Source organism: Lysinibacillus sp. NPDC056220 (assembly GCF_049315265.1).
Classification (GTDB): Bacteria; Bacillota; Bacilli; order Bacillales_A; family Planococcaceae; genus Lysinibacillus; species Lysinibacillus pinottii.
Map to the genome: position 1 here is coordinate 1 of NZ_JBMOXD010000013.1, position 54,798 is coordinate 54,798.

Genomic DNA, 54,798 nt, shown 5'->3' on the forward strand with positions numbered 1-54,798 from the left:
CACACCCGTTCCCATACCGAACACGGAAGTTAAGCTCTTTAGCGCCGATGGTAGTTGGGGGCTTCCCCCTGTGAGAGTAGGACGTCGCTAGGCAATTGTAACCGCTGAGATATATCTCGGCGGTTTTTATTTTTGTCTGTCTTTGTAAGCATAGAAAATGGTAAGATTAAATGGAAAGATTGGACAAGGGGGATGAAATAAAGTGGCAACAGGACTATATACTAGTGAAGCAATTAATATACAGAGGGAAAAGTTAGAGAGCTTTATTCAAAATAGAGAAAAGTGGGCTGTTTTAATACCAGGTTATTTGCATCATGAATTGCTAAATGAAAATAATATGATTTGGGTCTTTCAAGGTGACTTCGGCATCATTCAAAAAGCTGTGAAAGTGGAACTTCAAATGAAATCTTTAGAGCCGCATCAAGTCTTATTTGATTTAGTTGGCTTATCAGATCCGATAAATGGTGATGGCTTATTTGAAATTAAACAGCATCAAGATGAATCACTCCAACTTACAGGTAGCTTAACAATGAAGGCCAGTGGTTTTTTATCGGGAATGATGAATCCGGTATTAGAAAAATTTGTTCCACAATTGGTGGAGCAACTCGTTCGACAAATGGCAGTGACGGTAGCAAAAGAATAAAAGTTTCATTTATAAAGGGTGGAGAGCCGATTATTGCAGAAGGGGCGATGGTCGGTTTTTTTAATAGTAAGGCATTATATTGAAAAATTATAATTTTACCTGTAAATATAGAGCATCTTGCTGAGAGATGACTTTTTTATCGCGTTATAATCTCGTATAATTAGGTGAGAATATAACGAAAATGGGTGTTTGTTTTGCAAAAGAAAAAGCCGATTATAGAGGGATTAGAACGTTTTCGACAACAACAAAATATTTCTTTTCATGTCCCAGGCCATAAGCATGGCGAACTGTCTCACCTTCCACAAGCATTTAAGGATGTTATGCGTTATGATGTAACAGAATTATCGGGGCTGGATGATTTGCATTATCCTGAGGAAATGATCTTAGAAGCAGAACATTTATTAGCTGATACATACGGAGCGATGAAAAGTTTCTTTTTGGTTGGTGGTTCTACTGTTGGAAATTTAGCAATGATTTATGCTACTTGTCAAAAAGGTGATACTATTATTGTTCAAAGGAATGCACATAAATCTATTTTTCATGCCATCGAACTTGTTGGAGCCAAGCCTATTTTCGTGTCACCAATATGGGATGAACGAACATTAACGGCAACACATGTTACTTTTCTAGATTTAAAGGAAGCTGTAGAAAATTATTCAGAGGCGAAAGCAGTTGTATTAACATATCCTACTTATTATGGGGTAACCTCTAATGAGATACAGCAACAAATTACTTATTGCCATGAAAAGGGGATCCCTGTATTGGTGGATGAAGCACACGGCGCTCACTTTCAGGCATGTTCCTTATTTCAACCGTCTGCTTTGTCCCTTGGGGCTGATGTTGTCGTACAATCAGCGCACAAAACACTACCTGCAATGACGATGGCTTCCTTTATGCACGTGAGGTCGGAGTTAATAGGCGCTGACAAAATCCATCACTATTTACGTATGCTACAATCTAGTAGCCCATCTTATGTGCTATTAGCGTCTCTAGATGATGCTCGCTATTATGTACAGACATATATGGAGAGTGATGGTGCATATATAATAGAAAAAAGGAATCAATGGATTGAAGCTCTACGATCGATAGGCTCTTTGGATGTAATTGAGGTAGATGATCCTCTCAAATTACTTTTACGTGTCAAAGGTTATAGTGGCTTTCAATTACAAGAGGCACTAGAGGCAAAGCAAGTCTATGGGGAGCTTGCTGATAGGAATCAAGTTTTATTCATATTACCATTACTCAAGCAAGGACATACCTATCCATTTGCTGAAATAAGAGTGCGAATAAAGGAAGCCGTAACATTGCTATTAGAAGCAGCAAAGACAGATAACATCAAGGCTTCTCAAACAGCTTATAAGTTTGTACAACTGACAGAGCCTGTTTATACTTTCGATGAGATGGCATCTTTAAATAAAGAATGGTTACCATATATGCGAACTATAGGACGAATATCAGCAAGTATGATTATTCCTTATCCACCTGGCATTCCATTGCTAGTACCAGGTGAAAGAATAACAGTAGCAAAATTAAGTCAATTAGAAGAACTGCTAGCAGCAGGTGCAACATTTCAAGGTAATCACCGTTTAACAGAAAAAATGATTCAGGTCATTAAATAGTTGGAGGCAATTAACAGCATGAATAGCAATTTATTTATAACATTTGAAGGTCCAGAGGGAGCAGGGAAAACAACAGTCATTCAAAAGATAGCAGAGCGGTTAGCCGAAAAAAATATTGATGTTCTAGCTACAAGAGAGCCTGGTGGAATTGAAATTGCAGAAAAAATAAGAACCATTATTTTAAATCCTGCGCATACAGCAATGGATGAAAGAACAGAAGCGTTGTTATATGCTGCAGCAAGAAGCCAGCATTATTTTGAAAAGGTTCGACCTGCTTTAGATGCTGGGAAATTGGTGATATGTGATCGTTTTATCGATTCCTCTTTAGCTTATCAAGGTTATGCAAGAGGGATAGGTATTGATGAGGTGCTTTCTATTAATGAATTTGCTATCGGTAAGAAATTACCTGATATGACGATATTATTCGATATTGCACCAGAAGTAGGTTTAGCTCGTATTTATGCAACGGGTAATCGCGAAGTAAATCGTTTAGATGTTGAAAGTTTACCATTTCATCAAAAGGTGCATGAAGGATATTTACTACTCGTTGAGCGTTACCCAGAACGTATACGTATGGTGAATGCTGACCAAGATATTGATAGTGTTGTGGAAGAAGTATGGTCATTATTATTGAAAGCAATACAGTAAATGCATGAAGTTGTCTATAACAATGTGATATAATGATACTATCCATTATTTTATTTTCAGTTGGATTATTAATAGTGGAAGTATTAAAAGTTTATACATGCTAAAGTTTAGGAATAATATTGAAACCTATTTAGGTTAATTTTATAAAAGGGGTGAGTGCGAATGAAGTTAGTCGTAGCTGTAGTGCAAGATCAGGATAGCAGCCGCTTATCGAATGCTTTAACGAAAAATCAGTTTCGCGCAACTAAATTAGCGAGCACAGGAGGATTTTTACGTTCAGGAAATACGACGTTTCTTATAGGAACTGAAGACTCTCTCATACCCAAACTTTTAGATATTATTCGGGATAATTGTCGTGCTCGGGAGCAGATGGTTGCGCCAGTTTCTCCATTAGGAGGAAATGCTGATTCCTATATTCCTTACCCTGTGGAGGTTGAGGTAGGAGGAGCCACTGTCTTTGTTTTACCAATCGAGCAATTCCATCATTTTTAAAAAAAGGGCCTCCTTATAAATATTAGGGTTCACTGTTTAAAAGACAGAATCATGATTAGGATTTAACCAATTGTTATCCTAAGACAATCATGCAGAGGAGAATAGATAAAGATCGTGGGGGCGAAACAAGTTTGAAAATTAATCAAGATATACGCGTCGGGTTAAATACAAATCGCAAAGAGCCACTACAAAATAATAATCAAAATAACCGATTTGGAGATATGGTCGTCAAGCAAGGTACTAAGCTGCAAACTGAACAATTAACAAGATTGTTAGGAGATATATCTACTGCAGGTGACCGAGTTGCGAGATCCCGTAATTTACGAGAACTAGCTAGGTTTAAAATGCTAGTAAAACGATTTCTACAAGAGACAGTAGAACATGGTATGGAGTTAAAGCAATCGCATACTTGGAATCGTTTCGGTGAAGGAAGACGTTTAAAAATCATTGATACTATTGATACGCGTCTTGTCGAACTTGCACAGGATATTTTAGACGAAGAAAAAGAAGCGATTGACCTCCTTGATAAAATCGGTGAGATTAAAGGCTTACTAATTAACTTATATATGTAAAACCCGTGTCTCATTCTCCTATAGGCGCGGGCTTTTTTCGAATTTTACCTTCATTGAGTAGTAAACCCATGATCAATTAAATACCAAACAGGAGTTTAAATACCAATCATTCATTTTTGAGTCAAGAATATCTGCTAATTAAGAATGCGGTGTTTATCTGCCCAAATATGAGGAGACTTTGGCAATTTTACGCAAAAAGCAATCGCCAATAATGAACTACTGCAATGTTTCTATAGAAAGTTAGAAGTGGGAACAGTCCCACCCTTATAATAGAAACAGGAAGGAATTTTAAATATATGGCCAAGAATGTTGAAGAGCTATTCGTGCTACAACCAGTCGTAATGAAGCAACTTCAAACGATTTTTGACAAAAATAGATTAGCACATGCGTACATTTTCGATGGAGAAAAAGGGACAGGCAAAGCAGATATTATGCACTTTTTTGTCAAACTAATGCTGTGTGAGCACCCAAATGAAAATGTTCCATGTGAAACATGTCGAAATTGCAGACGTGTTGATTCGGGAAATCATCCTAATATTCATCAAATTTATCCAGAGGGTCAATTTATTAAGATTGACCAGATGCGAGAATTAATTGGTGAAATGAAAATGATGGGTGTAGAAGAGGGGCGCAAAATTTACGTTCTTCATCATGCAGATCGTCTCAATACTGCCTCTGCCAATATGATACTTAAATTTTTAGAGGAGCCGGATGGAGAGGTTACTGCTATTTTAATTACAGAGCAAATGCAATCCATACTACCAACAATTCGCTCTCGTTGCCAACACATAAAATTCCAAAAAATGCCCCGTCATGCTTTATTACAGCATTTACAGGGAAATAATATTTCGCACTCAATGGCTTCAACTGTAAGTATGATGACGAACGAGCTCGAAATGGCAATCTCTTTAGCAAGTGATGAGCAGTTTGCACTCGCTCGAAAAACAGTGTTAAAATTAGTAGAAGCTATTCGGCAAAATGTACATGAGGCTATGCTTATTGTACACGAGGAGTGGTTACCACACTTTAAAGAAAAAAGCGAAATGGAGCAAGCATTGGATTTACTACTATTTGCTTACCGTGATATAGTGTCAATAAAAGCTAATCCCGAGGCAGCTTGTACTTATCCAGACATGTTACCACTATTCAAAGAAATCGCGTTATATTCCACTTATGAGCAATTGTCTAAGCAAATGGAATCTATTTTACAGGCGCGTGCCTCTTTACAGCGTAACATGAATAGGACGTTATTGATGGAGCAGTTAATGCTAAATCTGCAGGAGGGATATACATTTGTATAATGTAGTAGGAGTCCGCTTTAAAAAAGCGGGTAAAATATATTATTTTGATCCAGCATCATTTCTATTAGAAGATAGTCAATATGTTATTGTTGAGACAGCACGAGGCGTTGAATATGGTAAAGTGGTTGTCCCTCAAAAAGTAGTAGGTGATAATGATGTTGTATTACCACTTAAACAAGTACTTCGACCAGCTGATGATCGTGATCGTATCCAAGTAGAAGAAAATGCGGCTGAGTCAAAACGAGCATTTGAACTTGCAAGTACTAAAATTATAGAACATAATCTAGAAATGAAGCTTGTAGATGTTGAGTATACATTTGATCGTAATAAAATCATTTTTTATTTTACAGCTGAAGGACGAGTTGACTTCAGGGATCTTGTAAAAGATTTAGCTTCGGTATTTAGAACACGTATAGAACTTCGCCAGATCGGTGTTCGTGATGAAGCAAAGTTATTAGGGGGCATTGGGCCTTGTGGTCGTATGCTATGTTGCTCCACATTTTTAGGAGATTTTGAGCCAGTTTCTATAAAAATGGCTAAAGATCAAAACTTATCTTTAAATCCTTCAAAAATATCAGGACTTTGCGGACGTTTAATGTGTTGTTTAAAGTATGAGAATGATGAGTATGAAGAGGCAAAAGAGGGTATGCCAGATTTAGGTGAAGTAGCTATGACACCAGATGGCCGCGGTAAAGTTGTAGGTTTAAATGTGCTGGAAAGACTTGTTCAAGTATATTTACAAGAGCAGGAGCGCACAGTTGAGTATACACTAGAAGAACTGCTAGCATGCGAAAAAAATCTTATATAAGATAGAGAATTTAACGAGGTGGCTTGGGTGAAGGACCGTAATTTCTTAGATACCGTTATGGAGTTCGAACAACAGCTCGAAGCAATGCAGGAGCAATTTGGTGCATTGAAACAATTTGTAGCGTTAATGATGGAAGAGCATAAGGCACTTGAAACAGAAAATCATCATCTTCGCACACGTCTAGAAGAACTACTTTCTAATACACACTCCGTACAAGCTGCTGAAGTAAAGAAAGAGAGTCCGCTAGATATAGGTGAAGGTTATGATAACCTAGCTCGTCTATACCAGGAAGGTTTCCATGTTTGTCATGTTCATTTTGGAAGCTCCCGTAAAGGTGAAGATTGTCTGTTTTGTCTATCATTTTTAAATAAACAACATGTATAATAGAAGGCTGATTCCCACCGAGGTGGTATCAGTCTTTTCTTTTGTAGCATAGGAGGAATTAGCATGGAAAAATGGCTAAAAGATGATGAACGTCTAGACTATTTGTTGGCTGAGAATTTACGTATTATTCAAAGTCCATCTGTCTTTTCATTCTCATTGGATGCAGTATTACTTTCAAAGTTTGTCAATATTCCTTATCATAAAGGAAATATTGTGGATTTATGTTCGGGAAATGGCGTAATCCCTCTCTTTTTAAGTGTACGAACGAAAGGTCAAATAACAGGAGTTGAGCTTCAGCCACGTCTGTTGGATATGGCAGAGAGAAGTATTCGCTATAATCAATTAGAGAATCAAATTCAAATGATTCTTGGAGATGTGAAAGAAATTCCGAAACAACTGGGCATTGAAAAATACGATGTCGTTACGTGCAATCCCCCTTATTTTTTAGCACATGAAGCAAGTGATAAAAATCTTAGTGAACATCATGCCATTGCGCGACATGAACTCTATTTAACATTAGAAGAGGCGATTCAATCAGCAAGTAAATTATTAAAGCAAGGTGGTAAGGCAGCATTTGTGCATCGACCAGGTCGATTATTAGATATAGTCACTGCCATGCGTGCAAATCGTTTAGAGCCAAAAAGAATGCAGCTTATTTATCCGAAAGAAGGAAAAGAGGCGAATACATTATTAATAGAAGGAATAAAGGATGGAAAGCCTGATTTGAAAATATTACCACCATTGTATGTCTATAAAAACAATAATGAATACACAGCAGAAGTGAGAGAGATTCTTTATGGAAAAGAGCAATAATCACTATTTTTATGTGCTAGAATGTGCGGATCAATCGTTGTACGCAGGCTATACAAATAATTTAGAAAAGCGTGTAGCTGTACATAATGCTGGTAAAGGGGCAAAATATACAAGAGCTAGAGGGCCAGTAAAGTGTATTTATAAGGAAGAGTATGAAACGAAAGAAGAGGCAATGCGCGCCGAATATGCTTTTAAGCAACTTACAAGAACACAAAAAATAATGTATATAAGGAGGGGTGAATCGTGAAATCACAAAAAAGTACAATACACGATCAGACAGGATGTTTATATCTTGTAGGGACACCTATTGGAAATTTAGAGGATATTAGTGTGCGAGCGCTCCGTATTCTAAAAGAAGTGGATATTATTGCAGCCGAAGATACTAGAAATACCAGAAAATTATGCAACTACTTTGAAATCGAAACACCTTTAATGAGCTATCATGAACATAATCTAGCAGTAGGTGGGGAAAAATTATTAACTTTCCTACAGGAAGGGAAGACCATTGCATTAGTGAGTGATGCAGGTTTGCCTTGTATTTCTGATCCTGGTGCAGATATAGTTGAAAAAGCAATTGCTCAAAACTTTCCGGTTGTGCCTATACCAGGTCCAAATGCAGCAATAACAGCATTAATTGCTTCTGGATTAACGCCACAGCCATTTTTCTTTTATGGATTTTTGAATCGTGGAAAAAAAGAACGTCGCCAGCAATTAGAACTGTTAAAAAAACGACAAGAAACGATTTTGTTATATGAAGCACCTCATCGAATAAAGGAAACATTAAAAGATATGGAAGCTATTCTCGGAAATCGTCGTATTGTTTTAGCGCGAGAGCTGACTAAGAAATTCGAGGAATTTTTGCGTGGTACTCTAGCAGAAGCTGTAGAATGGTCGCAAACAGAAGAAATACGTGGGGAATTTTGTATTGTCATTGAGGGGAATCAGCAAGTAGAAGAGGAAGATTCTGAAGAGGCTTATTGGCATACACTGTCTATTATCGAACACGTGGATTATATCATTGAACAAACGGATGTAAGTTCTAAAGAAGCCATTAAAGAAGTAGCCAAACAACGGCAACTTGCGAAGCGAGATGTCTATAACGAATATCATAAACAATGACGATCAAGAGTTACCTTTGGGTAGCTCTTGATTTTTTAATTTGATAACAAATGTAAATAATAGTAATCTTAAAGATAAAGGTCAGATCTGGACATTATAAGGGGGTCAGAATTTGGGTATAGTAAATAATATATACGTTTACATTAAAAACACCTAAATCACTGTATTGATTTAGGTGTGTAAACATTATTTTTTTAAGTTTGATTGAATTTCTTTTACTAACATTTCTGCGCCTTCTGGACTTAAAATTAATTTGCCTCCAACTAGACGGAAGTTATCATCAGAAACTTCACCAGTAACAGCACATGTCATATTAGGCATATATTTTTTTAAGATGATTTTATCATCATCCACATAGATTTCTAAAGCATCCTTTTCAGCAATACCTAGTGTACGACGTAATTCGATAGGTATAACTACACGTCCTAACTCATCGACTTTACGTACAATTCCTGTTGATTTCATAATAGTTTTCCTCCTAATTTATATAAGTTATATTGGCATTTCGTCAAATTTCGACATTATTTCTTTGTCTGATAGTTATCATACCAAGTAATGCCATAAACGTCAATTAATTAATGCACTAATATTATGGTTTTAAAAAAAATTTTTTGAGAAGAATGCTGTTATTTCTGTTTTTTTAAAAGGTTTTTAATAAATATTTTTGATTATAGTAAAAAAGGTTCTTATTTAAGTCAGTAAATGGATTAAATATATTATTCGACAATTTTCGCGAATGATAAACTTTCATTGAAACGAATTTCGTACTTCGTTAGAATAGAAAGTATATTGTAAAACAATGGAGGCAGTTCTTGTGAGTGAACAAAAGAAAACATTCTATATAACAACACCCATTTACTATCCAAGTGGGAAGTTTCATATTGGTACGGCATATACAACGGTTGCATCAGATGCGATAGCACGCTATAAACGTTTACGTGGCTATGATGTTCGTTTTTTGACAGGGATGGACGAGCATGGACAAAAAATTCAAGAAAAGGCAGCAGAAGCTGGCAAGCATCCTCAAGATTATGTCAATGAAATTGCAGAGTCTGCGAAAAAGCTTTGGGCGTTAATGGATATTACTTACGATGATTTTATACAAACAACGCAAGAACGACATACAAAAGCTGTCGAAAAGATATTCCAAAAGTTTTTAGATAATGGTGATATTTATAAAGGTGAATATGAAGGCTGGTATTGTACACCATGTGAGTCATTCTTTACAGAGACTCAATTAGTAGATGGGAATTGTCCAGACTGTGGTCGACCTGTTCACAAAGTAAAAGAGGAATCGTACTTCTTTAATATGAAGAAATACGCTGATCGTTTATTAGCTTATTATGAAGAAAACCTTGAATTTATTGAACCAGAGTCTCGAAAAAATGAAATGATCAATAACTTTATTAAACCAGGATTAGAAGATTTATCAGTATCGAGAACATCCTTTGACTGGGGCATCAAAGTACCTGGGGATGCTAAACATGTTATCTATGTATGGGTAGACGCATTAACGAATTATATTACATCTCTAGGGTATCTTTCAGATGATGAAACATTGTTCAATAAATATTGGCCAGCAGATGTGCATGTAGTAGGAAAAGATATCGTTCGCTTCCATACGATTTATTGGCCAATTTTCTTAATGGCTTTAGATTTACCATTACCGAAAAAGGTTTTTGCACATGGTTTTATTATGATGAAAGACGGGAAAATGTCTAAATCTAAAGGTAATGTCATTTATCCAGAAATGTTAATTGAGCGTTATGGTCTTGATGCGACACGATATTTCCTTTTACGTGAATTACCTTTCGGTTCTGATGGTGTATTCTCACCAGAATCATTTATTGAACGAACAAATTTTGATCTTGCAAATGATTTAGGAAATTTATTAAACCGTACTATTTCAATGATTAACAAATATTTTGATGGGATTATTCCTTCAGAGAATCTTCAATCGACAGAATTTGATGCTGCATTAAAAGAGCAGGCTGAGTCAGTACGTATTAAATATGAAGAAAGTATGGAAAAAATGCAATTTAGTGTGGTATTAGCAGACCTATGGACATTAGTATCACGTACGAATAAATATATAGATGAAACACAACCATGGGTATTAGCAAAAGAAGAGGCGGATAAACCAAAATTAGGTACAGTAATGCGAAATTTGGCAGAGAGTTTACACCAAATTGCTGTCATGTTACAACCATTTATGACAACAACGCCTAAACGTATGATGGAACAGCTTGGTTTAGATGACAAATTCTTAGCATGGGATACAATTGAAACATTCGGCAATACTATTCCAGCAAACATTAAAGTGGTAGAAAAAGGGATACCTATTTTCCCTCGCTTGGAAAGCGAAGTTGAAATTGCTTATATTCGTGAAGAAATGCGTGGTTCAGTAAAAACCTCACAAGAAGAAGAAGTTAATAGTGGGACAAAGAGTGATGAGAATCCAGAAATTCCTGAAATTACTATTGACGATTTCATGAAAATTGATTTGCGTGTTGCGACTGTAACTGCATGTGAAACGGTCCCAAAAGCTGATAAATTATTAAAGCTTCAGGTGGATCTAGGATATGAGCAACGTCAAGTAGTTTCAGGCATTGCGAAATTTTATTCCCCAGATGAATTAATTGGTCAAAAAGTGATTGTGGTAGCAAATTTAAAGCCAGTTAAATTACGTGGTGAATTATCACAAGGTATGATCCTAGCTGGTGAAAAAGATGGGATTTTGAAATTAGCATCTGTAGATTCAAAACTTGAAAATGGTGCAAAAGTAAAGTAACAAACGAAGAATGGCCTGCTGAATAGATATTATTCAGCAGGCTTTTCAAATCGGTCAGTTGAATTCGCCTTATTGTTATTTCAAAATAATTTATTAGCTGTAAAAATAATGGTTTTTTAGGCATATAGAACCAATGCGAGCTTTGTCGATTAAGTGGAATGTCACAATCCCGAATGGTTTGTAACAAATTTGTAATGCTTACGAAAAATATGAAATAATAAATTTTAATAAAATCATTGTTAGGAGAATGAAGATGTTTATTGATACACATGTACATTTAAACGCAGATCAATACGAGGAAGACCTTCAAGAGGTAATCAATAGAGCCCTAGAAGCTAAAGTAGAAAAAATGGTGGTTATAGGTTTTGATCGTAAAACCATTGAAAGAACTATGGAGCTGATAGAGCAATATGATTTTATTTACGGTGTTATTGGTTGGCATCCAGTAGACGCCATTGATTGCACTCAGGAAGATTTAGAGTGGATTGAGGAATTAGCAGCACATCCAAAAATAGTCGGTATTGGTGAAACTGGTTTGGACTACTATTGGGATAAATCACCAAAGGATGTTCAACAGGTAATTTTCCGCAAACAAATACAGTTAGCGCAAAAGATAAATTTACCAATTATTATTCATAATAGGGATGCAACAGGGGATGTTGTAAAAATTTTACGTGAAGAAAATGCAGCATCTGTAGGAGGTGTGATGCACTGCTTTAGTGGGAGTGTAGAAACAGCACGGGAATGTATTGCTATGAATTTTATGATTAGTCTTGGGGGTCCCGTGACATTCAAAAATGCACGATTGCCAAAAGAAGTGGCTACGGAGATTCCTCTTGAGCACTTGATGATTGAAACAGATGCCCCTTATTTAGCGCCACATCCTTATCGTGGAAAGCGCAATGAACCCGCTTTTGTGCCTTTAGTGGCAGAAGAAATTGCACGTTTGAAAGGGTTGACTATCGAGGAAATTGCACAAGCAACTACCGACAATGCGAAAAATTTTTTTGGGATTGACAGTTAACTAGCTAAGATGCCTCCAATACAGGGTTTCTGGTTGGCAAAGACGAAAAAGTCAATTTTCAGAGAAATACTTTCGGGTTGACAGTGCCAAAACTAGTCCGTATAATCCAACCTTGTATTAAGGAGGCGTTTTTTCATGTCAAATAATTCCATGAAAAACTTGTTCTTAGGATCATTGAGGAGTAAGCAAACAGTGATAAGAATTATTTCACTTGTCCTGTTTGTATCTGTAATCTCTTTCGTGCTTTATCAAGGTACGAAAAAAGCCGTAAAGCTTGAAGCAAATGGAGAAACAATCGAAGTATCCACACATGCCAAAACTGTAGAACAATTATTACAAGATCAAAATATAGATGTAGCAGAGCATGACAAAATATCACCCTCTCTGAACACCAAAATTGTTAATGGCTTAGCAATTCAATGGGAACAGGCAAAAGAAGTAACAATTTCAGTTGATGGAAATCAGTCAAAAGTATGGACAACTGAAACACTAGTGAAAGACATTTTGAAGGAAGCGAATATTGAAGTATCTAAACATGACACTTTAGCACAAGGTCTAGATACTGAACTAGGCGCAGAAAACAAAATCGATATTCAAAGAGCGTTTCAATTAACGCTTGTCGATGGCGTAAACAAAAGACAAGTATGGTCCACTTCGACTACGGTCGCTAACTTTTTAAAACAACAAGGAATTCAGTTAAATGAATTCGATCGTGTCGAAAATAACCTGGAGGACGTTATTACTCCGGCGAGTAAAATCACAGTAGTTCGCGTAGAAAAGGTTATCGATGTAGTGGAAGACTCTTTAGATTTCGCAGTTGAAAAGAAGCGAGATGCTTCATTGCAAAAGGGGAAAGAAAAGGTAGTGGCAACAGGCGAGAAAGGTTCGGTTTCTCGTACGTATGAGGTTGTCAAAGAAAATGGGAAGGTTGTAGCGAAAAATCTACAATCTGAGGCAGTTTTAAAAGAGCCAAAAAAACAAGTAGTTGCAGTTGGAACTAAAACTGTAGTTGCAAGCGCGGCAACTGTATCACGTGGTTCTGCAGAGCCTGCAAGCGGTAAGGAGTTCTATGTAACCGCAACAGCCTATACACCATATTGCAACGGTTGCTCTGGTACATCAGCAACTGGTATAAACTTACGTTCAAATTCTAACTTGAAGGTGGTAGCAGTTGACCCTTCTGTTATTAAGCTAGGCTCAAAAGTTTGGGTTGAAGGGTATGGGACAGCTATTGCTGGAGATACTGGTGGTGCAATTAAGGGTAATAAGATCGATATACTTGTACAAACAGATGCCCAAGCACGTAACTGGGGACGTAAAAAAGTGCGTATTAAAGTATTAAATTAAAAAAATTGTAAAATAAATCAAAATGTTTTTCACTAAGGGCTTTCCTGTTTTGACTGGCGGGGAAGCTTCTTTTTTTATTTTTAGTGCCCAAGCAGTGGTATAAGTATAGGTACGTGTAAGTCTTGTATTCCTGTACAAACTGTATCATGCAGTTGTAAAATGGTCAGAAGATAAGGTAGAAAAGAGGAGCCTTTTTGCAAATAAAAGAAATTATTGTGGTTGAAGGAAAAGATGATACGACAGCTATTAAGCGAGCTGTACAAGCAGATACTATCGAAACAAACGGTTCTGCTATATCTGAAGAGACGCTGAAACGGATCCAGCATGCGCAGGAAAAGCGTGGAGTTATTGTATTTACTGATCCTGATTATCCAGGACGTCGAATACGTGCCATTATTGAGGAGCGTGTTAAAGGGGTCAAGCACGCATTTTTACCGAAAGCAAAAACGATTGCTAAGAATGGCAAAGGATTAGGAATTGAGCACGCTGCAGATGACGATATTCGTGAAGCGCTACGTCTTGTCTATACCCCTCATCTTGAGGAACCAAACGAAGATGATATAACACTAGAGGATTTAATGACAGCCCGTTTAATTGGACATCCCCAGTCAAAGCATAGGCGTGATCGTCTCGGTGAATTATTGAATATAGGTGCTACAAATGGTAAGCAGCTCCATAAAAGATTAAAAATGTTTCAAATTACAGAAAAGCAATTTGGTGCCGCAGTCGCACAGCTAGATCAGGAGGAAAATGATGCATAAGGATATTGCAACACCAATTCGAACGCAGGAAATTTTAAAAAAATACGGATTCTCGTTTAAAAAAAGCTTAGGACAGAACTTTTTAATTGATCCAAACATATTAAGAAATATAGTTAGTCATGCCAATCTAACAGAGAATAGTGGGGCAATTGAAGTTGGTCCAGGTATTGGGGCATTAACTGAGCATTTAGCGAGAAGTGCTAAAAAGGTCGTTTCCTTTGAAATTGATCAACGACTATTACCAGTATTAGAGGATACACTAAGTCCATACAATAATGTGTCTATTGTCCACTCTGACATATTAAAGGCTGATGTTGCTAAAGTGATTGCAGAGGAAATGCCAGGAATTGAAGATATTATGGTTGTGGCCAATTTACCGTATTACGTAACTACACCAATCCTAATGAAATTATTGAATGATCGATTACCAATCCGTGGTTTCGTTGTCATGATGCAAAAAGAAGTGGCAGATCGTATAACGGCTAAACCAGGAACGAAGGAATATGGATCATTATCAATTGCGATTCAATATTACGTGAAGGCAGACATTGCTATGACAGTCCCTAAAACGGTTTTCATGCCACAGCCTAACGTCGACTCTGCTGTAATCCGCCTTATCAAACACGATGAACCGCCAGTAAAGGTAATTAATGAGGATTTTCTATTTGTCGTGACGCGTGCCTCTTTCGTACAGCGTAGAAAAACGATTTATAATAACCTACAAGCTGGTTTACCGAATGGTAAAACCCAAAAGGACTTCATTCTAGAAGCCTTAGCTGCTGCTAATATAGAACCAACACGTCGTGGTGAAACTTTAACAATTCAAGAGTTTGGAAAATTAGCAGATGCGCTTTATCCCGTATTTGCAAAGTGAAAAATTTTGTTAACATTTTTTCTAAGATGTAAAAAAATATATATTTTTTATAAAAAATAAGTTGACAAGATTTATTAGGTGCTGATAAAATATTATATTTTGTTGACATTTTTGGGCGATTCGCTTATACTAGTTATTAGTGAGGTGTAAGCGAAAATGCCAAAAACTTTAGCGGACATTAAAAAGTCGTTGGATTGTCATTTGGGTAAACGTTTGCAATTAAAAGCAAACGGTGGTCGCAAGAAAACGGTTGAGTGTGCAGGGATATTACGTGAGACATATCGCGCCATCTTTGTAGTTGAACTCGATCAAGAAGACAATACGTGCAAGCGCGTATCGTATAGTTACACAGATATTTTAACTGAAGCAGTAGAGATTACATTTTTAGACGAAGCAAAGGCTGCTGTCGCAAAATAGTTTCTAGTACTTATTTCTATATTTTTGAAACACTCATGTATGTTAAAAACTACATGAGTGTTTTGCGTTTTCATGGGGCATACTAATGTGGTCAGTTGTTAAAGGAGGAGTTTATATGCCTAGAAAGGGTATCATGTCACCTCGATTAAAAGAAGAGATCGCAAAAGAACTTGGATTTTATGATGTTGTGCAAAAGGAAGGCTGGGGCGGCATAAAAGCTCGAGATGCTGGTAATATGGTCAAGCGTGCCATTGAAATGGCTGAGCGAGCAAGTAATGAGCAAGAGCGTAAGTAGACTATTTCTAATAAAATAGACGACTTATTAAGTTTCATTCAGCAAGGATGAAAATCCTTACTGACACAACAAATACAGCTGACGAGAGAGAACCGTTACTCTGAACAGGGTAAACGGTTCTTTTTTTCCATTTTCGTAATCTCAGTATGGTAAAATAAAATGAATAAACTTGTGCGAAAAGGAATTGTTTATATGTGTAGCTATAAGGGAGGAAGAAAGATGCTTTATGTAAAGGCGCCTGCAAAAATTAATTTAACATTAGATGTACTTTATAAAAGACCAGATAATTTTCACGAAGTTGAGATGGTTATGACAACTGTCGATTTAGCTGATCGTATCAGTCTTGAATCTCGAGAAGATGGTGTAATCCAAATAATTTCAACGGATAATTTTGTACCGAATGATCATCGTAATTTTGCTTACCAGGCAGCGCGTCTCATTAAAGATACATATGGCATTAAACAAGGTGTATCCATTACTATTGAAAAAGAAATCCCAATCGCTGCTGGGCTTGCCGGTGGTAGTAGTGATGCAGCTGCTACACTAAAGGGTCTTAATGAACTTTGGAATTTAGGGTTATCGATAGATGAATTGGCTGAACTAGGTGCTAAAATCGGTTCAGATGTATCATTTTGTGTCTATGGTGGCACGGCACTTGCCACAGGACGTGGAGAAAAAATAAAGGAAATTCCTGCGCCTCCTAACTGCTGGGTAGTATTAGCAAAACCTAAAATCGGTGTATCCACTGCTGAAGTATATGGAGGTCTTAAGGTTGAAGGACTGGAACATCCTAATACGAAGCAAATGATACAGGCTATTGAAACGAAGGATTATGAGCTGTTATGTTCATCATTAGGGAATGTTTTGGAAACTGTAACATTTAAGCTACATCCAGAAGTCATCATGTTAAAGGAACAAATGAAACGCTTTGGAGCAGATGCTACATTAATGAGCGGAAGCGGTCCTACTGTATTTGGGCTAGTGGATAGTGAGGCTCGTGTCAGTCGTATTTATAATGGTTTACGTGGTTTTTGTGAAGAAGTTTATGCAGTAAGAATATTGGGAGAGCGAAATACGCTTGCCTAGAAACGCAAATTTGTGTTAATTTTACCTATAAATATTCGTGTTTAGGAGAGGGTCGCATGAAATGGAAACGTAGTGAACGACTAGTTGATATGACGTACTATTTACTAGAACATCCACATCAGCTGATCCCGCTAACTTATTTTTCAGAACTATATCAATCTGCGAAGTCATCCATTAGTGAGGATTTAACGATTGTAAAAGAAACTTTCGAAGAAAAAGGAATCGGGTTATTGATGACAGTGCCGGGCGCTGCAGGAGGAGTGAAATATATTCCTAAAATGTCCGAGGCAGAGGTACGTTCAGTTATTCAGGATTTAAAGGCAGAGCTTGAGCATTCAGATCGCTTATTGCCTGGTGGTTACTTGTTTATGACAGACTTATTAGGGAACCCAGATTTAATTAACCGAGTAGGGAAGGTTTTTGCCTCTGCTTTTGCAGATCAACAGATTGACGTCATAATGACGGTAGCAACTAAGGGAATATCTATAGCACATGCCATTGCAAGACATTTAAATGTGCCAGTAGTTGTTGTGCGAAGAGATAGTAAAGTAACAGAAGGTTCTACAGTAAGTATTAATTATGTGTCTGGTTCTTCCAGAAGAATTCAGACAATGGTATTATCAAAAAGAAGCATGAAGAGTGGGCAACGTGTCTTGATTACCGATGATTTTATGAAAGTCGGCGGTACTATGAATGGCATGAAAAATTTATTAGAAGAGTTTGATTGTCAATTAGCTGGCATTGCAGTGCTGGTTGAGGCGGAGCATGCGGACGAAACGTTAGTAGACGATTACTATTCACTTGTAAAGCTTCATGAAGTGAACGAAAAAGATCGAACAATTGCATTAAGTGAAGGTAACTATTTTTCTAAAAGGGGACATGACAAATGAAAGTAGTAGCAACATCAAATGCACCAGCAGCAATTGGGCCATATTCACAAGGTATTAGTGTGAACGGTATATTTTATAGTTCTGGACAAATTCCATTAACAGCTACAGGTGAATTAGTCGAAGGGGATATTACTGTACAAACAAATCAGGTATTCGCTAATGTAAAAGCAGTATTAGAGGCAGCGGGAACATCTTTAGAAAATGTTGTAAAGACTACAGTGTTTATGAAGGATATGAACGACTTTGTCGCAATGAATGAAGTATATGCAAGTCACTTTGGTGAGCATAAGCCTGCTCGTTCGGCTGTAGAAGTAGCTCGACTTCCAAAGGATGTAAAAGTAGAAATCGAAGTTATTGCTATTGTTAAATAAAGAATAAATTCATGAAGCCCACTATTAAGAGCATTCGTTCTGTTTAGAGGGCTTTTTTTTATTGGTGACAAACAATTGTCAAAAATTCCGTAAATAAGAAAAAATATTATTCTCATAAGTATTCAAATTTTTTAGAAAATTTGATAGACTATAAAAAGGAAAATATTCGGTAATTAAGAATATGGTAATTTTATTTAGGCATCCAAGAGAGAGGTGGTGAGAAAATGGAAGTTACTGATGTGAGATTACGTCGGGTGCAGACGGATGGTCGCATGCGTGCGATTGCTTCCATTACACTTGACAATGAGTTTGTTGTTCACGATATTCGTGTAATTGATGGAAATACTGGGTTGTTTGTAGCCATGCCAAGTAAACGAACGCCAGATGGTGAATTTAGGGATATCGCTCATCCAATTAATTCTGACACTCGTAATAAAATTCAGGAGATTATTTTAAACGCCTATCATAACTCTAGTGAATTAGAAGAAACGGATAAAGAAGAAGAATTAGAGAGTATGGGTGTATAGTTAAAAGGTAATAACTTACTATCTTAAGAAGTTATTACAATCTAAAGTTGGTTTTATGGGTAAGAATTTTAAGAACTCTTCAAATTTGAAGAGTTCTTTTTATTTTGATAAAAAGAGAAAACCAGCAGTTTTACGATATACTTCATGACATTCGAGCAGAAGGTGCAGTGGATTTTGGAATTCATCTTTTTGTCAACTCTACATGCCTTGAAAATAGATGAATTATGCTATATAGTCATAAGAGAAAATGAGCGTATTGGAGGACTTACAGATGAGCAATATTTTTGCTGTCATTTTGGCTGCAGGTCAAGGTACACGTATGAAGTCCAAATTATATAAAGTGCTCCATCCAGTTTGTGGGAAACCGATGGTACAACATGTGGTGGATCATATTCAAACGTTAGATGTCAATCGCATTGTAACGGTTGTTGGACATGGTGCAGAAAAAGTGCAACAACAGCTTGGAGATAAAAGTGAGTATGTTCTTCAAGCCGAACAGTTAGGGACAGCACACGCTGTTCAACAAGCTGAGGGAATACTGGGGAATGAAGAAGGAACAACTTTAGTTGTGTGTGGTGATACACCGCTAATTCGCCCCGAAACTATGCAGGCTCTATTTGAGCATCATCAGGCAAAGAAGGCTAAAGCAACAATTTTAACTGCAATTGCGGAAAATCCAACTGGCTATGGACGTATTTTACGTAGCGAGAACGGGCAAGTAGAGCAAATTGTTGAACAAAAGGATGCTTCAGCAGCACAGCAATTAGTAAAAGAAATAAACACGGGCACCTACTGCTTTGATAACAAGTTGCTATTTGAAACTTTGAAATTAGTGAAGAATGACAACGCTCAGGGTGAATACTATTTACCAGATGTTATTGAAATTCTACAAAAGCAAGGTGATATTGTAGAAGCATACGTGACAGATGATTTTGAAGAAACACTTGGTGTCAATGACCGTGTTGCCTTATCACAGGCCGAGACATTAATGCGAGCTAGAATTAATGAAAAGCATATGCGTAATGGTGTGACAATTATCCACCCTGAAACGACATATATTAGCGCGGAAGCTGTTATTGGAAGTGATACTGTCATTCAACCAGGTTGTATGATAGAAGGAGCCACTGTAATCGGAGAAGATTGCAACATTGGCCCAAATAGTCAAATTGCAGATAGCCGTATTGGAGATCGTACGACGGTGCATTCTTCTGTTGTACGTGAAAGCGCTATTGCGGAAGATACAGCCATTGGACCATTTGCTCATATTCGACCACTATCAGACATCGGTAGCCATGTGAAAATTGGTAACTTTGTAGAAGTGAAGAAAAGCAAGCTAGGTAATGACACAAAAGTATCGCATTTAAGCTATATTGGTGATGCTGAAATTGGCAGTAACGTCAATGTTGGCTGCGGTTCCATTACAGTTAACTATGATGGGAAAAATAAGTTCAAAACAATTATTGAAGATGATGTATTTGTAGGATGTAATACTAACTTAGTAGCGCCAGTGAAAGTTGGAAAAGGTTCATTTATTGCAGCAGGTTCTACAATTACAAAAGAAGTACCTGAAGATGCACTTGCAATTGCTCGTGCAAGACAAGAAAACAAACCTAATTATGTAAGCAAATTAAATTCAAAATAATTATCAACTAAACAGGAGGCCATCATGCCGTATCATTATGCAAACTCACAATTAAAAATATTTTCTCTAAATTCAAATAACCCACTAGCTCAAGAAATTGCGCAAGAAATGGGTGTAGAATTAGGGAAATCTTCTGTTAAGCACTTCAGCGATGGAGAAGTTCAAATTAGCATTGAAGAAAGTATTCGTGGTTGTGATGTGTTTATCGTGCAGTCAACTTCTGCACCAGTAAACGAACATTTAATGGAGCTTTTAATTATGGTAGATGCAGTTAAACGTGCATCTGCTCGTACAGTAAACGTCGTAATGCCTTATTATGGTTATGCACGCCAAGATCGTAAAGCAAAAGCGCGTGAACCAATTACAGCTAAATTAGTGGCAAACCTACTCGAGACAGCTGGTGCAACACGAGTGATTGTATTAGATTTACATGCACCTCAAATTCAAGGTTTCTTCGATATCTTAATTGACCACTTAATGGCAGTACCATTATTATCTGATTACTTCAAATCTAAAGGTATTCCAGAAGATGAAATCGTTATTGTTTCACCAGACCATGGTGGGGTAACACGTGCTCGTAAAATGGCTGAACGATTAAAAGCACCAATTGCAATTATTGACAAGCGACGTCCAAAACCAAATGTTGCAGAAGTTATGAACATTGTGGGTAATGTTGATGGTAAAGTGGCAATCTTGATTGATGATATTATTGACACTGCAGGTACAATTACGATCGGTGCTGATGCATTACGTGCTGCGGGTGCAAAAGAAGTGTATGCTTGCTGTTCTCACCCTGTACTATCTGGCCCAGCTATCGAACGTATCGAAAACTCTTCTATTAAAGAATTAGTCGTGACAAATACAATTCAGCTTGCGGAAGATAAAAAATCTCCAAAAATTACAGAGCTTTCTGTAGCTAAATTAATGGCTGATGCAATTTCTCGCGTTTACGAAAACAAATCTGTAAGTACTCTATTCGATTAATCATCAAGATATTATATAAAGGGCAAACCTATCTTTTTAGATGGATTTGTCCTTTTTTCTTTATTTAAGCAAAGGAAAGGGTTTATTATGTGTGAATCTCCTAATAAAGGGGTATAATAGTAAATGTGTCTTCATAATATTTACACTACTTTAACTAATAGAGGTAAATATTATTATAGCCTTTAACAAAACAGTCACAAAATGAGGAGTGGCTAATTGTTGATAAGGCGTAAATAATTTTCTTGGAAGGGGAATAAAGAGGTATGAGTACAGTATTAAGTGTTACAAAGCGCGAAACTGGGCATCGTTCGACATTAACCCAACTTAGAAAAGGGGGAGCCATTCCTGCAGTTATTTACGGCTATAAGCTAGATTCAACCCCAATTTCTATTTCTGCAAAAGAATTTAAGAAATCCATTCAAAAAAATGGGCAAAACAGTGTGTTTTCACTAGATTTAGAGGGGAAAAAAGTGAATGTGGTTGTATCAGAAGTACAGCAATGTTCATTAAAAGATGAAGTTAATCATGTAGACTTTTTAGCAATTAATATGGCGGAGGAATTAGAGGTAGATGTGCCAATTAAATTAATTGGTCAGTCAGTTGGAGTGAGTGAAGGCGGTATTTTAATGCAGCCTAACTTAGAATTAAAAGTGAAGGTAAAACCAGCTGAATTACCTGATTCCATTGAAGTTGATATCTCATCATTAAAAGTAGGGGAATCTCTGACAGTGGCAGAGATTCGACATCAAACGCCTGTAGAAATTATTAGTGAAGATGATTATCTATTAGTAACGATTGTAGCTCCTGTTTCGGCAGAGCAAGAAGAAGTTTCAGCGAGTGTAGAAGAAGAGCAAGTGTAAAATAAATTATTTTTCAGGCTAGTAAGAAAGCTAAAAACTTTCTTGCTAGCTTTTTTTGTAAGTTTAATGGGATTTAGTAATTGTTCAAAATGCTTTCTAGGCATGTGGTATGGTAAAATAATGACTATTAGATTTGAAAGAAGAGAGGTACTTATGAAAATTATCGTTGGTTTAGGAAATCCGGGTAAACCGTATGAGCATACTAGACATAATATTGGTTTTGATGTGATCGATGCGTTAGCAGAAAAATGGGGGACGCCTTTAACAAATTCAAAATTTAATGGTATGTATACAACTGTTCATCGACCTGAGGGAAAGGTTCTACTTGTTAAGCCTTTAACATATATGAATTTATCAGGGGAATGTGTAGGTCCCTTAATGGATTATTTTGATATTGATGTGGAAGATCTAATTGTTATATACGATGACTTAGATTTGGAAACTGGGAAATTGCGCTTGCGTCAAAAAGGAAGTGCGGGTGGCCACAATGGCATTAAGTCCTTAATTCAACATTTAGGGACACAGGAATTTAATCGAATCCGGGTAGGTATTAGTCGCCCACCTGCTGGCATGAAGGTTGCAGATTATGTATTAGGAAAGTTTTCAAAAGAAGATCAGGTTTCTATGAATGAAGCTATTGAAAAGTCTGTAAATGCTGTAGAAGTATCTCTTTCAAAGCCGTTTCTTGATGTGATGAATCATTTTAACAAGTAAAGTCGCGGAATTTAGTTAAAATATTTGGATATAAAAGTCTAAGTTAAGCTCATGCTTATATGGATAAGTCTTTCCTATAAGCAAAAATTAATTCTCTAATTTTTAAGTTCATACAATGCTGAAGACATCAAGAAAGTGCATAATCCGATTTATAAATGTCTATACTTTAAGTAGAAAGTTGCTTAAAGGAGGATGATTTGGAGATGTCAGTTCGCTATCGATGTCGACATTGTGAAGTAGAAATAGGGACACTACCATTTGATGCAGATGATACAATTCGAAAACTACATATTTTCGAATTGGGAGAAGCCGATGATTATGTTGAGAAAGATCAGCATGGACATACGACTGTGCACTGTATTTGTGAGCAATGTGAGGATTCGCTGAGACAATATCCAGATTATCATGCACTCAATAAATGGATTCAATAATTGGAAGGATGCTTTGACACACTTCATGTGTGTTCAAGGCTTTTTCCATTTCGTAAAATGGCTAATAAATAAAAATATATAAACTAGCACTAGAATACTAGTAATGACAAATGGAATTTTATGCTGAAAGGAGCTTTTGACTGTGGAAGTTTTACGACAGCTTGTGTCGCGGGATAAACATATTACATCATTTTTACAGGATATTCAGAGCGGTCAAACTGCATCGCAGCTGATTACAGGTTTAACTGGAAGCGCACGTCCCGTTATGGTCGATGCGTTATTTGAATATGTAAAGAAGCCGATTTACATTGTTTCTCCTAATCTACTGCAGGCGCAAAGAATGGTGGATGAGCTTGCTGGACTATTAGGTGAAGAAAATGTTCACTATTACCCGGCTGACGAATTTATTGCTGCAGACCTTTCCGTGGCCTCTCCAGAATTACGAGCGGAACGAATCGCAACGCTTGATTGCTTAGCTAGAGGTGAGAAGGCTGTTTATGTAATCCCTGTTGCCGGTTTAAGAAAGATCATGCAGCCGAAGGAACATTGGCTACACTATTTTTTACAAACAACTGTGGGCGATGAAATTGAAGTGGATGCATGGCTACAAACATTAGTTGAAATGGGCTATGTACGTAATTCCATGGTGACTACACCTGGCGAATTTGCCTTACGTGGAGGCATACTTGATATTTATCCACCGTATTTAGCATCACCTATTCGTATTGAATTATTTGACACAGAAGTAGATTCTATAAGAACATTTTCGGCAGATGATCAACGTTCTATTAATAAACTACAAAAAATTCGTATACTTCCTGCCTCTGAGGTTATTCTTACAAAATCAGAAAGACAGACATTGGCAGAACGTTTAGAAAAAGCGTTAGGGGCAAGCCTAAAGAAAGTTAAAAGGCAGGAGACCAAAGAACTCCTTTATCAGCATATTCAGTATGATATTGAATTGCTACAACAAGGGAATCTTCCAGACTATGTCAATAAATATGGATCATTATTATATGATAAATCGGCTTATTTAGGCGACTATTTTGCCCAAGATGGAATTGTTCTGTTTGATGAGCTTGGACGCATCCAAGAAGTTATGGACGCTTGGGAACGTGAAGAAGAGGAATGGTTCTTATCTTTAATTGAAGAAGGGAAAATGGTTCATGATGTTAAACCAGCCTTCACATTAAAGGAAATAGTGGCCATGCTGTCGCAACAAAAGCTTTCCTTTTCATTATTCTCACGTACATTTTCGGGAATAACGTTTAATAAGACCACTAACTTTTCTTGCAAGCCAATGCAACAATTTCACGGTCAAATGGCCTTGTTACAAAGTGAGATTGAACGTTGGTTACTTGGGAAGTTTACAGTACTCATCGTAGCTAGAGATAAAGAGCGTGTGAAGCGTGTTCAGCAAATGCTAGAAGAGTATGATATCCATGCAGCGATAGGTGAGCCTACAGAGCCTGGAATTTATATTGTCGATGGAGCATTGTCAAGTGGTTTCGAATTACCACTCCAACGTATGGCCATTGTAACAGAGGATGAGCTATTTAAGCAGCAGGCAAAGAAAAAAGCACGTACGCAAAAAATGACGAATGCTGAACGTATTAAAAGCTATACGGAAATTAAACCTGGTGATTATGTTGTTCACGTTCACCACGGAATAGGGAAATACATTGGTGTAGAAACGTTAGAGGTAAATGGAACACATAAGGATTACTTGCATATTCGATATCGTGCAGACGATAAATTATATGTACCTGTCGAGCAAATAGACTTAATACAAAAATATGTGGCATCAGAGGATCGTGAACCGAAGCTACATAAATTAGGTGGCGCAGAGTGGAAAAAAGCGAAGGCCAAGGTATCATCTGCTGTACAGGATATTGCAGATGATTTAATTAAGCTTTATGCGAAGCGGGAAGCTGAAAAAGGGCATGCTTTTACACCTGATAATGATGATCAACGTAACTTCGAGGCAATGTTCGCCTATGAAGAAACTGAGGACCAGCTACGTTCTATTGTTGAAGTAAAAAGAGATATGGAGCGTGAGCGTCCTATGGATCGCCTAGTTTGTGGTGACGTAGGCTATGGTAAAACAGAAGTGGCTATCCGTGCAGCATTTAAAGCTATTCAAGATGGCAAACAGGTTGCCTTCCTTGTCCCTACGACCATTTTAGCCCAGCAGCATTATGAAACAATTCGTGAACGCTTCCAGGATTTTGCTATTAATGTGGGATTGCTATCACGCTTCAGGTCTAAGAAAGAGCAAACAGCTACATTAAAAGGGCTAAAAGAAGGGCAAGTCGATATAGTTATTGGAACACACAGAATCTTATCGAAGGATTTAATATTCCAAGACCTTGGTTTGTTAATTGTTGATGAAGAACAACGTTTTGGTGTAACGCATAAAGAAAAAATTAAGCAGTTAAAAACAAATGTCGATGTGTTAACTTTAACAGCAACACCAATTCCGAGAACACTCCATATGTCAATGGTAGGCGTCCGAGATTTGTCTGTTATTGAAACACCACCAGCCAATCGATTCCCAGTTCAAACATACGTGATGGAACATAGCGGGGCACTAGTACGAGAGGCAATCGAAAGAGAGATGGCACGTGGCGGACAAGTGTTTTACTTATATAATCGCGTAGAAGATATGGCTAGAAAAGTTGAGGAAATTCAAGTGCTTGTCCCAGAGGCACGAATAGGTCATGCACATGGGAAAATGTCAGAGACTGAATTAGAGTCAGTCATATTATCCTTTTTAGAAGGCGATTATGATGTACTTGTAACAACGACTATTATTGAGACTGGTGTAGATATTCCTAATGTCAATACTCTAATTGTTCACGATGCTGATCGAATGGGCTTAGCTCAGCTCTATCAATTGCGTGGGCGCGTTGGGCGTTCTAACCGGGTAGCCTATGCCTATTTTATGTACCAGCGTGATAAAGTATTGACAGATGTTGCCGAGCAAAGATTACAGGCCATTAAAGAATTTACGGAGTTGGGATCAGGCTTTAAAATTGCTATGCGAGACTTATCTATTCGAGGAGCTGGGAACTTACTTGGAGCCCAACAGCATGGCTTTATTGATTCAGTTGGTTTTGATTTATATTCACAGATGCTTCAAGAGGCAATTGCAGAGCGTCAAACAGGTGTGAAAAAAGAAGAAAAACCTGAGATTGAAATTTTATTAAGTGTCGATGCGTATATTCCTGATGTCTATATTCCTGATGGATACCAAAAAATTCAAATGTATAAACGTATTAAAGCAATGGATCAGGTGGAAGAGTATGGTGAAATCATGGAGGAATTAGAAGATCGATTTGGTGATCTTCCAATTGAAACAGAGCGTTTACTACGTGTAGCACGAATGAAAGTATGGGGATTAGGCGCGGGAGTCATCTCTGTAAAAGAGAAGCAGAAGCTTATAACTATATTGTTGTCTGAACAGGGGACGGCAAATGTTGATGGTAGTAAAATTATTGAAGAATCCATGAAATTTGAACGTGCTGTTGGTTTTGGTATGGATGGCATGCAATTAAAACTAACGATTGATGAGCGGAAATGCGGAAAATATCAACCCTTCGACATTTTGGAAGAGCTGATGCAAATTATTGATAAAGCAAAGAAGCTATAGTAGATGGCAGTCCTATCTTTTCAAATAAAGATAAGACTGCCTTTTTTCGTTACAATTTTAATAAATGTATTATAGAAACTTATTCCTTGGGTACTCTAATAAGGAGTTGATTGATGTAATGCAAATTTTTTTGAAAAAATTAATGGTTGTGAAATCCTTTTTCTTCAGTTTTTGCATAGATTGCTCAAATAAAAACCATACTATAGTTGAATAAAAAATTTTATTGTAGCGAAAGCGAGGCATTAGAATGAAGGCAACAGGAATTGTTCGTCGTATTGATGATTTAGGGCGTGTAGTTATTCCAAAAGAAATTCGTAGGACGCTACGTATTCGTGAAGGCGACCCGCTTGAAATTTATACGGACCGTGAAGGTGAAGTCATATTAAAAAAATATTCTCCGATTAACGATTTAGGAGAATTTGCAAGAGAATATGTTGAAACATTATATGAAACATTAGGAACACCAGCATTTGTCACAGACCGTGATGAAGTGATTGCCGTAGCAGGGATAGGTAAAAAAGAATATATCAATCGTCGTATTACGTCCTTTGCAGAAGGCTTCATGGAGGAGCGCTCTACAAAGATTGAAAAAATGGAGACATCTATTGAAATTGTTCCTGGACAATATGAGCAAGTAAAATCATATTGTGCAACACCTATTATGGTGAATGGTGACCCAATTGGCTGCATTATAGTATTGTCTAAAGTGCATTTTGTTGGTGAGGTAGAAGTAAAAGTAGTGGAAACAGCTGCAAACTTCTTAGCGAAACAAATGAATAGCTGATGCATGTAAAAGTTATTGCGATGACCTTTAAGGCCGAGTAATAACTTTTTTTGCGTACATAAATATAGGCCAATTTAGGAACAGTAGTAGTGCCTGGCGCGTCAAACTTTTAAGATATGCTATACTATTGGCATTGTTAAGAAGGAAAGAGGGCAATTTATGTCGCAACGTTTTGGTATGAAAAGCTACATGAAGGGAGCGGCCTTATTGACAATCGCTGCCCTTATCGTAAAAGTCCTTAGTGCAATTTACCGTGTACCTTTTCAAAATCTAGTTGGTGATGAAGGCTTTTATATTTATCAACAGGTATATCCAGTTATTTCAATTTTCGTTGTTTGGACATCCAGTGGCTTTGCTATAGCCATTTCAAAAATGCTTGCAGATAATGATTGCATAGTTGATACAATAGAACGTAATGAAAAAAGAAGCATGATAATGCGTGTCGTTTTCCGTTATTTGACGGTGCTCTCATTGTTGTTTTTTGCTGTCCTATTTGGGGGGGCTGATAAAATAGCCCAGTTGATGGGTGATACTCAACTAGCACCGTTGATACGTACAGGCTCTCTTGTAGTATTGGTAATGCCGGCACTTGCTATTTTGAAAGGTGGCTTCCAATCTAGAGGGATTATGGAGCCTATTGCTTATGCTCAAGTGGTTGAACAGGCGATTAGGGTAACCGTTATTTTAACAGGAACATTTGTCATTATGACTACTACAAAATCTCTATATGCTGCAGGGAAAATGGCCGTTATTGGTACAGTGGTTGGGGAAATTATCGCATTTGTATTACTTGCCTATATTTTTTCTAAACGCTTTGGTCTATTCCGTGTGCATCTTCGTCTACACAAGGCTAAAAGCTTGCCTATTATGAAAGAAGTTACATGGCTTAGCTTAAGTGTAAGTATGAGTGGCCTATTATTACTTGGCTATCAGTTAGTTGATTCCTTTACAATCTATTCGTTATTAATCGATCATGGTATGGACTCTACAGTTGCTAAAGAAACGAAGGGGATTTATGATCGTGGACAGCCGCTAGTACAATTAGGAGTTGTTATCGCATCCTCTTTATCTCTTGCAATTGTTCCACTTGTTGCTCATCTATCGAAAAAACAAGAAGGTCGAAGTGCCATTCCATTTATCCAATTAACGTACAAAGCTTCTATCTTGTTTGGATGGGCTGCTTCGTTAGGATTAATGCTTGTTATGCCGTATTTAAATGAAATGCTTTTTAAAACCAATGCATTGTCCGAAGTATTAATTGTGTATGTATTCCAAATAGTGCCTTTATCAATTATTCTTACATTTACAGCCATTTTACAAGGCTATGGAAAATTAAAGAAGCCAGCATTATTCTTAATGATAGGATTTGTGTTAAAAATTATATTAAATGTTCGTTTGATAGGCTGGCTTGGTGTATTAGGAGCAGCTATTGCAAATGATATTGGATTATTAGTAACAGCATTCTTGCTTATTGTTTATTTAAAAACAATAACTGGTATTCAATTAGCATCCAAAGAATTTTATAAAAAAGTGGGGCTCGCATCAATAAGTATGGCAGTGGTCGTATTAGTATGGCTACAGCTGGTATCGGCTTTTTTAGGCCATTTACTGTCACCACGTTCAGTGGCTGTGATCGCAGGATTTACAGCTGTAGGCTTGGGGGCGTTTGTTATGCTTACAATGATTGCGAAGAAACGAGTTTTAGTAGAAAAAGAGTGGTATTTACTGCCGTTTGGACGTAGGATGGCTGTTTACCAACTATGGTTAAATTCAAAGAAGTAGGTGGAAATATTGAATACTTTAACTATTATTGGTCTAGGTGCAGGTGATTTTAATCAGTTGCAGATGGGCGTATATAAAAAATTAAAAGCTGCAAAAAAATTTTTTGTTCGTACAGTTGATCATCCGGTACTAGAGGAATTAGCGGCAGAAGGTATAACGTTTGAAAGCTTTGACAAAGTATATGAAAAACATGACGCATTCCAGCCAGTGTATGCCGAAATTGCAGAATCACTTATAGCAGCTACCGCAATAGAGGATATTATGTACGCCGTACCAGGTCATCCATTGGTTGCCGAACAAACAGTCCAATTGCTTATAGAAGCAGCGAATGAGGGAACTTTCAATCTTGTTATAGAAGGTGGACAGAGTTTCTTGGATCCTATATTTGGTGCATTGAAAATTGATCCGATTGAAGGTTTTCAATTGCTAGATGGCACTAGCTTTTCCATGCATGACATTAATATGCGTCAGCATATCTTAATTGCCCAAGTGTACGATACATTTAGTGCTTCAGAAGTAAAGCTAACTTTGATGGAGAAATATGATGACGAGTACCCAGTGACAGTAGTGACGGCTGCGGGATCTTCGGAAGAAAAAATTGTTACTGTACCACTCTATGAGCTCGATCAAAGTGTGGAGGTTAATAATTTAACAACAGTCTATGTGCCACCTGTAAATTCACAGGAAGAGGCTTTAAGAGATTGGACAACATTCCGTACGATTATTGCAACATTAAGAGGTCCGAATGGCTGTCCATGGGACCAAAAGCAAACTCACGAGTCCTTAAAAAAATATTTACTCGAAGAAGCACATGAATATTTAGCTGCAGTAGACGCTGAAGACGATTTTGCAATGATTGAGGAACTTGGTGATGTGCTCTTACAGGTGTTTTTACATGCACAAATAGGTGAAGATCAAGGTTACTTTACGCTTGAAGATGTTTTAGCTTCTATTAGTGAGAAGATGATTCGTCGCCATCCACATGTCTTTGGAGATGTTGCAGTGGAAGATGCTGATGGTGTTGTAGCCAATTGGGAGGCTATAAAGGCTGAAGAAAAGGGTATGACTGATAAACCACTATTAGACGGGGAGTATAGGGCGTCCTCGGCGCTACAGACAGCCTTTAATTATCAAAATAGAGCTGCCAAAGTAGGCTTTGACTGGCCGGATGTAGAAGGTGCATGGGATAAGTTTGCGGAGGAGTGGCAGGAATTTCGCCATGAAGTGACGAATGGCTCTAGTATATCCAGACTTGATGAATTAGGAGACGTATTATTTACATTAGTGAACTTAGCACGTTTCTATAAATTATCTCCAGAAGAGGCAATCCTGCATGCCAATGAAAAGTTTGCTAGACGATTTGGCTATGTGGAAGCTCAAGTAAAGGCAAGTGGAAAATCATTTGCTGACTTTACTTTAGATCAATTAGATAGGTTCTGGAATGAAGCGAAGCAACTAGAAAGGGAGAAAGAACTATGAGATTAGATAAATTTTTAAAAGTTTCACGTTTAATCAAACGTCGTACTTTAGCTAAAGAGGTGGCAGATCAGGGGCGTATCACTATCAATGAGAAGGTAGCGAAAGCAAGCAGTTCAGTAAAAGCTGGAGATGAACTGGCCATCCGATTTGGTCAAAAAATAGTAACAGCACGTGTAGAAGAAATACGTGAGACAGTGAAAAAAGAAGATGCAGCCAAAATGTTTACCATTTTGAAAGAAGAGAGACTAGAAAAAATTGAACCTGAATTTATAGATGATGAAGAATAAATTTCTTTTTTAACCTCCTAATGTTGTTCCTGCTTCCATTTATGGATGAAAGAAATAGACAACTTAAATAAAGTTGTCATGCTTTGATGGTTGTCCGCATAAAGTGAACAGAAGCTAGGACGACTAAAGGAGGAAAAAAATGACGCTACATCAAGAAAGTAATCGTTACACAATTCCATCTGGAGAGCATATTTTAACGATTCGTAATCGTAAAAGAATGGACATGACTTCTGTAAAATCAATTGAACGCTTTGATCAGGAAGAGTTTTTCATTAAGACGTCCCAAGGGCATTTGTTAATCCGTGGAGAGGAACTGCATATCGTTCATTTAGATGTTGACAAAGGATTATTGACACTTGAAGGAACTGTAAAAACTTTACAGTACGACGAGGAGGAAAGTGGCTTCTCGAAGGGTTTCCTTCATAAATTATTTGGATGATTGTTAGTGAACAATTCTTTCAATTAATTGTCATGGTTGTGAGCGGTATAGCAGTTGGTTTCATTATTGATAGCGTAAGGCTTATTGTTTTCTCAACTCCAAAAAGGTCAAGCCTTCGAAAGTGGATGATGGTTTTTGAATTACTGACATGGATTCTACTTGGAGGGCTGACATATTATTTATTATTTTGGCTAAAAGACGGCGCATGGCGGGCATACGACCCGCTAGCGCAAATAGCCGGAATTTTTTTGTATCAATCATTTTTTCAAACTATTTTACGTTTCATAGCTAGAGTTTTGGTGAATATTACATGGAGACCCTTTTGGTTCATTGTGCGCTTCATCGTCTCTGTTATTCGACATATTTTGCAATTTTTATTAAATATAGTGATGATTGTTATAAGACCTTTTGTCAAAATTTATTCGTATTTGTCCTACACTTTTTTAAAAAAGTTACGATATTTGAAGTATAATAAAAAGCAACAATAATTTTCGGAGGTGCGGGCATGACAAGACGTCATTCATCAAATGATGAACAGCAGAACTTTACAAAGCTTGATAATGACTATGTCCGTAACACGGATAAAGCTATAAATCGCAAGCAGCAGGCACGAAAACGTAAATTGCGTCGTATCGTCTTTTTTGCGATTGTACCAGTCATTATTATCGCCCTTCTCTTAAATGTGCTATCCAACCAACACGAAACATTAGCAATAAAAGAGAAATCAAAGGAAGAAGCGAAACAGCATCTCTCTGAATTGAAAGAGGAACAGGATTCTTTAAATCTAAAAATCAAACAATTACAGGATGATGAATATATCGCAAAACTATTAAGAAAAGAGTATTACTTGTCTGAAAAAGGTGAGATTATTTTTATAATTCCAGATAAGGAAGATAAAAAAGACGACTGAAAAGCTATGTATTGTTGACACACTTTTTTAGTTATATATAATGAAAAGAGAAGCTTATTGCAGTAAAAAGTTTAATTAAATTGATTACATGGCTCAAAAGAGTCGCTTAATTTTTAAGGAGGAGCATTTTTTTTATGTCAATTGAAGTAGGCAGCAAGGTACAAGGTAAAGTAACAGGAATCACAAATTTTGGAGCATTCGTTGAGCTGCCAGATGGCAAAACAGGCTTAGTTCACATTAGTGAAGTTGCTGACAATTATGTAAAAGATATCAATGAGCATCTAAAAGTTGGAGATGAAGTTGAAGTAAAAGTGATGAATGTTGAAGCGGACGGAAAGATTGGTCTTTCAATCCGTAAAGCAAAGCCTCAAGCTGAGAGACCAGAGCGTCCAGAGCGTCCAGCACGTCCACGTCGCGATAATCGCTCTAACGATCGTAACGACCGCCACCAGCCAAAAGAAAATTTTGAGCAAAAAATGGCACGCTTCTTAAAAGATAGTGATGAACGTCTAGCAACACTTAAACGTGCTACAGAGTCAAAACGCGGAGGTCGCGGAGCTAGAAGAGGGTAGTTTGCTGACTGTTTTAATCGTAGAAAAAGTGTATGATATAGAGTTGGGATTAGCTTTGATAAGAAGCTAATCCCTTTTTAGTGGATTGACCTATAAAGTTGAGGAAGGTCCTTTTTTCTTTTTGATAGGTGTAACTACTTTTTCATCGGCAGGAGCAATGGAAACTTTTTCTGCTGGATGAACAACCATTTTAACAAGCAAAAAGACTCCGTATACACTCACAGCGAGCCCGCAAAGTAGTAAAATTATTTGAATAACAAATGGTAAATTAATAAGTATTGAAATAAGAATAATCATTGAGCCACTTCCACAAATTAAAGCAGCTTTAGTTAATGCGCTCAAGGAAAATAAACCTCCTAAAAATACAATCTTATATGTAGTATGCCATATTTTATACTTAGTCACATAGTTAAACCTTGGACACATCGACATTATAGAGTAAAAAATAGGCGTCTCAGAATATCATTCTGAGACGCCTATTTGAGATGACCCCTACGGGATTCGAACCCGTGTTACCGCCGTGAAAGGGCGGTGTCTTAACCACTTGACCAAGGGGCCTATTATGGTGGCGGCCGAGGGGATCGAACCCCCGACCTTACGGGTATGAACCGTACGCTCTAGCCAGCTGAGCTAGGCCGCCAATTTTTGATGGAGCGGAAGACGAGGTTCGAACTCGCGACCCCCACCTTGGCAAGGTGGTGTTCTACCACTGAACTACTTCCGCATGTCGTTTAAGCAACAAGTTAAATAATACAAGCCATTGGCGCTAGTGTCAAGAAAATTAATAAAAAAATATCAAAAAATATAATTTGCAATAAAATTGGTTAAACAATATAAGACAGAGTCAGCTATATATAGCTGTTTTAGCGGATTTTTTGTTCTTAAGTAGAATTGTATCGCCGTCATTGGGAGAAAGTAGATAGCACGCCTATTTAAGAAGGTTTTATTTAAAAGGTCGATGAAATCTGTTGTATTGTCAGGGACAGATAACTTCACGTAGGTTCAAATTGACCGACAATTATAAAGGTAATTGTTGCCAATTTACGTATTTATGTATACGTATTCGTCGAAATGTTTATATTTTTTTATGCCAACGTCAGACAATCTTTCCGTGCATAATTCTTTATAATAGCCAAAAGTGCGGGAAAGGGGATAATTAAATGACAAGTATTGATTGGTATAATACAGCAGATGTAGACGACCGAAAGTTAGGGATCAAAAAGAAGCAAATCTTCATAGGCTCCCTATTTTTTTTAACATCCTTTTTTTTGGCTCAATCCGTTGTATTTGAAGCGGCCGTACCATTCTCAGTTCCTTTTTGGGCAATTATTCGAACAAAGTATAGGGAGTATGCCAAATTTGTTTTATTTGGAAGTTTGGCGGGCTGTTTTTTCCTAGGCTTTGGACAGGTCGTTATTTTAGCACTACAAATTATTATGTATGAATGTATTATGCGTTTCCGTTACTGGCGACTACCTCAAAGTATTGCCGTCTCTTTAGCGGTTCTATTAGTGCAATTTATGTGGCAAGGGGCGATGTATCAAGGCTTACCACCAGTGCTTGTACAATTTTATGTAGGCTGTGAAGCGGCACTAGCTTTAATTATGACTCTATTTATGCAAGTGCTTTTCGTCAACTCGTATGAATGGTTTACAAGCCATTGGACCTACGAAAAGCTAGGGTCAGGGTTAGTAGTGTTTGCTGCCATGCTTACAGGGATGCAAGCAGTTGTGTTTAGCTATTTTTCGCTTCCTATATTTTTATTGCAGCTTTTTATTTGTTTTGGGGCATTAGTTGGAAGTGTGCCGCTGGCAACGGTAATCGGAGCGGTATTAGGAACCCTCATTGGTGTTGCTAAGCTTTCCTTTACCGGCATGCTATCTGTTGCCACCTTAACAGGACTATGTGCAGGTATGGGAGCTAAAGGTGGTAGATTCGGTGTTGCCATTGGGAGTATCTTACCTAGTGTGTTTTTTTTATTTTATGATGCGACATTGCCATTAGATAGTGTGTATTTCACTTCCATTGCCATTGGAAGCGTTCTTTTCCTAACCATCCCAAGAAAATATTCAGATAAGGTGCGGGACAAGCTCTTCCCACAACGGGAGGAGGTTTTAATCGCAAGACAAAATTGGTTAACTGAACACGTAACATATAAATTAGAACATTTTCAGCATTTCGTGCAATTTATGAAGGAGCTGGTATTTGAGCGTTTTATGACCGCACCCGTTGAGGAAGCGAAGGAAGTATCCCCGATGAATACATGTTTAAGCTGTTTCCGCTATGATCATTGCTGGGGAGCACAAAATAATGGGATGGACAAGCTGATGACAGACTGGTTTCATATGAAGGGAGTAGGCAAGGAATCAGCCATTCATCGTGTAGAAGAACAAATGCGCTATAAATGCGTGAAATCGACAAAGATTTTTGAGGAGTTAGATACTGAATTATACAGAGAACGCATTAACGGGCAGTACTTTCATGGGAAAAAAATGATTGCACTACAGCTTCGTGATATGAGTAATCATTTAAACCAGTTAATTGCTGAAATGAAGGAGGATACGGTCTCTTTTGTAAGTGTTGAAAAGGATATTATTGAACGCTTAAAGGATGCCCATATTGAATGCTTTCAGCTTGATGTACTTAACAATAAGCCAGGAGCTAGAAAGATAGTTTGTGCTTTGGCGCCAGCGCGGGTCGATTGGGAAAAAGATACGACATTAGCTGAACGGATGATTTTGCCGATTCTTTACGAAATTTTTAATGAACCATTTGAAATTGAAAAAGTGGTGGCTTGTGAAATACCTTTTCGACATATTCAAATATGCTTTAGATCAGCTATTAGCTTTGAAGTAGAGTATGATATATATAGCATGTCTAAAGATGCGACCTTGTATTCTGGGGATTCACACGCGCTTTTTCAGTTGCATCCAGGACTTTTTGCCATTTTGTTATCTGATGGTATGGGGCAAAGTAAAGAAGCGCAACATGAAAGTAGAAAATTAATACATTTAATGCGAGAGTGCCTTAATTACAATATGAATCCTGAAACCGCAATGCATACGTTGCATTATGTCATGTCGTTAAAGCAACAGGATGATATGTATGCAACCCTTGATTTTGCACTAGTTGATTTACAGCATGGTGATTTATGGTCGTGGAAGGCTGGGGGAATGTCGACCTATATTTTACGAGGGAAGGAAATCATAAAGGTTGAAAGCAATGCAGCACCTGTAGGTTTTTTATCTATTTCTGCAGTTGAGGCTGAAAAAAGAAAGCTAAAAGCTGGTGATGTCATTTTAATGCATTCAGATGGCCTGTTTTCTAGTGTTGCTGACTGGGATGAACAAGAAGAGACATTTTTAGCCTATGCACAGCAGGTAGCCAGTACAAATAATACTATACAAGAAAAACTAACAACGATTATGCAGTCATTCCAAGATTATTTTGAAATAGAAGATGATTGTACAGTACTCATGTTAGAGGTGACACATGTTGTACCTACATGGGCTGTATTTAGACCAGCTCAATATTCTGTGAGTTAATCATCTTTTATGTTATCGAAAAGGGGAGGAGAAGCGTTTGTCATTTGAATTAAAGATTAAGACATTTATTGAAAAAGAGCAATTATTACAGCAAGGCGACCATCTTCTCATCGCCGTTTCGGGGGGAGTAGATTCTATGGCTTTACTCCATTATTTTGTTCAAACAAAAGAGCACTGGAACATTCGGGTGGAAGCAGTACATGTTGACCATATGCTGAGAGGAGAAGCTTCTGCGGAAGATAGAGCATTTGTACAAAAGTATTGTGATGATAATGGCGTTTATTTACATGCCACAGCGATCTCCATACCAACAATACTTGCAAAGGAGAATGGCAATATACAGCTAATATGCCGTAGAGAAAGGTATCGATATTTTAAAGAAGTCTTGTACGAAACGAATGCTAATAAGCTTGTAACTGCACATCATGCGGATGACCAACTGGAGTCAGTATTAATGGCCCTGACAAAAAATGCAACAATGAATAGCATGCAAGGCATACGCCCTCAACGACATTTTGAAGGAAAAACATTAATTCGTCCGTTTTTAACGGTTACAAAGACTGAAATAGGGGAATATTTACTTAGAAAAGGTTTAAATTATCGAGAGGATGCCAGTAATTCAAAAGATACTTATGTACGAAATCGTTTTAGACATCATGTGGTGCCTTTACTTGAAGCAGAAAACCCGAGAGTGACCGAGCAGGTGACTCATTTTACATCGCAATTGCAAGAAGACAATGCCTTTTTAATGACATTAGCCCAAGATGTATTTTCCAAAACCATTAAAAGAAGTAACGAAAATACATATAGCATGGAAATTGAGGCTTTTCAATTGGTACCACTTGCTTTACAAAGGAGGCTCATTTTAATACTATTAAACTATCTTTACAAAGATTCAAATACGATACAAAGTTATGCTTTATTGACTTCAATTTTAAAGCTTTGTGATACGACAGCAGGGTATGCTGAAATTCACTTGCCTGAAGATTTCCTTGCAGTTCGCCGTTACGGAAAATTAATAATTCGGAAGAATAGTTCAACAGAGGACCATGCTTCTTCTGAAAAAATAATTATTTCGGCTGCTAATGGGTGGACAACACTGATGAATGGTGAACGCTTATGCGTAGTCAAGTTGCACGATTTATCGTCCGAATTGATAACGGATACTGCACAACTTTTTTATTTTAACGCTAGCAAACTCCACCTTCCGCTCTATATTCGAGCACGCAAGGATGGAGACAGAATGCTGTTAAAAGGAATGGATCAGCCAAAACGCTTATCTCGCCTTTTTATAGATGAAAAGATTCCTTTAAATGAGCGGAATAGCTGGCCGTTACTGATTTCTCAGTCTGATGAGGTGGTAGCGGTAATTGGTGTGCGTATGGGAATGTTTTTTTCAACCACTCCGCAACCAAACGATGATACAGTGCTCATCGTAGACTAAGGTCTTTGTAAAATATTTCACCGTAAATGGTTGAAGATTTGTTGATACATCACGAGGAGGAATCGATATGTTACAAAATGACATCGAAAAAGTTATGATTACAGAAGAACAATTGCAAGAAAGAATTGCAGATCTAGGTGCACAATTAACAGAGGAATACAAAGATGCTTTCCCATTAGCTGTTGGTGTACTTAAAGGAGCAATGCCATTTATGACAGACCTCATGAAACGTTTCGATTCTTTCATTGAGCTAGATTTTATGGATGTTTCTAGCTACGGTAATGCTACCGTGTCATCTGGAGAAGTAAAAATTTTAAAGGATTTAAATACGAGTGTTGAAGGGCGTGACGTATTAATTATCGAAGACATCATCGATAGCGGTTTAACGTTAAGCTATCTAGTAGATTTATTTAAATATCGTAAAGCAAAATCAATTAAAATTGTTACTTTACTTGATAAACCATCAGGTCGAAAAGTGAACCTATCGGCAGATTATGTTGGTTTTGAAGTTCCGGACGGCTTTGTGGTTGGGTATGGTTTAGATTACGCTGAAAAATATCGTAATTTACCTTATATTGGTATCTTGAAACCTGAAGTGTATTCATTTTAAGATAGAAAACCACCAGCTTTAAAAGTTATGGCCTCCAGCGCAGTCATATGTTTTTCGTTATGGTTAACATAATTCGAAATCTTGACACAATGTTCAGCTATTTCGAGCCTATGGAACAGGTACAATTACGCTGGGATGTATTAAGATGGCCTAAAAACTGTTTTGATAATAGCAAAAAATGAACGAAACATTTTTTAAGTAGGGCTTTTCGTTGTATGATGAAATCATGATATGTTAAGATTTTACTTATAATTTTTCTGTTTGTAATGAGGAGGCTGGAGATGAATCGAATATTTCGATATACCATATTCTATCTACTGATTTTCCTAGTGATTATCGGTATTTTTGGTACTTTCAATGGTGGTAAGTCACCAACGAAAGAGTTAACTTATCATGAGTTCCAACAAGCTCTAGATAAGAAAGAAATAACAAGTGCTACAATTCAACCTGATAAATCAGTTTACGTCGTTGAAGGTACATTGAAAGGTTATGAAAAGGGTCAAAGCTTTACAGTGAATATCCCTCGCGATAACCAATCATTAATGGATCGCATTGATGAGGCTGCTAAGGAAAAAAATAGTAATATTAAATATTTAGCGGCGCCAGAAACGAGCGGATGGATTCAATTCTTTACAGGGATTATTCCTTTCATTATCATCATTTTCTTGTTCTTCTTCCTAATGAGCCAATCTCAAGGTGGCGGTAATAAAGTGATGAGCTTTGGTAAAAGTAAAGCTAAACTTTATGATGACCAAAAGAAAAAGGTTCGTTTTACAGATGTAGCAGGTGCTGATGAAGAGAAAGCGGAGCTTGTAGAAGTTGTAGACTTCTTAAAAGACCATCGAAAATTCACAGAAATTGGTGCGCGTATTCCAAAAGGTATCTTACTTGTAGGTCCTCCAGGTACAGGTAAAACATTACTTGCACGTGCGGTGGCGGGCGAAGCAGGCGTTCCTTTCTTCTCTATTTCAGGTTCTGACTTCGTAGAAATGTTTGTCGGTGTCGGTGCATCACGTGTCCGAGACCTATTCGAAAATGCAAAGAAAAATGCACCATGTATCATCTTTATAGATGAAATTGATGCAGTAGGTCGTCAACGTGGCGCTGGTCTAGGCGGGGGTCATGACGAGCGTGAACAAACACTGAACCAGTTGTTAGTTGAAATGGATGGTTTCGGAGCAAACGAGGGTATTATTATCATCGCTGCGACAAACAGACCAGATATTTTAGATAAAGCGTTATTACGTCCAGGTCGTTTTGACCGTCAAATTACAGTAGGACATCCTGATGTAAAAGGACGTGAGGCGATTCTCAAGGTACATGCACGAAATAAGCCTTTAGCAGATACAGTTGATTTAGCAGCAGTTGCACAACGTACGCCAGGTTTCTCAGGTGCAGATTTAGAAAACTTACTTAACGAGGCCGCACTTGTAGCAGCTCGTAAAAGTAAACGTACCATTAATATGGCAGATATCGATGAAGCTTCTGACCGTGTAATCGCTGGTCCAGCTAAAGCGAGCCGAGTATATTCAGCCAAAGAGAAAAAACTTGTATCCTTCCATGAAGCTGGTCACGTAGTTGTGGGTCTAGAGCTTGATGAAGCAGATACAGTTCACAAAGTAACAATTGTTCCACGCGGTCAAGCGGGTGGATATGCCATTATGTTACCGAAGGAAGAACGTTTCTTTACAACAAGACAAGAGCTTTTAGACCGTATTGCAGGACTGCTTGGTGGTCGCGTAGCTGAAGAAATCGTTCTTGGTGAAGTCTCTACGGGGGCACATAACGATTTCCAAAAGGTTACAAGTATCGCTCGTGCAATGGTTACTGAATATGGAATGAGTGAAAATCTTGGTGCAATGCAATTCGGTTCAAGTCAGGGTGGAAATGTATTCCTTGGCCGCGACTTTAATTCTGACCAAAATTACTCTGATTCAATAGCTTATGAAATTGATAAAGAAATGCAAAAAATTATCGATACGCAATATGAGCGTACAAAACGTATTCTGACAGAGAAACGTGAGTTACTTGATTTAATCGCTAACACATTAATGGAGAAAGAAACATTAAATGCGCAGGAAATCGAGCATTTGCGTGATCATGGTGTTTTACCAGAACCAGAGGCTATCGTTGAGGGGAATAACACTCCGAAAGTGGAAGCGAAGCCAACGTTAGATACGATTGGTGAACCAGTTGTTGAAAAAGAGCTTTTAAGTAAAGACCCAAATCCAACAACTTTAGACCTTGCAAAAGAAGGCAAGGAATCTAATGATACACCTAAGGGTATCGACGAAAAACGTGAATAAATTGAAAAGGCTGTTTACTGTAAAATGAGTAAACAGCCTTTTTCTTTGCCTTTTATTATGAAGAAGCATTAGGATATTAGTGAAAGATAGCTACATGTGACTCTGCACTTATGATGTAGACAAGATGTATTTGTAAATAAAAATCGATAGGAGTGTTTGCGCATGGGAACTGTAACATTGAATAATGGACTTAAAATGCCTTTGGTTGGTTACGGTGTATTTCGTGTTCCGGAAGGTGAGGATTTAGCTGAAGCAGTAAAAACGGCTATTGCGAAAGGTTATCGAAGCATTGATACGGCACAAGTATATCGTAATGAAGAAAGTGTTGGACGGGGTATAAGAGCAGCCATTGAAGAAGGTTTGGTAACTCGTGAAGAATTATTTATAACATCTAAAGTTTGGAACGATGGACTTTCCTATGAAGAAACACTTGCTGCTTATGATAGCAGTTTAGAGAAAATAGGGTTAGACTATTTGGATCTTTACTTAGTGCATTGGCCAGGCATTGACACAAATTATTTGGATGTCTATAAGGCACTCGAAAAAATATATCAAGATGGCCGTGTGCGTTCAATTGGTGTTAGTAATTTCCATGTACACCATTTAGAATATCTTTTGAAAGAAGCTACAGTTGTCCCTGTTATTAATCAAATTGAATTCCATCCTCATTTAACACAAGAGGAAGTGCGTGCTTATTGTACAGACAAGGGTATCCAAGTAGAGGCTTGGTCTCCTTTAATGAACGGCGCATTATTGGAGGAAGCATTGATTCAAGAGTTAGCATCTAAGTATGGTAAAACGCCTGCTCAAATCGTATTACGCTACGATGTACAGCATAACGTTGTAACCATCCCGAAAACGATGACAGAAACTCGTATGATTGAAAACCTTGATATTTTTGACTTTGCATTAACAGATGATGAAATGACTCAATTGGATGCTTTAAATGACGGATTACGCTGTGGTCCAGATCCGGAAAAATTTAATTTCAAATAATTTTTTAAGGAGCGTCCTAACTAAGGATGCTCTTTTTTAAAGAAGGCTGGAATACTATTTCCTCGGATAAAAAGTATGGTATCATTTTCTAAAGTGTTTTAACTTCAAGTTAGATGGATAATGTAAGTTGTAACAGTAGGTTGACGAAAGTTACAATGATGATATGGGGGTGTCAACCTTGATTTTAGTTCTAGATGCAGGGAATTCTAATATTGTGTTAGGTGTGTATGATGACAAAGAACAATTAGCCTTCCATTGGCGTATGGTGACAGACCTTTATAAAACAGAAGATGAATATGCTATGCAAGTTCTTTCGTTTTTTAATCATGCAGGTATTTCATTTGAACAAGTAACGGGCATTATTATATCTTCAGTTGTGCCACCGATTATGTATTCATTAGAGGCAATGTGTCAAAAGTATTTTCGAAAAAAACCTCTAGTAGTGGGTCCTGGTGTCAAAACAGGTTTGAATATTAAATACGAAAATCCTCGCGAGGTTGGTTCTGACCGTATTGTCAACGCGATAGCAGCTTTAGACTTATATAAAGCACCTTGTATTATAGTTGATTTTGGTACAGCAACAACCTACTGCTATTTAAACGAAAAAGGCGATTACATGGGTGGTGCTATTGCCCCAGGTATTACCATTTCTACAGAGGCACTTTATACGCAGGCTGCTAGATTGCCTCGTATTGAAATAGTAAGACCTGCACATATTGTAGGAAAAACAACCGTTTCCGCCATGCAGGCCGGAATTTTTTATGGCTTCGTAGGACAAGTTGAGGGCATTGTTAATCGGATGAAGGGACAAAGTAAAGAGGAACCATTAGTAATTGCTACAGGTGGATTAGCAAATCTAATTGCAGGGGAAACGCAAATTATTGATGTTGTGGATCCGTTTTTAACGCTAAAGGGTTTATATAAACTATATAAACGTAACCAATAAGAAATGAGGGACATTTCATTTATGAAGGACTATTTAGTTAGAGGTTTAGGATTTAATGGACAGGTTCGTGTGTTTGCTGCTCGTACAACAGCAACGGTTGCAGAAGCGCAACGTCGTCACGATACATGGCCAGTAGTATCAGCGGCTCTAGGACGCTCAATGACGGCGGCTGTCATGATGGGTGCTATGTTAAAAGGTGAAGAGAAGATCACTATTAAGATTGAGGGTAATGGTCCGATTGGTCCAATGGTAATCGATAGTAATGCACATGGAGAAGTACGTGGATTTGTCACGAATCCTCATGTTCATTTCGATTTAAACGAGCAGGGTAAGCTGGATGTTCGAGCAGGTGTTGGAACTGAAGGAGCTCTAACAATCGTTAAGGACCTTGGTTTACGAGATATGTTTTCGGGTCAAACGCCCATTGTTTCAGGTGAAATAGCTGAAGATTTTACTTATTATTTCGCTACTTCTGAGCAAGTACCTTCATCAGTTGGTTTGGGTGTATTGGTTAATCCGGACAACACTATTCTTGCAGCAGGGGGATTTATTCTACAATTAATGCCAGGTTGTGAAGAAGAAACAATTAATGAAATCGAACAGCATCTTGCTACAATAGAGCCGGTTTCGAAAATGATTGAAAAAGGCTTTACACCGGAGCAAATTTTAGAAGCTGTATTAGGCAATGGACATCTACAAATTTTAGATTCCATGCCAGTTGAATTTAAATGTCAATGTTCAAAAGAACGGTTTGGTGCAGCAATTTTAGGTCTAGGAATAGCAGAAATTAAAGAAATGATTGAAGAGGATGGCAGTGCTGATGCACAATGTCATTTCTGCTTAGAGACCTATCATTTTTCAAAAGAAGAGTTAGAAGGGTTTATTGATGAGCTCAAATCGTAATAGACGACCTTCTGCCACTGCAACAACAAACCAAACCCCTTTATTACAGCGCCGTTTAAAAACCAAACCAGCTTTGGCTGTCATTGCCGTATTGTTATTAGGTAATATTTTATGGTTCATTGGATGGGTCATCCCAAATAAAGGTCAGGAGATTGGTAGCGACGAACAAGTCGCTGCCATTGACGGGGATGTTATCACGCGACAAGAGTGGATGATTGCTATGGAAGAACGATATGGCAAAGAAACCCTACAAAGTTTAGTCAATGAAACTGTAATGGAAAAGGCTGCAAAGACATATAAAATAAAAGTTACTGATCAAGAAATTGATCTCGAGTTAGCCTTAATGCGCTCTGCTCAAGATAAATTTGATACAGCGATGCAAAACCTTACTGCGGAGCAACTTCGCCAAAAAATTCGTTCACAACTTATTTTAGATAAGGTACTCACGAAAGATGTAGTGATAAATGAAGAGAGTATTGAAAAGTACTATGAGGAAAATCAGGGACTTTACAATACAAAAACAAGCTATCGTACCAATTTTATCGAGGTTGACGCCAAGAAAGCTGCTGATGAGGCGTTGGGTGAGTTAAAAAATGGCTCTGATTTTTCAGTGCTAGCCCGCGAGATTTCCTTAGACAGTGCTTCCGCAAGCCTAGGGGGAGATGTTGGTTTCCTGACGGAAAATCAGGAAAACGTGGACCCTGCCATTATTAATGCTGTGAAGTCTACAAAGGTTAATGAGGTAAGTAAAGCCTTTAAGTTAGATAATGGTCATTATGGCATTGTTCAGGTGCAAGAGATTTTAGAGGGACAATCCTTTACATATGACGATGTGAAAGAACATATCGAGCGTGAATTGGCTTTAGAGCAGTTGCCACAATCTGTTACACCAGAAGCGTTTTGGTCTGAATTTAATGCTACGTGGTATTATGGAGAATCTAAAAAAGAAAAATAATAAATAGAGGAATCTGCAAGTTGTTTGCGGGTAGCATGAGTCTGAAACAACTTGCAGACATTTGAAGTCATCAGAATGGACTTACCCGACAAATGTTGTAGATTCTTTTTATCTTTGTGCGATGTTTGATTGACTGTAAAATATTCTATCCACTGACGGTAGATAAATATTCTGAAAATACAAGTTTTATTTATTGACAATCGAATGGAAAAATTGATAAAATACAAAATAAGTAAAACCTATAAAAATAGTAGGGATTGGGAGTGGATTATTAAATGAGTAGATTAGCAAACTCAATAGCTGAATTAGTTGGTAAAACACCAATCGTTAAATTAAATCATGCAACAAGTGAAAATGAAGGTACTGTTTATGTAAAATTAGAGTATTTTAATCCGGGAAGCTCAGTGAAAGACCGTTTAGCTTTAGCAATGATTGAAGCGGCAGAAAAAGATGGAACGTTACAGCCTGGTGGTACGATTATCGAGCCGACGTCTGGCAACACAGGTATTGGTCTTGCGATGATAGCTGCTGCTAAAGGCTATAAAGCAATTTTAGTAATGCCAGAAACAATGAGTCTAGAGCGTCGAAACCTACTTCGTGCTTATGGTGCGGAGCTTGTCTTAACTCCTGGACCAGCAGGGATGAAAGGCGCGATTGCTAAAGCGGAAGAATTATCTGCAGAGCATGGCTATTTCCTGCCACAACAATTCACAAATCCAGCGAATGCTGTTATTCACCGTCTAACTACAGGTCCTGAAATTGTTGAAGCATTTGATGGCTTAACGCTAGATGCATTTGTAGCTGGGGTTGGTACAGGTGGTACTATTACAGGTGCTGGTTCCGTATTAAAAGAAAAGTATCCAACTATTGAAATTATCGCTGTAGAACCAAAAGATTCACCTGTTCTTTCGGGTGGTCAACCAGGTCCACATAAAATTCAAGGGATTGGAGCAGGATTTGTGCCGACAGTTTTAGATACAGATATCTATTCTTCTGTATTCCCTGTTGAAAACGAGGTAGCTTTTGAGGTAGCTCGTAAAGTAGCGCGTGAAGAAGGTATCTTATGTGGTATTTCATCTGGCGCTGCAATCTATGCTGCCATTGAAGCTGCAAAACGTTTAGGTAAGGGTTCGAATGTGCTTGCTATTGTGCCTTCTAATGGTGAACGTTACCTATCAACACCTCTCTATCAATTTGAAGACTAATATAAGTTAATACAAAAAGACTCCTACATGATGAGGGGGTCTTTTTTAGTGCGCTTAGAATTTCATAGAGCCTTATAAAAATATTCGCTTCTAAGTAATATTCAAGTTAAGATGGAATCACATCATATGATTTAAAAGGGGAAAACTAACTTGAAGACAATTCTGACGAAAACAGTAGAGATGGATGCAGATTCATTTTTTTATAGTTATAAAAAGCAAACAGAGACACAACATTCGCATGTCTTTTTAGAAAGTGGACGGGGTGGTCATTTTACAATAGCAGCTTGGAATCCATTAGCAACTGCACAAGCAGTAGAGAACGGACTTTTAGTAAATTGGAGAAACGGTAGAAGTGAAGTTTTACCAGGTGAATCTCTTGCGTTACTAGAAGAGCTCGTGGCGGATTATCAAGTTTCTTATAATGTGGAGCTTCCAATCTTTCAGGGGGGGGCAATTGGATTTGTGACATATGATTATGCGCGCAATATAGAAGTGCTTCCCAATACAGCTATAGATGATTTGCATATACCCGATATTTTCTTTTATTTGTTTGATTGCTGGGCAGTACACGATGTGAAAAGCAATACGGTCACGTTAATGAAGCTAGAAGATTGTGTTGTTGACCTAGATGAGTGGGCTACTAATTGGCAAGTTGCAGCCCAAGATGGATTAGCTACGCGCAAATTTGAAAAAACAAATGCTATAGAAGTAGACAATGACGAGAGTGAATTGCTTGTGTCATTCGCAGGGACTGAATTTGAGGCGGCGGTGAAGAAAATACAAACCTATATCGCGGAAGGTGATGTTTTTCAGGTTAATTTATCAGTTCGTCAATCCAAAAATCTAAGTGCGACAGCGATGGATGTATATGAGGCATTACGAGCCTTTAATCCGTCACCTTATATGGCTTATATGGAAGCTCCAGATTTTGCAGTTGTTTCTGGATCACCCGAGCTTTTAGTCAAACGCCAGGGTAAAGAGTTATCGACGAGACCAATTGCAGGAACTCGACCAAGAGGGAAATCTGAAGAGGAAGATTTAGCATTAGCTCAAGAATTAATTGACAATGATAAAGAACGCGCAGAACACGTGATGTTAGTAGATTTAGAGCGTAATGATTTAGGACGAGTATCAACCTATGGAACAGTAGAAGTGGATGAATTTATGGTCATTGAACGCTATTCGCATGTCATGCACATTGTATCGAATGTTAGGGGAGAAATAGCAGAAGGTAAAACAAATGCTGATGTTATCCGTGCAATGTTCCCAGGAGGTACTATTACTGGTGCACCAAAGATACGTACAATGGAGATTATCGAAGAGTTAGAGCCTGTGCGACGTGGTCTATACACTGGTTCTATTGGTTGGCTCGGCTATACCGGAGATATGGAGTTTAATATTGTAATCCGTACAGCATTTATAAAAGATGGGGTTGCCCATATTCAGGCAGGGGCTGGTATTGTCATTGATTCTGTTCCAGCAAGAGAATATCAGGAATCTTTAAATAAGGCGAAGGCAATGTGGCAGGCTAAGGCAATGGCGGAGGAGCGAGCAAAATGATTTTAATGATTGATAACTATGATTCATTTATTTATAATATCGTACAATATTTGGGGGAATTTGGACATGAAATAATAGTAAAACGAAATGATGTATTAACAATAGAGGACATCGAACAACTTGCACCTGATATGATAGTTATTTCACCGGGGCCGTGTAGCCCAAATGAGGCTGGTGAAAGTCTGAACATTATCCGATATTTCGCGGGAAATATTCCGATTTTAGGAGTATGTCTTGGACATCAGGCTATTGCACAAGTGTTTGGCGGCCAGGTAATCCGAGCTGAGCGCCTTATGCATGGGAAGACATCCCCTGTATTACATGCTGAAGTTGGTTTACATAAAGCTATGCCAAACCCATTTCAAGCTACTCGCTATCATTCTCTTATTGTCGAAAAAGAGACGCTACCGACGTGCCTAGAAGTAACCGCTTGGACAGAAGAGGGAGAAATTATGGGACTTCGTCACAAGGATTATCCAATAGAGGGCGTACAATATCACCCAGAATCTATTATGACTGAGCAAGGAAAAAAACTCCTGCGTCAATTTATAGAAATGTACGTAGAAGGAGTGAAATAGATGCGGTGCTGGATAAACGGAAGCTATATGGCAGAAAAGGATCTGCGGATTTCCCCCTTTGACCACGGTTTTTTATATGGTTTGGGCTTCTTTGAAACATTCCGAACATATAAAGGACAAGTATTTGGATGGGACGCACATATGGAAAGGTTACAGCAGGCTCTATCGCAATATCGCATTCATCTTACCTATCCTGAAAGTGTATTACTGGAGGTTGTGCAACAATTAAATCAACAAGCCGGCGGTCAGGATGGCTATTTCCGCCTTAATGTTTCAGCAGGTGAACATAATATTGGTTTACAGCCAACAGAATACACAACACCCAACGTCATTCTCTTTCGTAAGGAATTACAGGATACACCTCGTGGAACTGAAAAGACTGCTCAATGGCTTACTACACCACGTAATTCACCTGAACAAGGGCTGCGAGTTAAATCACATCACTTTGGCAACAATGTGCTGGGGCGTTTTGAGCTACCATCATTGGCGGAACAAGAAGGCTTCTTTTTAACGGAAGCAGGCTACGTTGCTGAAGGTGTGACCTCAAATGTTTTTTGGGTAAAAAATGATATACTATATACGCCTTCCTTGGAAACAGGTATACTACCTGGCATTGTTCGAGCTTGGGTTATTAAGAAAGCCAATGCCCTGGGTATTGAGGTAAGCGAAGGCTTTTATAGGAAGGAAGATTTACAACAAAGTACGGAATGCTTTATTACCAATTCTGTGCAGGAGCTTGTACCAATCATTAACGTAGAGAACCAGCAATTATTAGGTAATAGAGGACCTGTTTATATGCGTTTGCATGATGCATTTGCTCAAGAAGTGGAGCAACGATAGAAGGAGCGTTTTTATGCTAGAAAAATATATGAAACCATTAACGATTAATGGTATTCCATTAGATTTTACGAAAGAAACCTTTGTAATGGGTATTCTAAATGTTACACCAGATTCCTTCTCTGATGGAGGAAAGTTCAACAGTGTCGAAGCTGCGGTAGCTCAAGCAAAAAAAATGGTGGCTGATGGGGCTAAAATAATTGATGTAGGCGGAGAGTCTACACGTCCAGGTTACGAGCGTATTTCAGATGAAAAAGAAATTGCACGTATTGTACCTGTTATACAAGCATTGCTGAAAGAAGTAGATGCCATTATTTCGGTGGATACGTATAAAGCAAATGTAGCGCGAGCGGCCATTGAGGCAGGAGCACATATGATAAATGATATTTGGGGAGCAAAAGCTGAACCGGAAATTGCACAGGTTGCTGCTGATTTACATGTGCCAATAATTTTAATGCACAATCGTGAAAATTTGGATTATGGTGTTGATTTTTGGGCATCGGCAAAGGCAGACATAGAAAAAAGTATTGTTATCGCACATCAAGCAGGGGTTCCTGATCATCATATTATCCTAGATCCTGGCATTGGCTTTGCCAAAAATACTGAGCATAATATAGCCATGATGCAACACTTAGAGGATTTAGTGGAGATGGGCTACCCTGTACTTTTAGCAACATCACGTAAATCTATGATTGGTAATGTGCTGAAGCTACCTGTGGATGAACGTCTTGAAGGCACGGGAGCAACGGTAGTTTATGGAATTGAAAAGGGCTGTCATATGATACGTGTTCATGATGTAAAGGAAATGGCACGTGCAGCACATATGGCGGATGTGTTAGTAGGAAAGCGACTGTATAAGGAGGAGGCATAATGGATTACATTCATTTAAAGGATATGCAGTTTTATGGTTACCATGGCGTATTAGCGGCAGAAACAACTCTTGGTCAACGTTTTCGAGCAAATGTTTCGCTGGCTGTAGATATGACCATGGCTGGAGAAACGGATGACCTAGCCTATACAGTAAATTATGCAGAGGTCTATGCAGTGTGCCGTGATATTGTTGAAGGAGAACCTTTTAAGCTTATTGAGGCACTTGTTGTAAAAATAGCAAACGTGATCTTAACAACCTACCCCGAAAAAGTAAAAGGTGTCCGTGTAGAACTGATCAAGCCAGACCCACCAATTCATGGCTATTACAAAGAAGTGTCTGTTGAAGTAACGAGAGGTGATTTTTAATGAAAGATGTCTATCTATCAATAGGTACAAATATGGGTGAGAGATATGAAAACCTTCAAAAGGCTATTGCTCTCTTAAGAGAGAAGGTGAACATTGAGGTTGTTCGTGTTTCGTCGGTTTATGAAACGGCAGCAGTAGGCTATACAGATCAGGCAGATTTTTTGAATATTGCTGTTCATCTCAAAACCGATGCATCATCTACTGAAATGCTGAAGATTTGCCAATCAATTGAACAGGAACTAGGACGTGTGCGAGAATTTCGTTGGGGTCCACGAATTATCGACCTTGACATTTTACTTTACAATCACGAAAATATTGAAACAGAGAACCTAATTGTTCCTCACCCAAGAATGTATGAGCGAGCTTTCGTCTTAGTGCCATTAGTAGAGATTACTCCAACGCCATTCGGAGGTCAGCTACAACAAGCACATCATTTATTGCAACAGATGGACTGTGAGAGTGAAGGTATCAGCTTGTGGAAGCCAACTAACGAACCTCTTACAGTGAATTAGGTAGGCGCTTTATATAAAATTTTTAATTAAGGATAAATAGGTACATGCCTATATAGGAGGAAGACAACGTTGAGTCAAACAACAGAGAAGCCCTTTCGAATTGGCGATATTGTCATGGACAACCGTGTTGTATTAGCTCCAATGGCTGGAATTTGTAATTCTGCTTTCCGCTTAACCGTAAAGGAATTTGGAGCAGGGCTCGTATATGCTGAAATGATTAGTGATAAGGGCATTGTTCAAAAAAACGAAAAAACATTAGGTATGCTTTATATCGATGAACGTGAAAATCCCCTGTCACTGCAAATTTTTGGTGGAGATAAAGAAACGTTAGTAGAGGCAGCTAAGTATGTAGATCAAAATACAACCGCTGATATTATTGATATCAATATGGGATGCCCTGTTAATAAAATTATTAAATGTGAAGCGGGAGCACGGTTACTATTAGATCCCAATAAAGTGTATGAAATGGTAGCGGCTGTGGTGGATGCAGTGAAAAAACCTATTAGCGTAAAAATGCGAATTGGTTGGGATGACGAGCATATCTTCGCTATTGAAAATGCCCAGGCTGTTGAGCGTGCTGGAGCATCAGCGGTAGCAGTTCATGGTCGTACCCGTGTACAAATGTACGAAGGGAAGGCGAATTGGGATATCATTCGTCAGGTAAAGGAAAACGTGAAAATTCCTGTTCTTGGTAACGGTGATGTAGAAACACCACAGGATGCTAAACGTATGCTTGAAACGACAGGTGTAGATGCAGTGATGATTGGTCGTGCTGCTTTGGGTAACCCATGGATGATTTATCGTACAGTTCAATACCTAGAAACGGGTGAATTAAAGGAAGAACCGAGCGTACGTGAAAAAATGGATGTATGTCTACTTCACTTTGAACGTCTTCTACAATTAAAAGGAGAAGGTATTGCAGTTCGTGAAATGCGTAAGCATGCTTCATGGTATTTGAAGGGGATTCGCGGTAATGGTAAAGCACGGAACGCTATTAACCAAACAGAAACGGCAGCAGAGCTTCGCGCGTTATTAAATGGTCTTGTACGAGAGTATGAAGAATCGGAGTCCAATTTCTTCATTCCTGAAGCTAAAGAATTCATTATTTAAGATAAAGGTATTGTTGGCGTCTCTAGTTTTGACAGAGACGCTTTTATTTTACGGCCTTTAATTTTTAGAATTATTAATTATCTAATCTTGTGTTGAAAATAAACTGAAACAGATGATTACAGCTTTAAAATTGTGTACAATAGAAATATTATGGACGTAAACGCTATTTATTTAAGGAGTGAAACAAGTGTCAAACATAGAAGAATTAAATGACCAGCTTTTGGTGAGACGCCAAAAAATGACGACTATATTAGAGAACGGACAAGATCCATTTGGGAGCCGTTTTGAGCGTACGCATTTGTCAACAGAAGTAAAGGAGCAATTTGCAGACCAAACAAAAGAACAGCTAGAAGAGAATCTGCAAGAGGTTATTATTGCGGGTCGTATAATGACAAAACGCGGTAAAGGAAAAGCTGGCTTTGCACATATTCAGGATTTAGGTGGCCAAATTCAAATCTACGTACGTCAAGACCATGTTGGTGAAGAAGCGTATGAATTATTTAAACAAGCTGATTTGGGAGATATCGTAGGTATCCGTGGAAATGTATTCCGTACACAGGTTGGGGAGCTTTCAGTAAAGGCAGAGGAATTCACATTCCTAACAAAGGCGCTACGTCCTATGCCAGAGAAATTCCATGGTTTACAGGATGTTGAACAACGTTATCGCCAACGCTATTTAGATCTTATGACGAATGAAGACAGCAAACTAACATTTATAGCACGTTCTAAAATTATCCGTGCTATCCGCAACTATCTTGATAACGCTGGATATTTAGAAGTAGAAACACCAATGCTTCATACAATTGCTGGTGGTGCGGCTGCTCGTCCATTTATTACTCATCATAATGCACTTGATATGGAATTATATATGCGAATTGCAATCGAATTGCACTTAAAACGCCTAATTGTAGGTGGTTTAGAAAAAGTTTATGAGATCGGTCGTGTATTCCGGAATGAAGGGATTTCTACACGCCATAACCCTGAATTTACAATGATTGAGCTCTATGAAGCATATGCTGACTATCAAGATATCATGTCTCTCACTGAAAACCTGATAGCTCACGTTGCTCAGGAAGTTCTTGGAACGACTACAGTTCAATATGGTGAAGATGAAATTAACCTAGCAGTGGGCTGGAAACGAGTTCACATGGTTGATGCCGTAAAAGAAGCAACTGGTGTAGACTTCTGGCAGCCGATGACAAAAGAGCAAGCTCAGGCTCTTGCTAAAGAACATGGAGTAGAAGTGAAAGATGTTCATGAAGTAGGTCATATTATCAATGAATTCTTTGAGCAAAAAATAGAAGAAACGTTAGTACAACCTACATTTGTATATGGACACCCTGTGGAAATCTCGCCTCTTGCAAAGAAAAATCCAGAGGACGAGCGTTTCACAGATCGCTTTGAGCTATTTATTGTTCGTCGTGAGCATGCAAATGCCTTCACAGAATTAAATGACCCAATCGATCAACGTCAGCGCTTTGAAGCACAATTAGCGGAGAAAGCAGCTGGTAATGATGAGGCGCATGAAATGGACAATGATTTCATTGAAGCTTTGGAATATGGTATGCCTCCAACTGGTGGACTAGGTATCGGTATTGACCGATTAATCATGCTATTAACAAACTCACCATCCATTCGTGATGTATTATTATTCCCGACAATGCGTCATATTACAAAATAGTCGAAGCATCTTTTCTAGTAAGAATAAAATGAATGAAGAGGGGAATTTGCTGGATAAGGCAATTCTCCTCTTTTTTGTATTAAAAAAATTAAGTTGTTTAAACGTGGATTATATTTAGGTTATACTTTTATAGTTCTATGTTTTATAAATGACAGTAGATAAAAAAGAAGTACTTTTATTGGGGGCATATAATGAATTACAAAATTATTAACAAACAAGTATTTGAACAGGCTCAATTACGTTCTGTATCGGATGTTCCATTTACAGAAGAAGAACTTGAGCATGGAATGAAATTAGTAGTTGCCAAAAAAGATGAGAATCTTACTTTATATTTAGTAGAGGTCGACGGACATAAGAAGTTTGATGTTCGTTGGGATGATTCTTCTGAAATTTTTAGTGGCTGGTATTCCGCATGGGATAATTTCCTGTGGTGCTTAAATATAGTTGATCCACAAGATGATGGCTTAAAGTAGTAGCGCGAAGCTTGAATAACAAACGATGAGGTTTTTTAGTTGAGTAAGCAGGAGAAAATGAAGCGGATGCTTTTAACTCCTGCTTATATTTATATGTTTTAGTTTTTAATTAGTTGAGTTTTAAAAGAAAGCAATGTATAGTAAAACAAATCATTTAAGTTAGAACAGAGAATGATATAAAATCTACATTCTCATAAGTGTATAAAATAGCTTACTAATGCATGTTTTTTCAATAATATTGATTTCTATGAAAAAAACACTTGCGAAGTAATTGCGAACATGATAAATTATTACTTGTCGTTAAAACGACGTAAGAACAACACCATCATAAAGATTCGACAAACGAAAAAAATGTTGACATCGAAATGTGATTGTGATAAGATTTAAAAGTTGTCTCTTGTGAACGAAAAAACTTTTTGAAAAAAAGTTGTTGACAATGATGACTGAGTACATTATAATTTAAGAGTTGCTATTGAAAAACTAGCAACCAAATGAACCTTGAAAACTGAACAAGCAAAACGTAATCAATAAAGTTTTAAGTAGCTAGCCTAGCTAGTGAACGAAACAAAATTTTGGACATCAA

At 37.9% G+C, this 54,798-nt stretch carries 56 protein-coding genes, 3 tRNA genes and 1 rRNA gene; 55 read left to right on the top strand and 5 right to left on the bottom strand.

All coding sequences use genetic code 11. From position 1 onward, the window contains the following. The 12 genes from rrf to rsmI all read left to right on the top strand — a co-directional run. A 5S ribosomal RNA gene (gene rrf, locus ACOZBY_RS21095) occupies nucleotides 1-93 on the top strand; the annotation flags it as partial. A 109-nt stretch (nucleotides 94-202) separates the two neighbouring features. Continuing rightward, the gene (locus ACOZBY_RS21100) at nucleotides 203-643 is read left to right on the top strand and encodes an SRPBCC family protein (RefSeq protein WP_012291858.1); all 441 of its coding nucleotides are present in this window, start codon (nucleotides 203-205) and stop codon (nucleotides 641-643) included. A 185-nt stretch (nucleotides 644-828) separates the two neighbouring features. Next, a complete protein-coding gene (locus ACOZBY_RS21105; RefSeq protein ID WP_036168042.1) occupies nucleotides 829-2,262 on the top strand; it encodes an aminotransferase class I/II-fold pyridoxal phosphate-dependent enzyme in 1,434 nt (477 codons plus the stop codon). Between the two features lie 18 nt (nucleotides 2,263-2,280). Further along, nucleotides 2,281-2,910 carry a dTMP kinase gene (tmk, locus tag ACOZBY_RS21110; RefSeq protein WP_031416090.1) on the top strand — a complete coding sequence of 210 codons (630 nt, stop codon included), beginning with the start codon at nucleotides 2,281-2,283 and terminating at the stop codon, nucleotides 2,908-2,910. Nucleotides 2,911-3,072: 162 nt separating this feature from the next. Continuing rightward, nucleotides 3,073-3,402, top strand: a complete 330-nt coding sequence (locus ACOZBY_RS21115) for a cyclic-di-AMP receptor (RefSeq protein WP_004229230.1) — start codon at nucleotides 3,073-3,075, stop codon at nucleotides 3,400-3,402. A 131-nt stretch (nucleotides 3,403-3,533) separates the two neighbouring features. Beyond that, entirely contained in the window at nucleotides 3,534-3,974 is a 441-nt protein-coding gene (locus ACOZBY_RS21120; protein WP_025116337.1) for a YaaR family protein, read from the top strand. Between the two features lie 296 nt (nucleotides 3,975-4,270). Beyond that, nucleotides 4,271-5,275 (top strand): DNA polymerase III subunit delta', encoded by a 1,005-nt coding sequence (gene holB, locus ACOZBY_RS21125; RefSeq protein WP_200990789.1) that lies wholly within the window; start codon nucleotides 4,271-4,273, stop codon nucleotides 5,273-5,275. Beyond that, nucleotides 5,268-6,083, top strand: a complete 816-nt coding sequence (locus ACOZBY_RS21130; RefSeq protein ID WP_012291864.1) for a PSP1 domain-containing protein — start codon at nucleotides 5,268-5,270, stop codon at nucleotides 6,081-6,083. Before holB ends, ACOZBY_RS21130 begins: the two co-directional genes overlap by 8 nt. Nucleotides 6,084-6,110: 27 nt before the next feature. Continuing rightward, nucleotides 6,111-6,467 (top strand): DNA replication initiation control protein YabA, encoded by a 357-nt coding sequence (yabA, locus tag ACOZBY_RS21135; protein WP_099806389.1) that lies wholly within the window; start codon nucleotides 6,111-6,113, stop codon nucleotides 6,465-6,467. Nucleotides 6,468-6,530: 63 nt separating this feature from the next. After that, entirely contained in the window at nucleotides 6,531-7,280 is a 750-nt protein-coding gene (locus ACOZBY_RS21140) for a tRNA1(Val) (adenine(37)-N6)-methyltransferase (RefSeq protein WP_012291866.1), read from the top strand. Next, nucleotides 7,264-7,527: a GIY-YIG nuclease family protein gene (locus tag ACOZBY_RS21145; protein ID WP_099806388.1), complete on the top strand. Its 264-nt coding sequence runs from the start codon at nucleotides 7,264-7,266 to the stop codon at nucleotides 7,525-7,527. The genes ACOZBY_RS21140 and ACOZBY_RS21145 overlap by 17 nt, the downstream gene beginning before the upstream one ends. Further along, complete coding sequence (rsmI, locus tag ACOZBY_RS21150) at nucleotides 7,524-8,399, top strand: 16S rRNA (cytidine(1402)-2'-O)-methyltransferase (protein ID WP_198695909.1); 876 nt, start codon at nucleotides 7,524-7,526, stop codon at nucleotides 8,397-8,399. Before ACOZBY_RS21145 ends, rsmI begins: the two co-directional genes overlap by 4 nt. A gap of 186 nt (nucleotides 8,400-8,585) precedes the next feature. Here the strand turns inward: rsmI and ACOZBY_RS21155 are convergent, their stop codons facing one another. After that, the gene (locus tag ACOZBY_RS21155) at nucleotides 8,586-8,864 is read right to left on the bottom strand and encodes an AbrB/MazE/SpoVT family DNA-binding domain-containing protein (protein ID WP_004229214.1); all 279 of its coding nucleotides are present in this window, start codon (nucleotides 8,862-8,864) and stop codon (nucleotides 8,586-8,588) included. Nucleotides 8,865-9,198: 334 nt separating this feature from the next. Here ACOZBY_RS21155 and metG point away from each other — a divergent pair, with 334 nt between their 5' ends. The 25 genes from metG (at nucleotide 9,199) to ACOZBY_RS21280 (ending at nucleotide 33,318) form a co-directional block, all read left to right on the top strand. Further along, nucleotides 9,199-11,190 (top strand): methionine--tRNA ligase, encoded by a 1,992-nt coding sequence (gene metG, locus ACOZBY_RS21160; protein ID WP_012291870.1) that lies wholly within the window; start codon nucleotides 9,199-9,201, stop codon nucleotides 11,188-11,190. A gap of 253 nt (nucleotides 11,191-11,443) precedes the next feature. Continuing rightward, complete coding sequence (locus ACOZBY_RS21165) at nucleotides 11,444-12,214, top strand: TatD family hydrolase (protein WP_099806386.1); 771 nt, start codon at nucleotides 11,444-11,446, stop codon at nucleotides 12,212-12,214. 135 nt (nucleotides 12,215-12,349) lie between these two features. Continuing rightward, the gene (locus ACOZBY_RS21170; protein WP_031416099.1) at nucleotides 12,350-13,561 is read left to right on the top strand and encodes a G5 and 3D domain-containing protein; all 1,212 of its coding nucleotides are present in this window, start codon (nucleotides 12,350-12,352) and stop codon (nucleotides 13,559-13,561) included. Nucleotides 13,562-13,755: 194 nt separating this feature from the next. Continuing rightward, on the top strand, nucleotides 13,756-14,322 hold the full coding sequence (gene rnmV, locus ACOZBY_RS21175) for a ribonuclease M5 (protein ID WP_012291873.1): 567 nt from the start codon (nucleotides 13,756-13,758) through the stop codon (nucleotides 14,320-14,322). Further along, nucleotides 14,315-15,196, top strand: a complete 882-nt coding sequence (rsmA, locus tag ACOZBY_RS21180; protein ID WP_031416101.1) for a 16S rRNA (adenine(1518)-N(6)/adenine(1519)-N(6))-dimethyltransferase RsmA — start codon at nucleotides 14,315-14,317, stop codon at nucleotides 15,194-15,196. Before rnmV ends, rsmA begins: the two co-directional genes overlap by 8 nt. A gap of 156 nt (nucleotides 15,197-15,352) precedes the next feature. Beyond that, the gene (gene veg / locus ACOZBY_RS21185; RefSeq protein ID WP_004229199.1) at nucleotides 15,353-15,613 is read left to right on the top strand and encodes a biofilm formation stimulator Veg; all 261 of its coding nucleotides are present in this window, start codon (nucleotides 15,353-15,355) and stop codon (nucleotides 15,611-15,613) included. A gap of 115 nt (nucleotides 15,614-15,728) precedes the next feature. Further along, nucleotides 15,729-15,908, top strand: a complete 180-nt coding sequence (locus ACOZBY_RS21190; protein ID WP_025116349.1) for a small, acid-soluble spore protein, alpha/beta type — start codon at nucleotides 15,729-15,731, stop codon at nucleotides 15,906-15,908. Nucleotides 15,909-16,127: 219 nt separating this feature from the next. Beyond that, nucleotides 16,128-16,994 (top strand): 4-(cytidine 5'-diphospho)-2-C-methyl-D-erythritol kinase, encoded by an 867-nt coding sequence (ispE, locus tag ACOZBY_RS21195; protein ID WP_031416102.1) that lies wholly within the window; start codon nucleotides 16,128-16,130, stop codon nucleotides 16,992-16,994. A gap of 56 nt (nucleotides 16,995-17,050) precedes the next feature. Next, entirely contained in the window at nucleotides 17,051-17,884 is an 834-nt protein-coding gene (gene purR / locus ACOZBY_RS21200) for a pur operon repressor (protein WP_012291877.1), read from the top strand. Next, complete coding sequence (locus tag ACOZBY_RS21205; RefSeq protein WP_012291878.1) at nucleotides 17,881-18,255, top strand: RidA family protein; 375 nt, start codon at nucleotides 17,881-17,883, stop codon at nucleotides 18,253-18,255. The genes purR and ACOZBY_RS21205 overlap by 4 nt, the downstream gene beginning before the upstream one ends. Before the next feature lie 224 nt (nucleotides 18,256-18,479). Continuing rightward, nucleotides 18,480-18,782 (top strand): septation regulator SpoVG, encoded by a 303-nt coding sequence (gene spoVG, locus ACOZBY_RS21210; protein ID WP_031416105.1) that lies wholly within the window; start codon nucleotides 18,480-18,482, stop codon nucleotides 18,780-18,782. 271 nt (nucleotides 18,783-19,053) lie between these two features. Beyond that, complete coding sequence (glmU, locus tag ACOZBY_RS21215) at nucleotides 19,054-20,424, top strand: bifunctional UDP-N-acetylglucosamine diphosphorylase/glucosamine-1-phosphate N-acetyltransferase GlmU (RefSeq protein ID WP_422762657.1); 1,371 nt, start codon at nucleotides 19,054-19,056, stop codon at nucleotides 20,422-20,424. A 24-nt stretch (nucleotides 20,425-20,448) separates the two neighbouring features. Next, complete coding sequence (locus tag ACOZBY_RS21220) at nucleotides 20,449-21,408, top strand: ribose-phosphate diphosphokinase (protein WP_012291882.1); 960 nt, start codon at nucleotides 20,449-20,451, stop codon at nucleotides 21,406-21,408. A gap of 263 nt (nucleotides 21,409-21,671) precedes the next feature. Then, on the top strand, nucleotides 21,672-22,268 hold the full coding sequence (locus tag ACOZBY_RS21225) for a 50S ribosomal protein L25/general stress protein Ctc (RefSeq protein WP_012291883.1): 597 nt from the start codon (nucleotides 21,672-21,674) through the stop codon (nucleotides 22,266-22,268). 153 nt (nucleotides 22,269-22,421) lie between these two features. Beyond that, complete coding sequence (gene pth, locus ACOZBY_RS21230; protein ID WP_031416108.1) at nucleotides 22,422-22,982, top strand: aminoacyl-tRNA hydrolase; 561 nt, start codon at nucleotides 22,422-22,424, stop codon at nucleotides 22,980-22,982. A 203-nt stretch (nucleotides 22,983-23,185) separates the two neighbouring features. Next, entirely contained in the window at nucleotides 23,186-23,413 is a 228-nt protein-coding gene (locus ACOZBY_RS21235) for an anti-sigma-F factor Fin (protein WP_008180264.1), read from the top strand. Between the two features lie 142 nt (nucleotides 23,414-23,555). After that, nucleotides 23,556-27,065, top strand: a complete 3,510-nt coding sequence (gene mfd, locus ACOZBY_RS21240; protein WP_012291885.1) for a transcription-repair coupling factor — start codon at nucleotides 23,556-23,558, stop codon at nucleotides 27,063-27,065. Nucleotides 27,066-27,312: 247 nt separating this feature from the next. Beyond that, nucleotides 27,313-27,849, top strand: a complete 537-nt coding sequence (gene spoVT / locus ACOZBY_RS21245; protein ID WP_012291886.1) for a stage V sporulation protein T — start codon at nucleotides 27,313-27,315, stop codon at nucleotides 27,847-27,849. Between the two features lie 159 nt (nucleotides 27,850-28,008). Then, nucleotides 28,009-29,631: a putative polysaccharide biosynthesis protein gene (locus ACOZBY_RS21250; RefSeq protein WP_012291887.1), complete on the top strand. Its 1,623-nt coding sequence runs from the start codon at nucleotides 28,009-28,011 to the stop codon at nucleotides 29,629-29,631. A gap of 9 nt (nucleotides 29,632-29,640) precedes the next feature. Next, entirely contained in the window at nucleotides 29,641-31,110 is a 1,470-nt protein-coding gene (gene mazG / locus ACOZBY_RS21255) for a nucleoside triphosphate pyrophosphohydrolase (protein ID WP_198695908.1), read from the top strand. Beyond that, complete coding sequence (locus ACOZBY_RS21260; protein WP_008180273.1) at nucleotides 31,107-31,397, top strand: RNA-binding S4 domain-containing protein; 291 nt, start codon at nucleotides 31,107-31,109, stop codon at nucleotides 31,395-31,397. The genes mazG and ACOZBY_RS21260 overlap by 4 nt, the downstream gene beginning before the upstream one ends. Nucleotides 31,398-31,536: 139 nt before the next feature. Then, on the top strand, nucleotides 31,537-31,836 hold the full coding sequence (gene yabP / locus ACOZBY_RS21265) for a sporulation protein YabP (protein ID WP_004229167.1): 300 nt from the start codon (nucleotides 31,537-31,539) through the stop codon (nucleotides 31,834-31,836). Next, the gene (yabQ, locus tag ACOZBY_RS21270; RefSeq protein ID WP_012291889.1) at nucleotides 31,833-32,324 is read left to right on the top strand and encodes a spore cortex biosynthesis protein YabQ; all 492 of its coding nucleotides are present in this window, start codon (nucleotides 31,833-31,835) and stop codon (nucleotides 32,322-32,324) included. The genes yabP and yabQ overlap by 4 nt, the downstream gene beginning before the upstream one ends. A gap of 17 nt (nucleotides 32,325-32,341) precedes the next feature. Beyond that, nucleotides 32,342-32,746, top strand: coding sequence for an FtsB family cell division protein (locus tag ACOZBY_RS21275; protein ID WP_012291890.1), 405 nt, complete (start codon nucleotides 32,342-32,344; stop codon nucleotides 32,744-32,746). Nucleotides 32,747-32,880: 134 nt separating this feature from the next. After that, on the top strand, nucleotides 32,881-33,318 hold the full coding sequence (locus ACOZBY_RS21280; protein WP_008180281.1) for a S1 domain-containing RNA-binding protein: 438 nt from the start codon (nucleotides 32,881-32,883) through the stop codon (nucleotides 33,316-33,318). Between the two features lie 90 nt (nucleotides 33,319-33,408). On the opposite strand, the gene ACOZBY_RS21285 is transcribed toward ACOZBY_RS21280, so the two are convergent. The 4 genes from ACOZBY_RS21285 to ACOZBY_RS21300 all read right to left on the bottom strand — a co-directional run bounded on the left by ACOZBY_RS21285 (nucleotide 33,409) and on the right by ACOZBY_RS21300 (nucleotide 34,042). Next, a complete protein-coding gene (locus ACOZBY_RS21285) occupies nucleotides 33,409-33,660 on the bottom strand; it encodes a hypothetical protein (protein ID WP_207889562.1) in 252 nt (83 codons plus the stop codon). Between the two features lie 144 nt (nucleotides 33,661-33,804). Beyond that, nucleotides 33,805-33,876: transfer RNA gene (locus ACOZBY_RS21290), tRNA-Glu, on the bottom strand. A gap of 5 nt (nucleotides 33,877-33,881) precedes the next feature. Then, nucleotides 33,882-33,958 (bottom strand) — tRNA-Met (locus ACOZBY_RS21295). 9 nt (nucleotides 33,959-33,967) lie between these two features. Further along, nucleotides 33,968-34,042 (bottom strand) — tRNA-Gly (locus ACOZBY_RS21300). Nucleotides 34,043-34,478: 436 nt separating this feature from the next. Here ACOZBY_RS21300 and ACOZBY_RS21305 point away from each other — a divergent pair. From ACOZBY_RS21305 to ACOZBY_RS21390, 18 genes are all read left to right on the top strand, one after another. After that, nucleotides 34,479-36,863, top strand: a complete 2,385-nt coding sequence (locus tag ACOZBY_RS21305) for a SpoIIE family protein phosphatase (protein ID WP_012291893.1) — start codon at nucleotides 34,479-34,481, stop codon at nucleotides 36,861-36,863. A gap of 37 nt (nucleotides 36,864-36,900) precedes the next feature. After that, nucleotides 36,901-38,307 carry a tRNA lysidine(34) synthetase TilS gene (tilS, locus tag ACOZBY_RS21310; RefSeq protein ID WP_207889563.1) on the top strand — a complete coding sequence of 469 codons (1,407 nt, stop codon included), beginning with the start codon at nucleotides 36,901-36,903 and terminating at the stop codon, nucleotides 38,305-38,307. A 67-nt stretch (nucleotides 38,308-38,374) separates the two neighbouring features. Next, complete coding sequence (gene hpt / locus ACOZBY_RS21315) at nucleotides 38,375-38,917, top strand: hypoxanthine phosphoribosyltransferase (RefSeq protein WP_012291895.1); 543 nt, start codon at nucleotides 38,375-38,377, stop codon at nucleotides 38,915-38,917. Nucleotides 38,918-39,198: 281 nt separating this feature from the next. Continuing rightward, complete coding sequence (gene ftsH / locus ACOZBY_RS21320) at nucleotides 39,199-41,223, top strand: ATP-dependent zinc metalloprotease FtsH (protein WP_036160354.1); 2,025 nt, start codon at nucleotides 39,199-39,201, stop codon at nucleotides 41,221-41,223. Nucleotides 41,224-41,385: 162 nt separating this feature from the next. Next, nucleotides 41,386-42,219, top strand: a complete 834-nt coding sequence (locus ACOZBY_RS21325) for an aldo/keto reductase (RefSeq protein WP_031416128.1) — start codon at nucleotides 41,386-41,388, stop codon at nucleotides 42,217-42,219. Nucleotides 42,220-42,397: 178 nt separating this feature from the next. Then, nucleotides 42,398-43,165, top strand: a complete 768-nt coding sequence (locus ACOZBY_RS21330) for a type III pantothenate kinase (protein ID WP_036160356.1) — start codon at nucleotides 42,398-42,400, stop codon at nucleotides 43,163-43,165. A gap of 21 nt (nucleotides 43,166-43,186) precedes the next feature. Continuing rightward, on the top strand, nucleotides 43,187-44,068 hold the full coding sequence (gene hslO / locus ACOZBY_RS21335) for an Hsp33 family molecular chaperone HslO (protein ID WP_031416131.1): 882 nt from the start codon (nucleotides 43,187-43,189) through the stop codon (nucleotides 44,066-44,068). After that, a complete protein-coding gene (locus ACOZBY_RS21340; protein WP_012291900.1) occupies nucleotides 44,052-45,023 on the top strand; it encodes a peptidyl-prolyl cis-trans isomerase in 972 nt (323 codons plus the stop codon). Before hslO ends, ACOZBY_RS21340 begins: the two co-directional genes overlap by 17 nt. Before the next feature lie 275 nt (nucleotides 45,024-45,298). Further along, complete coding sequence (gene cysK, locus ACOZBY_RS21345; RefSeq protein WP_012291901.1) at nucleotides 45,299-46,228, top strand: cysteine synthase A; 930 nt, start codon at nucleotides 45,299-45,301, stop codon at nucleotides 46,226-46,228. A 150-nt stretch (nucleotides 46,229-46,378) separates the two neighbouring features. Then, entirely contained in the window at nucleotides 46,379-47,788 is a 1,410-nt protein-coding gene (locus ACOZBY_RS21350) for an anthranilate synthase component I family protein (protein WP_422762658.1), read from the top strand. Next, nucleotides 47,785-48,366, top strand: a complete 582-nt coding sequence (gene pabA, locus ACOZBY_RS21355) for an aminodeoxychorismate/anthranilate synthase component II (RefSeq protein WP_012291903.1) — start codon at nucleotides 47,785-47,787, stop codon at nucleotides 48,364-48,366. Before ACOZBY_RS21350 ends, pabA begins: the two co-directional genes overlap by 4 nt. Next, entirely contained in the window at nucleotides 48,367-49,206 is an 840-nt protein-coding gene (pabC, locus tag ACOZBY_RS21360) for an aminodeoxychorismate lyase (protein WP_031416135.1), read from the top strand. Nucleotides 49,207-49,219: 13 nt separating this feature from the next. Then, a complete protein-coding gene (gene folP, locus ACOZBY_RS21365) occupies nucleotides 49,220-50,074 on the top strand; it encodes a dihydropteroate synthase (protein ID WP_012291905.1) in 855 nt (284 codons plus the stop codon). Then, nucleotides 50,074-50,439, top strand: a complete 366-nt coding sequence (folB, locus tag ACOZBY_RS21370; RefSeq protein WP_012291906.1) for a dihydroneopterin aldolase — start codon at nucleotides 50,074-50,076, stop codon at nucleotides 50,437-50,439. Before folP ends, folB begins: the two co-directional genes overlap by 1 nt. Continuing rightward, nucleotides 50,439-50,951 (top strand): 2-amino-4-hydroxy-6-hydroxymethyldihydropteridine diphosphokinase, encoded by a 513-nt coding sequence (gene folK, locus ACOZBY_RS21375; protein WP_012291907.1) that lies wholly within the window; start codon nucleotides 50,439-50,441, stop codon nucleotides 50,949-50,951. Before folB ends, folK begins: the two co-directional genes overlap by 1 nt. Before the next feature lie 69 nt (nucleotides 50,952-51,020). Further along, a complete protein-coding gene (gene dusB / locus ACOZBY_RS21380) occupies nucleotides 51,021-52,061 on the top strand; it encodes a tRNA dihydrouridine synthase DusB (protein ID WP_012291908.1) in 1,041 nt (346 codons plus the stop codon). Between the two features lie 178 nt (nucleotides 52,062-52,239). Beyond that, complete coding sequence (gene lysS / locus ACOZBY_RS21385; protein ID WP_012291909.1) at nucleotides 52,240-53,742, top strand: lysine--tRNA ligase; 1,503 nt, start codon at nucleotides 52,240-52,242, stop codon at nucleotides 53,740-53,742. 191 nt (nucleotides 53,743-53,933) lie between these two features. Continuing rightward, nucleotides 53,934-54,215 (top strand): hypothetical protein, encoded by a 282-nt coding sequence (locus ACOZBY_RS21390; protein WP_012291910.1) that lies wholly within the window; start codon nucleotides 53,934-53,936, stop codon nucleotides 54,213-54,215. The last annotated feature ends 583 nt before the right edge of the window (nucleotides 54,216-54,798 follow it).

Excerpts from the sequence above, each read along its gene's own strand:
- tmk (WP_031416090.1), top strand. The coding sequence starts at position 2,281 with ATGAATAGCAATTTATTTATAACATTTGAAGGTCCAGAGGGAGCAGGG.
- ACOZBY_RS21115 (WP_004229230.1), top strand. The coding sequence starts at position 3,073 with ATGAAGTTAGTCGTAGCTGTAGTGCAAGATCAGGATAGCAGCCGCTTA.
- holB (WP_200990789.1), top strand. The coding sequence starts at position 4,271 with ATGGCCAAGAATGTTGAAGAGCTATTCGTGCTACAACCAGTCGTAATG.
- ACOZBY_RS21140 (WP_012291866.1), top strand. The coding sequence starts at position 6,531 with ATGGAAAAATGGCTAAAAGATGATGAACGTCTAGACTATTTGTTGGCT.
- ACOZBY_RS21145 (WP_099806388.1), top strand. The coding sequence starts at position 7,264 with ATGGAAAAGAGCAATAATCACTATTTTTATGTGCTAGAATGTGCGGAT.
- ACOZBY_RS21155 (WP_004229214.1), bottom strand. The coding sequence starts at position 8,864 with ATGAAATCAACAGGAATTGTACGTAAAGTCGATGAGTTAGGACGTGTA.
- metG (WP_012291870.1), top strand. The coding sequence starts at position 9,199 with ATGGAGGCAGTTCTTGTGAGTGAACAAAAGAAAACATTCTATATAACA.
- ACOZBY_RS21165 (WP_099806386.1), top strand. The coding sequence starts at position 11,444 with ATGTTTATTGATACACATGTACATTTAAACGCAGATCAATACGAGGAA.
- ACOZBY_RS21170 (WP_031416099.1), top strand. The coding sequence starts at position 12,350 with ATGTCAAATAATTCCATGAAAAACTTGTTCTTAGGATCATTGAGGAGT.
- rsmA (WP_031416101.1), top strand. The coding sequence starts at position 14,315 with ATGCATAAGGATATTGCAACACCAATTCGAACGCAGGAAATTTTAAAA.
- veg (WP_004229199.1), top strand. The coding sequence starts at position 15,353 with ATGCCAAAAACTTTAGCGGACATTAAAAAGTCGTTGGATTGTCATTTG.
- ACOZBY_RS21190 (WP_025116349.1), top strand. The coding sequence starts at position 15,729 with ATGCCTAGAAAGGGTATCATGTCACCTCGATTAAAAGAAGAGATCGCA.
- ispE (WP_031416102.1), top strand. The coding sequence starts at position 16,128 with ATGCTTTATGTAAAGGCGCCTGCAAAAATTAATTTAACATTAGATGTA.
- purR (WP_012291877.1), top strand. The coding sequence starts at position 17,051 with ATGAAATGGAAACGTAGTGAACGACTAGTTGATATGACGTACTATTTA.
- ACOZBY_RS21205 (WP_012291878.1), top strand. The coding sequence starts at position 17,881 with ATGAAAGTAGTAGCAACATCAAATGCACCAGCAGCAATTGGGCCATAT.
- spoVG (WP_031416105.1), top strand. The coding sequence starts at position 18,480 with ATGGAAGTTACTGATGTGAGATTACGTCGGGTGCAGACGGATGGTCGC.
- glmU (WP_422762657.1), top strand. The coding sequence starts at position 19,054 with ATGAGCAATATTTTTGCTGTCATTTTGGCTGCAGGTCAAGGTACACGT.
- ACOZBY_RS21220 (WP_012291882.1), top strand. The coding sequence starts at position 20,449 with ATGCCGTATCATTATGCAAACTCACAATTAAAAATATTTTCTCTAAAT.
- ACOZBY_RS21225 (WP_012291883.1), top strand. The coding sequence starts at position 21,672 with ATGAGTACAGTATTAAGTGTTACAAAGCGCGAAACTGGGCATCGTTCG.
- pth (WP_031416108.1), top strand. The coding sequence starts at position 22,422 with ATGAAAATTATCGTTGGTTTAGGAAATCCGGGTAAACCGTATGAGCAT.
- ACOZBY_RS21235 (WP_008180264.1), top strand. The coding sequence starts at position 23,186 with ATGTCAGTTCGCTATCGATGTCGACATTGTGAAGTAGAAATAGGGACA.
- spoVT (WP_012291886.1), top strand. The coding sequence starts at position 27,313 with ATGAAGGCAACAGGAATTGTTCGTCGTATTGATGATTTAGGGCGTGTA.
- ACOZBY_RS21250 (WP_012291887.1), top strand. The coding sequence starts at position 28,009 with ATGTCGCAACGTTTTGGTATGAAAAGCTACATGAAGGGAGCGGCCTTA.
- ACOZBY_RS21260 (WP_008180273.1), top strand. The coding sequence starts at position 31,107 with ATGAGATTAGATAAATTTTTAAAAGTTTCACGTTTAATCAAACGTCGT.
- yabP (WP_004229167.1), top strand. The coding sequence starts at position 31,537 with ATGACGCTACATCAAGAAAGTAATCGTTACACAATTCCATCTGGAGAG.
- yabQ (WP_012291889.1), top strand. The coding sequence starts at position 31,833 with ATGATTGTTAGTGAACAATTCTTTCAATTAATTGTCATGGTTGTGAGC.
- ACOZBY_RS21275 (WP_012291890.1), top strand. The coding sequence starts at position 32,342 with ATGACAAGACGTCATTCATCAAATGATGAACAGCAGAACTTTACAAAG.
- ACOZBY_RS21280 (WP_008180281.1), top strand. The coding sequence starts at position 32,881 with ATGTCAATTGAAGTAGGCAGCAAGGTACAAGGTAAAGTAACAGGAATC.
- ACOZBY_RS21305 (WP_012291893.1), top strand. The coding sequence starts at position 34,479 with ATGACAAGTATTGATTGGTATAATACAGCAGATGTAGACGACCGAAAG.
- hpt (WP_012291895.1), top strand. The coding sequence starts at position 38,375 with ATGTTACAAAATGACATCGAAAAAGTTATGATTACAGAAGAACAATTG.
- ftsH (WP_036160354.1), top strand. The coding sequence starts at position 39,199 with ATGAATCGAATATTTCGATATACCATATTCTATCTACTGATTTTCCTA.
- ACOZBY_RS21325 (WP_031416128.1), top strand. The coding sequence starts at position 41,386 with ATGGGAACTGTAACATTGAATAATGGACTTAAAATGCCTTTGGTTGGT.
- hslO (WP_031416131.1), top strand. The coding sequence starts at position 43,187 with ATGAAGGACTATTTAGTTAGAGGTTTAGGATTTAATGGACAGGTTCGT.
- ACOZBY_RS21340 (WP_012291900.1), top strand. The coding sequence starts at position 44,052 with ATGAGCTCAAATCGTAATAGACGACCTTCTGCCACTGCAACAACAAAC.
- cysK (WP_012291901.1), top strand. The coding sequence starts at position 45,299 with ATGAGTAGATTAGCAAACTCAATAGCTGAATTAGTTGGTAAAACACCA.
- pabA (WP_012291903.1), top strand. The coding sequence starts at position 47,785 with ATGATTTTAATGATTGATAACTATGATTCATTTATTTATAATATCGTA.
- pabC (WP_031416135.1), top strand. The coding sequence starts at position 48,367 with ATGCGGTGCTGGATAAACGGAAGCTATATGGCAGAAAAGGATCTGCGG.
- folP (WP_012291905.1), top strand. The coding sequence starts at position 49,220 with ATGCTAGAAAAATATATGAAACCATTAACGATTAATGGTATTCCATTA.
- folB (WP_012291906.1), top strand. The coding sequence starts at position 50,074 with ATGGATTACATTCATTTAAAGGATATGCAGTTTTATGGTTACCATGGC.
- folK (WP_012291907.1), top strand. The coding sequence starts at position 50,439 with ATGAAAGATGTCTATCTATCAATAGGTACAAATATGGGTGAGAGATAT.
- ACOZBY_RS21390 (WP_012291910.1), top strand. The coding sequence starts at position 53,934 with ATGAATTACAAAATTATTAACAAACAAGTATTTGAACAGGCTCAATTA.